The sequence below is a fragment of the Acinetobacter sp. NIPH 284 genome (genome assembly GCF_000369425.1).
Classification (GTDB): Bacteria; Pseudomonadota; Gammaproteobacteria; order Pseudomonadales; family Moraxellaceae; genus Acinetobacter.
This window is the reverse complement of record NZ_KB850010.1, coordinates 460,091-517,761: the sequence shown is the minus strand read 5'-3', so window position 1 is coordinate 517,761 and position 57,671 is coordinate 460,091. Positions and strand designations below refer to the sequence as shown.

The following is a 57,671-nucleotide window of genomic DNA, read 5'->3' as shown; positions in this document are numbered from 1 at the left end:
TCTCAAGTACAGGGCACTTGATTCTAGCAGGGCAGTTGCTAGATTTTTGGACTGTTGAAAAACGAGATATGTTTGCGGTTGCTGTACAAATTGGTGCGATTGCAGCAGTAATTTATGAGTATTGGGGCAAACTGTGGGGCGCATTAATTGGCGCACTCACAGGACAAGAGCAAGGTCGTCGTTTAAGCCTGAATTTAATCATCGCTTCTGTTCCAATTGTGATTATTGGCTTGAGCTTTGGTGATGTGGTAAAGGCTTATTTATTTAATGCGGTCACGGTTGCAATTGCATTAATTGTCGGGGGGGGCGTTATTTTGTGGGCGGAACGCCGTCCGCATCAAATCGTGAGTCAAGAAGTCGAAGATCTAACATTCAAGCAAGCCACATTGATTGGTTTGATTCAATGTCTTGCATTAATTCCTGGGACATCACGTTCTGGTTCAACCATTATTGGTTCATTATTCTTAGGTATTTCACGTAAAGCAGCAGCTGAATTTTCATTCTTCCTCGGTATTCCTGTGTTGATGGGGGCAGGCTTACTGGATATGTATAAAATGCGTCATGAATTACATAGTAATGATATGGCTATTTTAGCAGTTGGAATTATTGTTGCTTTTGTTTCAGCTTTAATTGTGATTCGTGCATTAATTCGTTATGTCTCTAAGCATGATTTCACCGCTTTTGCTTACTACCGTATAGTCTTTGGTTTATTTATTTTGGCGACATGGTGGACAGGTTGGGTGCATTGGTAATGCAGATGATCTGTTGGTATCAGACGGAGTATGCGGAGCAATTTCAAAAACTTCAAGCTCGTTTAGCGAGTTTGGATGTCGAACTAAAAGGTCAAATCGTTGAAAAAGTGAATGCACGTTTCCTTCGTCTGAATCCAGACATGGCCTTGGTTTTAGATGAGGATGGACTGAGTCTCGCTGCGAATGGGATGAAAATGCAACCGGATTGGCGTGCTGAAATTCCTCGTTTAAAACGAGCCAGTCTGAAATCCGAAATGATTGCAAGAGCATGTCAATTAGGTGAAAAACCTAGCTTAATTGATGCAACAGCTGGCTTAGGTCATGATAGTTTATTGATGGCTTATTTGGGTGCTGATGTGCGTTTAATTGAACGTCATCCCATCCTATTTGTATTATTAGAATATACCAAAGCCCAAGCAGAACGAGATCTTTTTTTGCAATCTGTTATGCCACGGATTCAACTCATTTATGCTGATTCAACTGATTATTTACATGGATTAAAGCAGCGAGATGAACAGATCGATGTCATTTATTTAGATCCGATGTTCCCACAGCGAGATCAAAACCACCAAGCACAAAAGAAACAGGCACAGGTCAAAAAGCAAATGCAATTATTGCATATGTTATTACCTGAAGATGGTGAAATGGATTTAGGTGATGAATTACTGCATCTTGCCAGTAAAATCGCTAAACGCGTTATTGTAAAACGACCACGACATGCTGTTTATTTGGCTGATCAAACTCCGGATCATCAATGGCTAGGTGATGCTTGTCGTTTTGATGCATATTTTCCCAAAAGTTCAACTTAACTTTTATCCAAGTGATTGTTTAGCTTAGGTGAATGCTCGGTAAAGATTTGTGATATAGTGCAAAAGCATGATTGATAAAAAATTCTTGTCGAGCTTAAATGAAGGAAAGACGTTGTTCCTTTTAGGAAAAGTCATATTCATTTGATAAAAGATAGACATATTCTCAATCTAAGCTTGAAAAGAGAAATACCCGAAGAACTTTATGATCGACCTCAAACCTTCCATTAATATCTGGCATGATTCTAAAAGTAACCAAATTGCTGGAATGTGGTTGTTCCTTGGGTCTCGACGTTCCTTACAGATTGTTCATCCATCAATTACCCAGCTCATTATTTGGGGTATTTTAGGTGGTTGTACCAACTCACTTTATAGCTGGTTGGTGGCAGGGCAAATTGGTGAGTTCAACCCTCAAGGTTTGATTGGTTACGCACTGTGGCCTTTTATTGCGTTAATTGTGGGGATTTTCCTTTCGCAACGCATGAACCAAGCCCGTTTAATGCTTGTACCTGCATTATTATGGTTAGTGCTTGATACCAATATCTTATTATTACAGTGTTTGATCCAATATTTAGGTTCAAATGGCTATCTAAATTTCATTCCCGATTCAATCTATAATGGTTTCTTACCACCATTATTTGTTGGACTATTTGTTTGGCAAAGTCTGGCTGTGATTTGGGTATTTTCACGGGCATTAAATTGGCCGTGGTGGGAGCGTGCTTTAGTTTTTATTGCGACTATTGCAACCATGGTGGTTTGGCAACTTTCAGTAAAAGATCAACCGATTTGGAAAGTTGAAGAAACACCACCAAGTTTTGCTGAAGATGCTTTTTATGCGCAAAGTCATGTGTTGGACAAAGCTTTAGATCAAATCCAATATGGTGATATTGCGAAAAGCCATTGGTATTTTATGGGCGTAGCTGGGGATAGCTACGCTGATGTTTTCAAATCTGAAGTTGAACGCATTAGAGAGCAATTTGATACTCGTTTTGGAACGTTTGGACGCTCGATTATGTTGATTAATAATCCTGCGACACGTTTAGATGTTCCAATTGCGTCTAAAACCAGTATTGAGTTAGCGTTGCGTCGGATTGGTCAGCAGATGAACCGTGATAGCGATGTATTATTTCTTTATATGACATCCCACGGTGAGCGTAATCATTTTGAACTCGAAAATGCACCATTAGAATTAGGGCAAGTCGACCCGAAATGGCTACGTGAAACGCTCGATAAATCAGGTATTCGTTGGCGAGTGATTGTAATTTCAGCGTGTTATTCAGGAAGTTTTATTCCAGCATTACAGTCACCTGAAACCTTAATTATTACTGCTTCAGCCGCAGATAAAACCTCTTTTGGTTGTAATAATGAAGCGGATTACACATATTTTGGTCGTGCTTTCTTCGATTTGGCGATGCGTGAACAATCCTCAATGAAAAAAGCATTTGATCAGTCTAAACAAACTGTGACACAGTGGGAAACAGCTCAAGGATTTGAACCATCAGAGCCGCAATGGGCTATCGGTCGTAACATGGAATTGATGTTGCCACAACTTGAGCCGTATTTATTCCCAACGCAAAATATCACAACAACAGACATTACAAAAACACAGGATAATCAACATGCAGCTACTGCAAAAAAATCGTTGTTTTGAAGGTGAACAGCGTATTTATCAACTAGAATCACAGCATCTTAAAGGTTTAACCAAAGTTGGAGTGTATTTACCTCCTGCTGCTTTAGAAGGAAAGCCTTGTTCAGCATTATTTTATCTTGCGGGTTTAACTTGCACCGAAGACACATTTGCAATTAAAGTACATGCACAACGTATGGCAGCTCGACTGAGTTTGATTCTAATTAGCCCTGATACCTCTCCGCGTGGAGAGGGAGTTGCGCAGGGCGATCATTGGGATATTGGTCAGGGTGCAGGCTTTTATATCAATGCTATTCAACAACCTTGGGCTGAACATTACCAAATGGAGTCTTATTTGGTTGATGAACTTTATGCACATGTTTTACAAGCATTTCCGATTATCGAAAGTCAGATTGGGATTTTTGGACATTCAATGGGTGGACATGGTGCGTTAACCTTGGCATTTAAATACCCAGAACAATTTAAATCAGTTTCAGCTTTTGCTCCGATTTGTGCACCAAGTATTTGCCCGTGGGGTGAAAAGGCATTTAGCCAATATTTAGGTGCGGATCAACAGCAATGGTTAGCACATGATGCAACGGCTTTAGTTCAGCAAAAGGGTGGAGTCTTTGAGGAAATTTTAATTGATCAAGGTCTAGAAGATCAGTTTTATGCTCAATTAAATCCTGAAAAGTTTAAGCAAGCTTGTCTAGAAGCAGGGCAACATTTAACTTTACGCCAGCACAAAGGCTACGATCATGGTTATTACTTTATTCAAAGTTTTATTGATGATCATCTGCAATTTCATGCGATTCAGTTAGAAAAGGGAATGGCTTAAAAAAAAGAAGCTCTTTCGAGCTTCTTATTAATGATGTTGCCACTCAACAATAAACTCTTGTTGTGCCATACGATTTAAATGATCAATAACCACCTGTTCTAGACGAGCAACATCTTCTTGATGATTTTCAATCAATACATCTAAATGCTGTTCTTGTGGTGTAAGCGTCACCGTTGCAGTCGGCATAAAAATTTTTGAATACAGCTCAGTCTCTGATACTTCAAATTTGTGCTTCCAGTGATTCAATAAACGTTTACTGATACGTTTACCATCGTGAGTTGTAATTTGTGTCGTACTATTCATTTTTTAACTGCATATGATTTCACCATTAAAAATAGCAAAATCATATGCAGTTAAAAACAGTATTCATGCAACGCGTTGTTGCAAGTTTGCAATATCGTAATCGTATCTTTGTAACAGCCTAAAGCCGATGAATTTGTTATAATTCAATTATCATTTTTCAAAGTTTGCCAGGTCATTCATGTCCAAGCCTTATTTAATTGCTCCTTCGATTTTATCTGCTGATTTTGCACGTTTAGGTGAAGATGTAGAAAAAGTTTTAGCTGCGGGTGCAGACGTTGTGCATTTTGATGTCATGGATAACCATTATGTACCAAACTTAACTTTTGGTGCAGGTATTTGTAAGGCATTGAAAAATTATGGAATTAAGGCGCCAATTGATGTGCATCTGATGGTTTCACCTGTTGATCGTATGATCGGTGATTTTTTGGAGGCAGGTGCAGATATTATTACTTTCCATCCAGAAGCAACGGATCATATTGATCGTTCTTTACAACTGATCAAGGCGGGTGGTGCTAAAGCAGGTTTAGTTTTCAATCCAGCAACCCCTTTACATTACCTTGATTATGTTCTCGATAAAGTAGATCAAATTTTATTGATGAGTGTGAACCCTGGTTTTGGTGGGCAAAAATTTATTCCAATGACATTGGAGAAACTTCGCCAAGCACGCAAAATCATTGATGCCAGCGGTCTTGATATTCGTTTAGAGGTTGATGGTGGTGTTGGCCCAGCAAATATTCGTGAAATTGCTGAAGCAGGTGCGGATATGTTTGTAGCTGGTTCGGCAATTTTTGGTCAACCTGACTATAAAACTGTAATTGATCAAATGCGTGCAGAATTAGCTCAAGTTGGTGCAAAAGACATTTAGTGTTTTCATCCTATTTTTCACATAAGGTTGTGGATAACTTTGTTTATAACTGGGTGGATAACCGTGTTGATAAGCAAGTGGATAAGATGTTGTTAAAATAAACAAAATGATTTCAGTTGTTTATATTCTCAACAAAAATATCAAAAAAGGACAAATTTTTGTCCTTTTTTTGTGCGTCAAGTCCTTTATTTTGCTTTATTTTTGTTCATAACGTATTTTATTCTTTTTCGTTTGATAAATCGGCAATTCTGTTGCTTAAATGCAAGGAATTAGCATAATTGAACATAAAGTAGATTGTGCATAAGATAGAAAGAAATTATGCTAAGTAAGTCGCATTCATTTGATGATTGATCCAAGGATATTTAGTGCAACTTCATAAAAAATACAAGCATCTATGGTTTGTATTCCTGATGATATTTTTCATCGGGGGAAGCGGTGCGTCTATTGCAGCAGTCCAAAAGATTCAACTTGATCAAAAGATGTCTACAGCGCAAGTGATACCATGTCATGATCAACAGATGACACGTCCGCATCATCAAATGGATATGTCGCATGATGTAACCAATGTGGTTAAATGCCATGATGGGCAAATGCAAGATCAGCAACATTGCCCCGATTGTAATAATATTTCACATTGCCAAACGATTAATTTTGCACTTGATCAACAAATTCCGAGCCTGTCTGTTTCTCCTTTTTTTGAGCTAAACACTTATAAAAATACAGCGTATCAAGCTCGTCATCTTGCAGGTCATTGGCAAGAAATTTTACGTCCTCCTAGAACCTAATCTGTCTTAGAAGCTCTTTTTCGCTTCAACGAGCGATTTAAAAATAGTTCACAGATTAGGAAAATATTATGTCCTCAAAAATATATGCTGGTGTCATTGCTGGCTTAAGCTTAATTTTTGCGCCTTATAGTTTGGCTGCAATAAAAGAATATCATCTGAACATTAATCAAGGAATGGTCAATGTCACTGGAAAACCTGTCAAACGTATTACGGTAAATGGCAAATTTATTGCGCCGTTATTAGAGTTTGAGGAAGGGGATGAAGCGGTCATTCATGTGCATAATCAACTCAAAGATCAAGATACGTCATTACATTGGCATGGATTACTTTTGCCAGGATTGATGGACGGTGTGCCTGGTTTTAATGGCTTTAAAAGTATTAAGCCGAATGGCAGTTTTGAGTATCGTTTTAAAGTTCGTCAAAACGGAACTTATTGGTATCACGCGCATAGTAAAGGACAGGAACAAGATGGCCTATATGGTCCCTTGGTGATTTATCCGAAAGCTAAGCAATCTGTCGCGGCACATGAGAAAGCTGAGCGTGATTATGTGGTGATGTTGTCTGATTTTCATGAAACGGAAAGCGACAAGATCATGGCAAATTTGAAGAAGTCGGCTGAGTATTACCAAAACCAACGTGAAACGGTGGGCGATGTCTGGAAGCAGGTGAAACAAGACGGTTTAAAAGCAACGTGGCAAGATCGTTCGATGTGGAACCAGATGCGGATGCTCAAAACCGATTTATCTGATGTCACTGGTTATACTTTCTTGGTGAATGGGAAAACACCTCAACAAAATTGGACAGGCGCTTTTAAAACGGGTGAAAAGATTCGTTTGCGCTTTATCAATGCGTCAGCCATGTCTTTTTTTGACGTGCGTATTCCCAACCTAAAAATGACAGTCGTTAGTGCCGATGGTCAGCCTGTACAGCCTGTTCCCGTAGATGAATTTCGTATTGGTACAGCAGAAACTTATGATGTATTGGTTGAACCTAAACAGGCGCATTATCAAATTGAAGCAGAGTCAATTGACCGTTCTGGTTTTGCAATTGGGTCATTGCAGAATGAACAAGTGACCAATCCAACCTCAGTGCAAATCCCAAAATCACGCCCACGTGCATTATTGACGATGGAAGATATGGGCATGGATCATGGTTCGCATGGTCAGATGGATATGAGCAAAATGGACCATGGTTCAGATCAGCCAGTGAATATGGCCAATATGAATCATAGTCAGCATCAGATGCCTCAAGGTAAAGCACCAGTTACACCGATGCAAAAAGCAGCGATGGATCATCGCTCACATGAAAAAATGGACATGTCGAAAATGGATCATAGTGGACATGGTCAGATGAACATGTCGGGTATGGATCATAGTGCACACGGTCAGATGGATATGTCAGCTTCAGCAACGCCCTCAGATCATAGCCAACACCAAATAACGGCATCTTCTAGAAAAATAACTTCAGATACCGTTCAGGGCTGGGCGAATGCAGCAACACCAATCGGTCAGAAAGCCTTAACTTATGCAGATTTGAAGTCGTTGCAATCACAACCTGAGCGTTATAGTCGTCCAGCAGAGCGAGAATTGGTGATTCGTCTTGGGGGCACGATGGAGCGTTACATCTGGACGATTGATGGTAAGAAATTTAGTGATCCTGACTTCAAACCTTTAACCGTGCGTTATGGCGAGCGTATTCGACTGAAATTTATCAATGAAAGTATGATGGCGCATCCGATGCATTTACATGGCATGTTTATGCAATTGGAGAATGGTCAGGCACCGCAGGATATGCCAAATAAACATACGGTGATTGTGCCGCCCGGCAAAACTGTTACAGCTCTACTGACTGCGGATGAGCTCGGTGAATGGGCGATTCATTGTCATCTGTTATACCACATGAGTGCGGGCATGATGAGTAAATTGATTGTCGCAAATGTCGATGGCAGCAAAGTTTCACAAACTATGTCTGTTCAACCTACTCAAGGAGCGAGCCATGCACATCACTAAGCAAGCTTCTACGATGAAACGCTATACACAATTATTGGCAATTGGTGGCATGGTTTCTTGTTTGAGTGTATTTGCATCTGCACATGAGGGGCATGATCAAATGATGCAAATGGATCAGTCGGTACAACAGAATATATTGATGGAGACATCATCTCCTGTTGATCATTCAGAACATCAACCTGAATTAAAGCAAGTACCATCTGATATTCAACATGATACACATGATCATCATCGTGAACATGGTGGACAAATTTATCAAGCCACAGCGATTAAAAATGCATGGATCGTTGATGACGATGGTCGAGGCAGTGCCAGTACTGAGCTAAAAACATGGGTGGGAAGTGATAAAAATAAAATATTCATTCAAGCACATGTTGAAAAAGCAGAATCGGAAAAAACTCAAACCGAAACAAAGCTGTTATACAGCCGTAATGTTGCTGACTTTTGGGATGTACAAACAGGTGTTCGTTATCAATATCAGCCTGAGCAAAAGCATGATAAAAATCAATGGGACGCGGTATTGGGATTACATGGTCTAGCGCCGTATTTTTTTGAAATCGAAGCCTATATTTATGCAGGTCAAAACCAACGCTGGCAACTGAGTTTGGAAACAACACGCGATGTATTATTTACGCAAAAGTTGATTGCTCAACCCTATTTGAATGCAGATGTAATATTCAATGATGAGTCAAGTTATGCAAATAAATCTGGATTATCTAAACTTCAGATAGGTCTGCAAACGCGTTATGAAATCAGTAAAAAAATCATGCCATTTATTGATGTCGCTTATGCATACAACAAAGGTTTGAAACAAACCGAATTACAGTCGGCTACAGACAGTAAAAAAGGTTGGCTATATGGTTTGGGACTTACGTTAAAGTTCTGATCCTTTGTCTAAAATGTCACTTCCCTGAGATACTGTTGGTTTATACTGACAGTATCTTTTTTGAGTCATTCATGGTGCATAAATGGCTTTAGAACAACAAGACAATTTAATAACTGATAAAGCAAATGAATCTCTAAGTCGGAGAGAGAAAACACAAAATTTGATAACTCAATTTGACGGTGTTCCACGTGATGGCAGTATGAAAGTCAGTTTTTATTATATTCCACACATGAGTAGTTTGGTGGAAGTACAACGGATTCGAAAAGCATTATTGCCATTTGCTGAAATTTTAGTTGAACATAGTATTGATTTAGATACACGTCATCTAACCTTATATCATCATTATGGAATTGATGAAGTGACAATTGCTCTAATTCGCTTGAGCTTGGGAGCTGAGTTACAACAAACTTTGTCACATTATGAACCTTTAGAAATGAATACTTTGAATACAGATACTGCAACTTTACATGACCATAAAGTTGAGCCGCAGGATAATTATTTAAGTGTTTTAGGTCATTTTTTAATTTCATGCTTCAATCATTTGAAGCAATGGATAAAATGCTTACAGAGAAAGAAGGATAATTAAGCATGCCAAGATGGATGTATGGCGTACTAGGATTGGCTATTGCATGGTTGGTTTGGACACAGGTATTAAAACCAGCGCCAAATATTAGTCAAATGACCACTCAACAAGGCGTACAAATTAATGCATTGGAGCATTATGAAGGCGCATTTCGTGTGCTTTCTAGAGAAGACTACAATTTAGGGCGTGAAGCTGAATTTTCACCAATGGATATTGCTGTTGGTTGGGGAGATATGGCAAATCCGCAGATCTATAAACAAATTGATGTATCACAAAGTAATCGTTGGTATCACTGGCGTATAGATCATCAACTGCCTATTTCTTTGCGAGAAATCGCAACGCATAGTGCCAATATGCATCTGGTTCCTGCCAACGCTTATGTCGCATCTCAAATGAAAAAAATTAAAAAAGATGATTTAGTCTATTTAAAGGGTTCTTTAATCGAAATCCAGACAAAAGATGGCTGGCATTGGAAAAGTTCTTTATCCCGTGAAGATACAGGAAACGGGGCATGTGAGCTAATGCAGGTCGATCAGATTTCATGGCAGTAAATCTTAACCTTAGATAAGCTTTTAATTTTTAAAATACTGCACTGGAATCCATACATAACCTTTCACATAATCTCGAAATTTTACAGTACACTGCTTTTCCTAAGAGGACGACCTCACTTCAAAAGCATCACGTTGGGACGACCCAACTCTTGTTAAGGTTGAGTGTGAAAAATGGCATGGGCAATTTTAATTTTGGCGGGTATTTTTGAAGTCATTTGGGCATACTCAATGAAAATGTCTGAGGGCTTCACACGCCTCACTCCAAGTGTGGTTACGATCATTTTTATGATTTTAAGTGTCGTATTGTTGTCAATTGCAATGCGATCGTTGCCTTTGGGTACAGCTTATACGGTTTGGACGGGAATTGGTGCGATAGGATCATTTATTGTTGGCATCATGGTTTTAAATGAACCAATGACTGCGATGCGAATGATTGCTGCAATATTAATTGTATCTGGCTTAATGCTGATGAAATTGTCATCAAATTAATGGTTTAAGGAGAGTGTAATGCAACTGGTGTATATGTACATGGATTCTCCTGTGGGTGCATTAAAACTGGTTGCTCATGATCATGCATTGGTCGCCGTGATGTGGGACAATGAAGATCATAAACGAGTTCGACTGGCTGAACTGATAGAAGATCATCAACATCCGATGTTAATTCGAGTTAAAAAACAATTAGAACAGTATTTTGCAGGGCAACGTCAGCAATTTGATTTACCTTTGGACTTTCAAGGGACAGATTTTCAACAACAGGTTTGGCAGACTTTATTAACTATTCCATATGGCGAAACACGTAGTTATAAGGAAATAGCCGTTCAGATTGGTAATGAAAAAGCAGTGCGTGCTGTTGGGGCAGCCAATGGTAGAAACCCAATTTCAATTATTGCGCCATGTCATCGGGTGATTGGTTCGAGTGGGGCATTAGTTGGTTTTGCAGGTGGTTTGGATAAGAAGCAGATTTTACTGAGTTTAGAGCAAAGCCAAATTCCATAATCTGTAGTGTTAATACTCGATTTTCATTTCTTTTTGGAATAAGCTACTTAACAGATATGAATCGACATATTTTAGGACTTGAACCGTAACTCAGTTATTCGCGAGGCGGTGTCTTGCTTAGTGTAATTCAATATTAGGAATACCCTTCGGTTCGAGTTACTTTGGTTTCGCCCAAAGTAACCAAAGGCATTGTCATCTATAAAACCTGTTCACTTGTTGCATTTGTTTTATCTATCGCAGAAACGGGATATTACAAATACCACTCAGGTTGTAGATGACCTTTCCGAGTCTCATATATAGGGTATGTATTCATTTTCTTTTTCATAACAAATTGAATGGAAGTTTAAAAATGGCTGTTGGTGACGTAACTATGCCACTTATGCATGTGGTGCAGGGTGTAAAAATTGGCTCAACTGAGGCGTATGTACGTTATCCAAACCGACGCGATCTGGTCATTTTTGAATTTGCTGAAGGCTCAAACGTTGCAGGGGTGTTTACCCAAAGCGCTTTTGCTGCTGCGCCTGTTCAATTGAGTAAAAAGCATTTAGCAGAAAATACACCACGTTACTTGATTATCAACACAGGCAATGCCAATGCTGCAACAGGCACAGTCGGTTATAAAAATGCAGAAGCTACTTGTGCCAAGTTGGCTGAGTTAGCAGGCGTGCAAACCAATCAGATTTTACCGTTTTCAACGGGTGTGATTGGTGAGCAGTTGCCAATTGAACGTTTAGTGCAAGGTATTCAACCTGCATTAAATGATTTAAATGCCGATCGTTGGGCGGATGCTGCATCAGGTATTATGACCACAGATACCACACCAAAAGGTGCATCTGAGCAGTTTGAACTGGACGGCGTAACTTATACGATGACGGGGATCAGTAAAGGTGCAGGCATGATTCGTCCAAATATGGCGACCATGCTTAGCTTTGTGGCAACCGATGCGCCGATTAGCCGTGAAATGGTACAGCGGTTACTGCAAACCACGGTTGAGCATTCGTTTAACCGTATTACCATTGATGGTGATACCTCAACCAATGATTCGTGTATTTTTGTGGCAACTGGATTAGCAGGTGGTGTTGAGATTCAGAGCCAAGAGGATGCACGTTATCAACAGGTTCTTGATGTGCTGGCGCGTATTATGAACCGTTTAGCGCAATTGATTGTGCGTGATGGTGAAGGTGCGACCAAATTCATTACTGTTCAGGTTGATGGTGGAGAAAATACTCAAGAATGTTGTGATGTTGCCTATAGCGTTGCTGAGTCGCCGTTAATTAAAACAGCTTTATTCGCTTCAGATCCAAACTGGGGGCGAATTGTGATGGCGATTGGTAAGGCAGGTGTACCCAACCTAGATAGTAGTAAAGTACAAGTTTGGTTAGGTGATGTACAGATTTGCTTAGATGGTGGTGCAAACCCAGATTATACTGAAGAAGCAGGTGCAGCCGTCATGGCTGAAAAGGAAATTAGCATTCGTATTGACCTCGGTCGTGGTACAGCTAAAGACACGGTTTATACCTGTGACTTTTCTTATGACTATGTCAAAATTAATGCCGATTATCGTTCATAAATTTGCGTTATAATAAAGCCTCCACAGTGAGGCTTTTTTTATAAGCTGGTATGTGGATAGTGTGATATTCACTAAATGCTCACCAAGATACCCACGTTATAAGTTTGCAGCGATGCAAGCACGCAGGATAGAGAAGACGCTTTATGAATGATGCGAATTTAATTGCGAACGAAGCCAAAAATATTGTGCAGGCGCATTTAGATCGTTTGGGCGAGCCAAAGGACAATAGTCTTAGCCCAGAAGTGAAACAAGAAAAGTTTGCCCAAATTGCAGCTGAGTTGAAAAAGCGAAATGCAGTGCTTGTGGCTCACTATTACTGTGATCCTGAAGTACAAGAGCTTGCTGAACTGACAGGGGGCTGTGTTTCTGATTCATTGGAAATGGCACGTTTTGGTCGTGATCATCCTGCAACAACCCTTGTGGTGGCAGGCGTAAAGTTTATGGGTGAAACCTCTAAAATCTTATCACCAGAAAAAACAGTGTTGATGCCAACTTTGGAAGCCACCTGTTCACTGGATTTGGGTTGTCCTGTAGATGAGTTTACCGCATTCTGTGATCAGCATCCTGATCATACCGTGGTGGTGTATGCCAATACCTCGGCGGCAGTGAAGGCGCGTGCCGACTGGGTGGTGACTTCTAGTTGTGCGGTTGAGATCATTGAACATTTAGATAGTTTGGGCGAAAAAATTATTTGGGCACCAGATCAGCATTTAGGTCGCTATATTCAAAAGAAAACGGGCGCTGAAATGTTGTTGTGGGATGGTGCATGTATCGTGCATGAAGAATTCCGTGCCCGTGGTATTGCGCAAATGAAAGCGCTCTATCCAGATGCAGCGGTTTTAGTTCATCCAGAGTCACCTGAATCAGTAGTGGATATTGCTGATGCGGTGGGGAGCACCTCGCAACTGATTAAAGCAGCTCAGACCTTGCCACATAAACAAATGATCGTGGCAACGGATCGCGGTATTTTCTATAAAATGCAACAAGCAGCGCCTGATAAAGAATTATTTGAAGCACCAACCGCAGGTGAGGGAGCAACTTGTCGTTCATGCGCACATTGTCCGTGGATGGCGATGAATGAACTGGATGGAATCTTGCATGTATTACAACATGCCGATCAAGAAATACACGTTGATCCTGCTCTTGCTGAACGCGCGAAATTACCCTTAGATCGAATGTTGAACTTTAGTGCTTCTTTGAAACGCTAAAACGTCTAAAAATGCTTGTTAAATATACATTTGATAAGGATTTATTCTTTTTTTGAAAAATAGGTGTTGACGTTCTAGGGCGTCGCGCCTAGAATGCACACCGTACCGCACGATGTGCGATACGCTAAAAGCTGAAAAAAAATCGGAGCATAGCACAGCCTGGTAGTGCACCTGGTTTGGGACCAGGGGGTCGTAGGTTCGAATCCTACTGCTCCGACCATTTAAAATATGTTGAAAAACATAGTTTTAAATATCGGCGAAGTATCGTGATAGTATTATCATCGTTATGCGCCTGTAGCTCAGTTGGATAGAGCATCCGCCTTCTAAGCGGATGGTCACAGGTTCGAATCCTGTCAGGCGCGCCATTTGGCAGCTTGGTATGTAGAATCAAAGTTTTGATGGTGGATGTAGCTCAGTTGGTAGAGCCCCGGATTGTGATTCCGGTTGTCGCGGGTTCGAATCCCGTCATTCACCCCAATTTCGGAGCATAGCACAGCCTGGTAGTGCACCTGGTTTGGGACCAGGGGGTCGTAGGTTCGAATCCTACTGCTCCGACCATCATCTTTAATTTAAGATGAGATAAAAAACCGCTAAGTTAGCGGTTTTTTTACGTCTGAATTAATTGATTATGTTATTAATATAATATTTATAACGTATTAGATTTATTATTTTAAACTTCAAAAACTATAAGTGATTGGGAAGAGATGCTTTTCTATTTTATTTTTATCATTATTATTTTAGCTGTTCTTACTTATTTGAAATCGCCCTATTTTAAAGGAAAGATGGGTGAACTCATGGTTGCCGTACATGTCGATAAAGCATTAGGCGATGAGTATATTCTGTTAAATAACTGTACGATTCCTGACCAAGAGCAGGGAACAACACAAATTGATCACATTCTAATAAGTCCTTACGGTGTTTTTATTATAGAAACGAAAAACTATACGGGTTGGATTTTTGGTAGTGCTCGTCAGAAACAATGGACGCAAAAGATTTATAAAAAAAGTTATAAATTTCAAAATCCATTACATCAAAACTACAAACACATGAAAGTTTTGGAGATGATTTTAAGTGATATACTTGAACCAAAATATTTGCATTCAGTTATTGTTTTTACTCCTAGAAGTGAATTCAAAACAGAGATGCCTGAAAATGTATTTCGTGGAAAGGCATGGATAAATTATGTAAAGAGCTTCAATGAGGAAGTAATCAGTTCAATGAAGCAAAAAAGAATTCATTACAGAATAGAAAAAGAAATATTGGAATCTTCATGGAAAACAGATCGCCAACATGTTGAATATCTCAAACAGAAAAGTAAGAATAACAAGCACTTGAATTAGAAAAACAATTACAGAAAGTCGGTGTAGTAACGCAATCAAGATATTTTGATCACAAAACTAATCCTACAGGACACGAATATCAATTTCTATCGGGCTAAACCTGCTCAACTGACTTTGCAGGATACACTTCAGTTTATGGTTACATATAGAAAAAATGATTTGATCAAGAACACAAAAAACATAAATGTTAGGGTTTATAGCGCACCATATTTTTGCCATGTTTCACCCGTTTCATAGTTTGCATAATGGCTTTTCAGTTCATGCAGTGATTGGCTTTGGTAGATTGCAAAAACGATCATGATCAAAAACAGGCTGATCAACTTAATGGCGTGTTTATGTTTATATTCACCCGCATATAAATAGAAAATAAAGTAAAAAGTGATGATCAAATAGGTACAAAATAAAGAGTGAAAGCCCAGATAGAGCAACAGTAGTGCTGTAATCGCCAGAGCAATTCGATTTTTTAAGATGTTGGGGCGCAAGCTGAGTACGTTCAGAATCAACAGACCCAAAGAAGTCCAGAACAGATAGGCTTGACCCCCGATAATGACAATATAGGTCGACTGTAGCCACATCAGCACTAGCCATATAAAAACGGAAAAAATAATAAATTTGGAGGGACCTGAAGATTCGGGCAAAGTGTGTTTCATATGATATTGGTTTTTTAAATAGCTGTTTGTTTGGGGGATTAAAAACGAAACTTCAATAAATCTTTGGTTTTGATCTTGGTCAGTAGTACACAGAACAAAGACAGTGAACCGCCAATCAACATAGCGGGCACCACGCTAAAAAAGCGTGTCATCACACTGGACTGCAATGCACCCAGTTCATTACTCGAGGTGACAAAGATGCCATTAATGGCAGCGACACGTCCAAGCATGTCCTTGGGTGGAATCAGTTGTAGAATCGTTTGACGGATAATTATGTTAATGCTGTCACATGCCCCATAATAATGAGAACTGCGATCGAAAAATAGAGGTGTCTGGTAACAGCAAATAACAAGGTGCATAGTGCAAAGCCAGTGACGGCAATCAGCATGATCTGCCACGGTCTGGATTTGGGCGGGTAACGCACCAAGATCAGCATCATGACCAAGCCACCAAATGCAGGCGCAGCGCGTAACAGACCAAAACCATCGGCACCGACATGCAAAATATCTTGGGCAAAAATGGGCAGTAGTGCGATGATGCCGCCAAAGAAAACAGAGCCGAGATCGAGAAACATCGCCCAAAAAATAATTTTGGTTTTAAAAATAAATTGTATTGCGTCTTTTAGACTTTGAGTTACCGATTCTGTTTGGATTTGAGGAAAATCTCGTTTTTGCAAACACCAGAGGGCAATACTGCCACTTAAAAAAAGTGCCACGATGACGCTAAAAGTAATATCCAAATCCAGATGTGCCAATAGAAAACCGCCAACCACGGGTGCAAGTATGCCGCAAGCTTGCCAGCACATGCTGGTCCATGTTGCTGCATTAGTATACAAATGTTCGGGTACGACAAAAGGACGTAAAGAATTAAAGCAGGGACTGTATATGCCGCGAATACAGCCAAATAAAAATAAAATACTCAAGGATGAGATTAATAATAAATTTGCACTGATGGTTTGGGTGTGGAAAAGATCAAAACTGATCCACAAAGCAATCGATAAGGGGATGGCAAAGCTAAAACTGATTTGTAAAATACGCTGCCGATTAAAACGATCAGCAATATAACCACCCCATAAAGACAGCGCCATAAAAGGTAAAAAATCCATGATCCCGAGTAAACCGAGGAAAAGTGGATTTTTGGTGATTTGATAGAGATGAAAGGCTACCAGCACTTCTTGAATTAGTACCGCAAAAGTCAGACAGCATTGATTGACAGTCAATAACGTGAAGTCACGACTGGCAAATGCAGCAAAAGCAGAATGAGGTACAGCAGAGGACATAAGGCGTAGATTTAAAACATACAAATAAAGAAAAAGGGAGGAGCTAAAACTCCTCCCATTTTCAAAGGGTGTGGCGTTGCTTATTGCGCAACAGCTTCCGCTTTTTCAACTTTCTTGGCAGGAACCAAGTTAGCAGGAGTCGTATAGTTCAAGCCCAAAGTTGAACTTGAGTACTGACGGATTTGATCTAACAACGCTGGATCGGTTGAAAGATCTTTACCATAAGAACGCACGATTTCATGCAACTTAGCATTCCATTCACCTTTGGTTTGCTTAGGGAAGGCTTTTTCAAGCAGGTTGAGCATGATGTAAGGTGAAGTTGACGCACCCGGAGAAGCACCTAACAATGCCGTTACAGACTTGTCTTTAGAGGCAAAGATTTCTGTACCGAATTGTAATTTAGCAGGTTTGCCCGGTTCTTTTTTGATGATCTGAACGCGTTGACCACCTTGTTGTAAATGCCAGTCTTTTGGATCAGCTTCAGGGTAGTATTTTTTCAACTCGTTGAAACGATCTGCATCAGACATCAACACTTGGCTCACCAGATACTGAACAAGATCAGCATTTTGTAGACCAATTGCAGCCATAGGCAAGACGTTGTTTTTGTTGGTCGATGCAAGCAAATCAAGCTGTGAACCATTTTTCAGGAACTTGTTTGAATAGGTTGCAAATGGGCCAAACAACACATATTTTTTACCGTCGATATAACGGGTATCGATATGTGGAACAGACATTGGAGGTGCACCCAGATCAGCACGACCATAGACCTTGGCTGTGTGTTTTGCTGTTACCGCAGGATTGTCAGTCACAAGGAACTCACCACCCACAGGGAAACCCGCATATTGTTGCGCTTCTGGTAAACCAGTCATTTGCAATAATTTAATTGCAGCACCGCCAGCACCAATAAACACGAAACGTGTTTTTACATGACTGACTTCACCAGATTTGACATCTTTGAATGCAACAGACCAAGTATTATCGTCATTCTTACTAATCCCAGTGACTTCAGTCGAAGTTCTGAGTTTAAAGTTTGGACTTTTCTCGAGATTGTTAATCAATTGCTTGGTGATTGCACCGTAGTTCACGTCAGAACCAACGTCCATACGAGTTGCAGCCACTTTTTGCTGAGGATCACGACCGTCCATCACCAATGGTGCCCACTGCTGAATTTCGGCTTTGTCCTCACTCAATTTCATGCCAGCGAATAACGGATTTTGAATCATGGCAGCATAACGCTTTTCCATGAAGTTCACGTTATCGCCCCATACGAATGCAATGTGTGGTACTGGGTTAATGAATGTACTTGGTGTTTCTAATACACCTTGTTTCACTTGATAAGCCCAGAATTGCTTAGCAATTTCGAATTGGCTTGCCACTTTAACCGCTTTAGAAATGTCCATTTTACCGTCTTTTTCTTCGGTATAGTTCATTTCCATAAAGCCAGAGTGTCCTGTACCCGCATTGTTAAAGCCATTTGAACTTTCTTGTGCGACTGCATCAAGACGTTCATACATGCGGATGTTCCAGTCAGGTTGTAACTCGTTGAGGTAAGTACCAAGTGTGGCACTCATGATTCCACCGCCGACCAATACAGCATCAACAACAGTTTCATCATTTTTCGTTTTAATTGCCTTAGACGTAATCGGTCTAAAAAGAAAGGCAATAGCAATCACTATTAGTACCAGTAATAGTACTAATAAATACTTCCAGAATTTTTTCATTCAATTTACCTTAAAAATTAAATGACTCCCTATATGGGTAATATAGAGAGAAAGGATTTCAATAAGAATTGGCGCAATCAAGGCACATCAGTAAAAGGGTTGTCTTGACTGATGTTTGGAGAAAAAGTTCGTGAATTTTACTTTAAAATAGAAAGGATTTTGGTATACCAAATGTTGCAATATGTATTATTCAAGTCATTTTGAATGGTAGATTATAGGTCTTATTGTTTCTTGTTCTAGTCAATCTAAGTTTTGTAGCTTAAAGGGACATTTAATATTTATAACCATTAAAAAAAGGCTGTCTAATGACAGCCTTTTTCCACTCGGTAAATGACCTTACCAGCTTAAAGCACCACCAGTTTGGTAATCCGTAACGCGCGTTTCAAAGAAATTCTTCTCTTTACGCAAGTCCATCATCTCAGACATCCATGCAAATGGGTTTGTTACACCAGCGAATTGCTCTGGTAAACCAAGTTGCGATAAACGACGGTTACAGATGAATTTCAAGTATTCTTCCATCATGCTTGCATTCATACCCAATACACCACGTGGCATCGTATCACGTGCGTATTCGATCTCAAGCATTGTACCTTCAAGAATCATTTGAATGACTTCTTGTTGGAATTCGGCAGTCCAAAGGTGAGGGTTCTCAATCTTGATTTGGTTGATCATATCAATACCAAAGTTCAAGTGCATAGATTCATCACGTAGGATGTATTGGAATTGCTCAGCAACACCATTCATCTTGTTGCGACGACCCATACTCAAGATTTGAGTAAAACCACAGTAGAAGAAAATACCTTCTAATACACAGTAGAATGCGATCAAGTTACGAAGTAAGCGTTGGTCGTTTTCAGGTGTTCCTGTATGGAATGTAGGATCACTTAAAGATTGTGTATATTTCAAGCCCCATGATGCTTTACGTGCAACACTTGGAATCTCACGGTACATGTTAAAGACTTCGCCTTCATCCATACCTAAAGATTCAATACAGTATTGATACGCATGTGTATGAATCGCTTCTTCAAATGCTTGACGCAAAATGTACTGGCGGCATTCTGGGTTGGTGATGTGGCGATAGATCGCCAAGACCAAGTTGTTTGCAACCAACGAATCTGCAGTTGAGAAGAAACCTAAAGAGCGCATGACAATGGTACGCTCATCTTCTGTTAAGCCATTTTCAGACTTCCAAAGCGCGATGTCATGGTTCATGTTCACTTCTTGCGGCATCCAGTGGTTTGCACACCCGTCAAGATACTTTTGCCAAGCCCACTCATATTTAAATGGAACAAGCTGGTTCAAGTCGGCACGACAGTTGATCATGGCTTTATCATCAACTTGTACGCGCTGTGCACCCATTTCAAGCTCTTCTAAGCCCGGTGCAACGTCCAAATGATCTAGGGCTGCAGATGCTCTAGCCAACGAATCGGTTGGATTTGTTGCTCGGTTGGCACTGGTTCCAGTGGGTTGTGCAACTGCCACGCGCGGCGATGGTTGCTCTGCATTAGATACCACCTGCGTATTAACCGTTTTTTGCGAGTCGAGGGACGCAGACTTGTGTTCAGGTGCAGTCGGTTTTTGCGTATCATCTTCAAAATCGTCCCAGCTAAGGATAGACATATTTAATCTCACTATAATCTTAATTTATTTACATTGCAGTTTTAAAAAATGAAAATGGCGCATAAGAAACACAGCAAAACAAAAAGGGTAATAATCAATCCCATCATCGCTAAACGTTTGAGATTGATAGTTGCGGGAAGTGAGTTTGGCGTTAATAATTTGCCTGTTTCATCATAAATGGCAATCGCTCTTGCCCCGCTACTTAGCCCTAGCTCTTGTAATGCTCGTATTTCTACTTGTGTTAAACCAAATTCCATTCGCTCCATTGCTTGAATAAACATATAAGGAGCTAAATACTTAAAATCGCCACCACCACGTTTGAGTAACTGCGTTAATGTAGTTTCAGCGATACTAAAATCACCTAATAACGAACGTGGATGTGAAAACTGTGCACATTCAGTTAGATATTCTGTAGAAGATGGATAATGAAGTACTATCCGATCGACATAAATCTGTACTAAAACAGCAGGAGCATTAGCATATCGTTCTAAATCAGTTTGAAGCATAGTTCTACTTCCCAATAAAGCACTTTATTGATCTTGCTTACGCTGTTGTTTCCGAATGGCTAAAAATGCATAGACCATTGGTACATAAAAGAAAATAAAGGCAAAGATTAAAACAGCTAGTCCTAACATGTAGTTATGGCTAATATTGAACATAATCCTTGCCTCTTTCCTTTAAATCTTAAATAAACCCTACTTTATTTAAGAGGGGTTTCTCCAAGATCTAATTACTGACAAGCTTCACAATCTGGATTGTCGATTGAACAAGCCATTGGTACAGGTGCTGCTGTAGTGAAACCATCTTCTTCAACTTGAGCTTCTGGTTTCTTCTCCTCAACCGCTTTAGCTACAACGACAGGAGCCTCAACTGATGCTGGTTTAACTGCATTCAATGCACCAGTATTAATTGTTGATTTCTCAGCAGATGTTGCACCTAAAGCTCGGAGGTAATACGTCGTTTTAAGACCACGTAACCATGCCATCTTATACGTGATGTCAAGTTTCTTACCATTCGCGCCAGCGATGTAAAGGTTCAATGACTGTGCTTGATCGATCCACTTTTGACGACGAGATGCAGCATCTACGATCCAACGTGTATCCACTTCAAACGCAGTTGCGAAGATCGCTTTTAACTCTTCAGGAATGCGTGCAATCTTTTGTACTGAACCTTCGAAGTGTTTCAGGTCATTCACCATCACAGTGTCCCACAGACCACGTTCTTTTAATGCACGGACAAGGTAAGGGTTGATTACAGTGAATTCACCAGAAAGGTTAGATTTCACATACAAGTTCTGGAATGTTGGCTCAATTGATTGAGACACGCCACAAATGTTTGAAATGGTTGCAGTCGGTGCAATTGCCATCACATTCGAGTTACGCATACCGTCTTTTTGAACTTTGGCACGTAAGCTATCCCAATCTAAACGTTGTGTACGATCAACTTCGAACATACGCTCTGGACGAGATTTCGCAACAATTTCTAAAGAGTCGATTGGCAAGATACCTTGATCCCACAATGAACCTTTAAATGTTTCGTAAGTACCACGCTCAACCGCCAAGTCGCTAGATGTTTGAATCGCGTAATAGCTGATCACTTCCATTGATTCATCAGCAAATTCAACTGCTGCATCTGAACCATAAGCAATGCCCATTTCATAAAGTGCATCCTGGAAGCCCATGATACCCATACCCACAGGGCGGTGTTTCAGGTTCGAGTTCTTCGCTTGTGGAACAGCGTAGTAGTTGATGTCGATGACGTTGTCGAGCATACGTACTGCAGTTTTAATAGTACGTGCTAATTTTTCACGGTCTAACACACCACCTTGAACGTGTTGCACAAGGTTGATTGAACCCAAGTTACACACCGCAATTTCATCTTGGTTAGTATTGAGGGTAATTTCAGTACATAAGTTAGATGAGTGCACTACGCCAACGTGTTGTTGTGGTGAACGTAAGTTACATACGTCTTTGAATGTGATCCACGGATGACCTGTTTCGAATAACATCGAAAGCATTTTGCGCCATAAGTCTTTGGCACGGACTTTCTTGTGCAGCATGTTTTCTTGTTTTGCTACAGCTTCGTAGTGTGCATAACGCTCAGCAAATTCAGCACCCGTTAAATCATGCAAGTCTGGTGTTTCAGAAGGTGTGAATAGTGTCCATTCAGCATCTTCAAATACACGTTGCATAAATAAATCAGGAACCCAGTTTGCTGTGTTCATGTCATGTGTACGGCGACGATCATCACCTGTGTTTTTACGTAGCTCTAGGAATTCTTCAACATCCAAGTGCCAAGTTTCGAGGTATGCACAAACTGCACCTTTACGCTTACCACCTTGGTTTACCGCAACAGCGGTATCGTTTGCAACTTTCAGGAATGGAACAACACCTTGTGATTTACCGTTTGTGCCTTTGATATACGAGTTCAACGCACGAACAGGTGTCCAGTCATTTCCTAAACCGCCTGCCCATTTTGATAGCATAGCGTTATCACGCATTGCACCATAAATGTCATACAGGTCATCACCAATAGTTGTTAAGTAACAGCTTGATAATTGTGGGCGTAATGTACCTGAGTTAAATAGCGTTGGCGTAGATGCCATGTAATCGAAGCTAGATAATAAGTTATAGAACTCGATTGCACGCTCTTCTTTATTTTCTTCATTGAGTGCGAGACCCATTGAAACACGCATAAAGAATAATTGCGGTAATTCAAAACGTACGCCATTTGAATGAATGAAGTAACGATCGAATAAAGTTTGTAGGCCTAGATAGGTAAATTGATTTGAGCGTTCAGGTTGAATCGCTGCTGATAATTTAGCAAGGTCAAAATTAAGAAGATCAGGAGATAAAAGATCAAGCTCGATCCCTTTCTTCAAGAAAGGTTCTAAAGCATCATTTTCCAATGTGTCTGTAGATAGACCTAAGAACTCTAAACCTGTGCTCACTAGCTCATTACGTAATAAGCGTGCAGTCACATACGTATAGTTTGGCTCTTGCTCGATACGAGTACGTGTTGCCATCATCATGGTCGTTGCGATGTCGCTTTCTTTTACACCGTTGTATAAATTTTTAACGGTCTCATCGACGATCGCTTGAACATCAATCCCTTCCAAACCTTCACTTGCTGTTTCGATTGTCGCTGTAAGTACACCGAGGTCTAATGGTTGGAGCTGTCCATGAGCATCAGTGATTTGAAGGGTAGGATGATGGTTCGCACCTGCTTGCTGACGAGCAGTGGCACGTTGTTCACGATAAATAACGTAGGCACGTGCAACTTTTTGCTCGCCTGTACGCATCAGTGCTAATTCAACTTGGTCTTGAATTTCTTCGATATGAATTGTGCCACCTGACGGTAAGCGGCGGTTAAAGGTATTCAGCACCATTTCTGTAAGTTGCTCAATACGGTCATGGATACGACTTGAGTCGGCTCCCTGCTGACCCTCAACAGCTAAAAAGGCTTTTCCAATCGCAACAGAAATCTTTTCGGCATTAAATGTCGCGATTTCTCCAGTGCGCTTAATAACCTGAATTTGGCCAGGTGCGGAAGTGATGATGCTCATGTCAGCATAGCTCCATTATCATCTATTTTTATGTTCATAGACCGTTTGAACCGTGTACAGAATATGTCACGATGTTTGAGGGATAAACACAATACTTAGTGGTTAAAGTTTATTTTCAACACAAGATACGGGATTTTTTACAGCAGATCAATCCTTGACATTTTGGTAATTTTTTTTTCATGTCTTAACTGCTGAATTCACAGGCACATAGCATAACAAAGCCATTAAGAAAGGCTTATAGATAACTCTGTGGATAAGTCAAAAAACAAACACTTAAATTATTTCGGAAGCGCAAAGAAACAAATTGTTTAATACTGGTACAAAATTTATACTCAATATCCATGTTGTTTATAACAAGCATGTAATTCTGAAAAAGACATTAAAATTCATCATATTAATAAAAATATAACAAAAGTGCTTAGCCGTGTATCAGTTTGGTGAACGCCTACTTGTTTACAATGTAAACGTGTGTATATTGCAAAACATAAACCAATGTATCTGTCAGATTTTTATAGATAGATTCACTCTAATTGTAGGGGCATACAAATGAGCCAAGAAGAAAAGTTACCAAAAATTTTGATCGTTGAAGATGACGAACGTTTAGCTCGCTTAACACAAGAGTATTTGATTCGTAACGGTTTAGAAGTTGGGGTCGAAACAGATGGTAATCGTGCGATTCGCCGTATTATCAGTGAGCAACCAGATTTAGTTGTCTTGGATGTGATGTTACCAGGTGCAGATGGTTTAACCGTTTGTCGAGAAGTTCGTCCACATTACCATCAACCGATCTTGATGTTGACAGCGCGTACAGAAGATATGGATCAGGTACTTGGTTTAGAAATGGGTGCAGATGACTATGTTGCTAAACCCGTTCAACCACGTGTTTTATTAGCTCGTATTCGTGCTTTATTACGTCGTACTGATAAAACAGTTGAAGACGAAGTTGCTCAACGTATCGAGTTTGATGATCTCGTGATTGATAACGGTGGTCGTTCAGTGACTTTAAACGGTGAGCTGGTTGATTTTACGAGCGCTGAATATGACTTGTTGTGGTTACTAGCTTCAAACGCAGGGCGCATCTTATCTCGTGAAGATATTTTTGAGCGTCTCCGTGGTATTGAATACGATGGTCAAGACCGTTCGATCGATGTGCGTATTTCACGTATTCGTCCAAAAATTGGTGATGATCCAGAAAATCCAAAACGTATCAAAACTGTGCGTAGCAAAGGTTATTTATTCGTTAAAGAAACTAACGGGATATAATTTGCATCTTGCTTTAAATTAGCTTGGATTTATTTCCCTTATGGTAAGTCGAGTACTAAAAAACAGCATTTTCTTGCGAATTTATGCTGGATTAGTGGTTTTAGTTGTTGTTGTTGCCGCATTTTGTTATTTGCTGGTACAGGTCATCAACTATCAACGCGCGCAAGAATATCGTGAATATCTGACGGATGGTATTTCATATGTCATCAGTGAGGGGGTATCTCGACAGCCTCAAAAACAACAAAAGCTAGATTGGATTTCTGATGCTTCCGATTTACTAGAACTTCCAATCTACTATGTTGATGCAGCACGTGTAGAGCTTTCTCGTACTGAGAAAAAGCGGATTGCTGAGCAGAAATCGGTGGTTCGTTATGATGCCAATAATGGTGTGGGTTATATCATTATTGGTTTGAAAGATGATGCGAAACATTATCTTTATATCAAAGTGGATAAGCTCGGCGAGCGCCAAATGAAGGCATTGCCAATTTTTGTACTGGATTATTTGATTTTTTATCCGGGGCAAGAGCGTGAATATTTAGAAAGAATTAAAAAACATTTTTACTATCCGATTACGATTGCCAATATTAAAGATATTAATCTAGATTCAGAGCAAATCGGTCGTTTACGTCAAGACCAAAGTATTCTGTTATATAAGGATAGTGCAACTGTACGTGGTACTACCATCTCCATTGTATCTCCAATGCCAAACCATCCTGCACAAGTTCTTATCTTAGGTCCAGTTCCAATGTTTAATTGGATGCCTTTTCAGCTTTCAGCAGGTATTACCTTATTTAGCTTATTCTTATTAAGTCTAGGTGTTTACGGTTTAATTCTACCGCTTGAGCGGAAAATTCGTCAGGTTCGTCATGCCCTGAATAAAATGAAATCGGGTGACCTGTCATTACGTGTTCCGATTGAAGGCACAGATGAAATGGCAAATTTGGCATCAAGTTATAACAATATGTCAGACCATATCCAGCGCCTGATTGAGGCGCAACGGGAATTAATGCGCGCAGTGTCGCATGAACTCAGAACGCCTGTGGCGCGTATCCGCTTTGGTATGGAGATGCTGGCAGAAGAGGATGACTATAGTTACCGTATTCAGCAGGTGGAGATGATTGATAAGGATATTGAGGCACTCAATACCCTGATTGATGAAATCATGACCTATGCGAAACTGGAGCAGGGTACACCATCTTTGGACTTTGAGGACCTTGTGCTGGTCGAAGTACTTGATCAGGTTGCAATGGAAACTGAAGCACTGAAGACTCAAAAAGAAATTGAGTTAATTGCACCGCCGTTGTCATTATCTGTAGATGCTGAACGTCGCTATTTGCATCGTGTGGTACAAAACTTGGTTGGAAATGCCGTTCGTTATTGCGATCATAAAGTTCGAATTAGTGGTGGTGTTCGTGCTGATGGTAAGGCATATGTCTGTGTAGAGGACGATGGGCCGGGCATTCCAGAGCAAGAGCGCGCACGTATTTTTGAAGCCTTTGCTCGTTTGGATGATAGTCGTACACGCGCATCAGGTGGGTATGGTTTGGGTTTATCAATCGTGAGTCGTATCGCGTATTGGTTCGGTGGAGATATTATGGTAGACCAAAGCCCTAACTTAGGTGGCGCACGTTTTACCATGACATGGCCAGCGAAGCGTTATAAACAAAACATAAAAAAATAGTTTTAATTCATTTAAGCTTGTATGAAGAATATAAGAAAGCCAAAGCATCAAGCTTTGGCTTTAATTTTTTATGAAGCATAAATATTGCTTATTCATGAATAGATGAATCAGGCTCGATTAATGGATGACCAGACCTTAAGCCATTCAGTGCATCTATATTAAAATCTAGAAGTAATGAATTATTTTTTACGTCTATTTTATAACTTTTAATCAATGGTTGATCTCCATTTAATGTTTCAACTTTATAGCTATCAGCAATGTTTAGAATACTTTCAAGATTGGTTGTTGTTGCCGCAAAGTCTTCTCTAAAGACTTCATAGATATCTCTTAGGTCGAAAATTGCATTATCAGCATCAGGGTGTTTTTGAATATAACTTTCAATGTGCCGCATCAGCAGCTGTGAAAAAAAGAAATAATCTGAGTCATGTGTATATTCTAAATGCATATTTTTCTCCTTGTTTGCTACTTTTAGAATATCGATCTCTCGGCCAAATAGTGTATAAAGTTAATTAAAGCATGTAGCTGAATTGCAACATATTATGTCGAAATGACAACCTGATTTCGGCCCTATCTTTTTGCGTGGTAAAGCGCATTGTCCGCCTGCTTGAATAAATGCTCAATCGGCTGGTGATTTTCGGGCGTGCAAATGCACAGGCCAATGCTAAGCTGAATGAAAAAATGCTGCTATTGATCAATTGAAATAGGAGTTTGGCTCATGTGTCGGCGAATCTGTTCGGCACAGGTATGAACAGCCTCAATGCTGACACTTTTCTTTGGGGTAAATTAGGTCGGGCTATTATATAAATTTTGTTTAAATTTTCAGCACAAATTTGTATCAATGCAATGATTTAGTTCATGCTGCAATATTTTTGAGCATTGATGACAAGTTGCGGATATTTTTGGCGCAAGAATAAAGAAAAAAATGATTAACATTGGTTAGTCGATTTGATAATTCGATTTTTAAGGGTGAATTTGTAGCGATCTAGGTCGTATCAGGAAATTAATCAACAAAATCATCCTAAAGACTAAAGCGCTTCAACTAGCATGAGAAATTAGAAATCAGGTACAATTGGCGGGATTAATTTTGTGTTTGGTGTATTTGAAGGCCAATACATACATTCTTTGTTAAAAATAGGCCTGCCAGGAGTTATCCCCGCATGAGTGCCATTACTCCATACGATTGGGCGATTATCGCCTTCGTGATCGGCGTTACATTTCTTTGCGTTTTTATGCTTACAGTTCCCTTACTCCTCGGGGGTAAAGCATGGGGGCGTGCGAAGCAAGAGCAGTTTGAATCAGGTGTAGTTGGTGCGGGCGGTGCTCGTATCCGCTTGTCAGCCAAATTCTATTTAGTTGCAATTTTCTTCGTTGTCTTTGACTTGGAAGCTCTTTACCTCTACGCATGGTCGACATCAGTTCGTGAAGTAGGTTGGTTTGGATTTACCACGGTCGTTATTTTTGTTGTCGATCTTTTGATCGCTTTGGTTTATGCAATTTCTGTAGGCGCGCTGAATTGGGCACCTGTAGATCGTCGTAAATCTGCCGGTGTGACAACAAAAATTGGTTCACCGAATATGAATATTGCTGACATTACTCGATTCAATAATATTGAAGAGCTTGTTGTCGATCCTACTGGTCATATTCCAGCACAGTCTTCTGGTCGTGTTAAGTCTAAAACACCGACTACATCATCATTTGAACAGGAGTAAGTCGGGATGAAATATACTTTAACCCGTGCGAATCCAGATGCCGATCAGTATCCATTACAAGATCGTCAAATCGTAACTGATCCTCTTGAGGAAGAAGTGAATAAAAGTGTGATGATGACACGTCTTGAAGATGTGTTGCATACCGCAGTGAACTGGGGACGTAAAAACTCTTTATGGCCTTTTAACTTCGGTACATCATGCTGTTATGTTGAATATGCGACGACTTTAACTGGTGTACATGACTTGTCTCGTTTTGGTGCTGAGGTTATTCGTGCTTCACCACGTCAAGCAGATTTAATGATTGTTGCAGGAACCTGCTTTGTCAAAATGGCACCTGTAATTCAACGTTTGTATGAACAAATGCTTGAGCCTAAATGGGTCATCTCTATGGGTGCTTGTGCGAACTCTGGTGGTATGTACGACATCTATTCTGTAGTACAAGGTGTCGATAAAATTATTCCTGTTGATGTGTACATCCCAGGTTGCCCACCTCGTCCAGAAGCATTGATCCAAGCATTGATGTTACTTCAAGACCAAATTCAACTAGAGCGCCGTCCACTTTCAGCGGTGATTGGTGATGATCTTCAGCCTGTGTATAAGCCAAAGATGATGCCAGAACGCGATCGTAAAAATGCGGAACGTATTGCGGTGAAAAACTTACGCTCTATGGATGAAATTAAATAATTTGAACGATGAATTGTGACATGTCTGAAGAGACATGATCATCGGGAAAATTGCCAGAATTTGTATTAAATAGGAAGCCAAGCCAATGGCTGAAACTGACATTGCTATGCCAGAGTCAACGCAAGTTGATTCACGCCCAGCATTTGCAATCGTAGAAGAGCTCAAAACCAAATTTGGTGAGAACTTCTATGTGCAGGCGACTTTTGAAGAGTTTCCAACAGTCTGGGTTGAGCGCGCACGCGTGCAAGAAGTCCTTATGTTCCTCCGTAAAGTGGAACGTCCTTATGTAATGCTGTTTGACTTATCTGCGGTTGATGAGCGTTTACGTGTTCACCGTGATGGTTTACCAGCATCAGATTTTACTGTGTTTTATCATTTGTTATCGCTTGAGCGTAATAGTGATATTCGTATTAAAGTTGCATTAAATGAAAATGATTTAAGCATCCCAACCGCAACCAATATTTGGCCAAATGCCAACTGGTACGAGCGTGAAGCTTACGATATGTTTGGCATCGATTTCGCAGGGCATCCTATGCTCCGTCGTATCTTGTTGCCAACCTATTGGGAAGGTCATCCGTTGCGTAAAGAATATTCTGCGCGTGCGACAGAATATACGCCATATATGCAAGATCAAGCGAAACAAGATTTCGAACAAGAACACTTACGTTTCGTACCAGAAGACTGGGGTCTAAAACGCGGTAACGCTGATGAAGACTTCATGTTCCTCAACTTAGGTCCTAACCATCCATCTGCGCACGGTGCGTTCCGTGTGGTATTGCAGTTGGACGGTGAAGAAGTGAAAGATTGCGTACCTGATATTGGTTATCACCACCGTGGTGTGGAAAAGATGGCTGAACGTCAGACATGGCATTCATTTATTCCTTATACCGATCGTGTTGACTACTTGGGCGGTTGTGCGCAAAACATGCCTTATGTGATGGCAGTTGAGCAGCTTGCTGGTATTAAAGTACCTGAGCGTGCGCAAGTCATTCGTGTGATGTTAAACGAATTATTCCGTATCAATAACCACTTATTATTCTGTGGTACAGCGATTCAGGATGCGGGTGGTATGACCCCTGTGTTCTATATGTTCGCAGACCGTCAAAAAGTCTATGACATCGTTGAAGCGATCACGGGTTACCGTATGCATCCAGCATGGTTCCGTATTGGTGGTACGGCGCATGACCTTCCAAACAATTGGCAAAAACTTGTTAAAGAATTGCTAGAGTGGATGCCAAAACGTTTGAACGAGTACTACACTGCGGCACTTAAAAACTCAGTATTTATTGGTCGTACCCGCAATGTTGCTCAATACGACGCTAAATCTGCGTTGGCTTGGGGTGTAACGGGTACTGGTTTACGTGCAACGGGTATTGACTTTGACGTTCGTAAATATCGTCCATACAGTGGTTATGAAAACTTCGACTTTGATATTCCAGTGGAATATGAAGGCGATGCATATGCACGTGTCTTGGTTCACTTCCGTGAAATTACTGAGTCGTTGAAAATTATTCAACAGTGCTTGGACAACATGCCATCTGGTCCTTATAAAGCGGATCATCCACTGGCTGTTCCACCACCAAAAGATAAGACATTACAAGATATTGAAACCTTGATTACGCACTTCTTGAGCGTATCTTGGGGTCCTGTCATGCCTGCAGGTGAGTCATCATTTATGACTGAAGTGGTGAAAGGTGCGAGCACTTATTATTTGACTTCAGACAAGTCAACCATGAGTTACCGTACTCGTATTCGTACACCGACCTTCACACATTTGCAGCAAATGCCTTCTGTGATTAATGGCAGTTTGGTTTCTGACTTGATCATTTATTTGGCGACCATTGACGTGGTTATGGCTGACGTGGATCGCTAGGGGTAAACGATTATGATGATTTTGACTGATAAAAAACCTCGTGTGAATGTTGAAGGGATTTTGACTGCTGAAGAAATCCATGACATTGAACACCATATTGATCACTATCCATATCCACGTGCGGCATCATTGGATGCATTAAAATGCGTACAACGTCGTAATGGCTGGGTAGATGACGCTCAAATGAATGCGATTGCGCAATTGTTGACAATCAGTGTGGCAGATTTAGAGGGTGTAGCAACGTTCTATAACCGTATTTATCGCCAACCTGTAGGTCGTCATGTGATTTTGTTATGTGACTCAATTGCATGCTTCTTGATGGGTGCAGAAACTTTAGCAGAAGCATTTCAGCGAGAGTTAGGCATTCAGTATGGACAAACCACAGCAGATGGTCGTTTCACCTTGCTCCCAATTTGCTGTTTAGGCAACTGTGATAAAGGTCCAACGTTAATGATTGATGAAGATACTCACGGTTTAGTGGATGTGTCATCAGTTAAACAGTTATTGGAGAAGTATGTATGAATACTGAACCAAAACCAATTTATGGCGACGGTAATCCAGAAACTCATCCACTCACTTGGCGTTTGAGTAAGCAAGATGCTGTACGTAATGCTGATGAATACGAAGCTTTAGAAGGTTATGCAGGCTTCAAAAAAGCGCTCAGCATGCCACCAAAAGATGTACTTGACGTGATTAAAGCTGCGACAGTTAAAGGTCGTGGCGGTGCAGGCTTCCCAGCAGGGATCAAATGGTCACTGATGGCGCCAAACGACAATTCAGGTCCACGTTACCTGATCTGTAATGCTGATGAAATGGAACCAGGTACCTTTAAAGACCGTTTGTTGATGGAAAAACTTCCACATCAATTGATCGAAGGTATGTTGATCGCAGGTTATACCCTTGAAGCAACGCATGGTTATATCTTCATTCGTGGTGAATACATCGAAGCAGCTCAATACTTAAATGAAGCATTAGAGCAAGTTCGTGCCAAAGGTTACTTGGGTGAAAACATCCTCGGTACTGGTTGGAACTTTGAGATGCATGTGCACACGGGTGCAGGGCGTTATATCTGTGGTGAAGAAACTGCATTGATTAACTCGCTTGAAGGTCGTCGTGCCAATCCGCGTACTAAACCACCATTCCCACAAGTTGCTGGTGCATGGGGTCGTCCAACGATTGTCAATAACGTTGAAACCTATAATAACTTGCCAGCGATTATGTTGCGTGGTCCAGAATGGTATATCAACCTTTCTGCACATAAGTCTAAAGATCCAGGTACGAAGATCTATGGTGCATCAGGTAAGGTGAAATTCCCAGGACTTTGGGAACTTCCTTTTGGTACAACTGCGCGCGAAGTGATTGAAGATCATGCGGGCGGTATGCGTGACGGTCTAACACTGAAAGCATGGTTACCGGGTGGCGCATCAACAGATTTCTTGGCGGCTGAACATATTGACCTGCCAATGGACGCTGAAAGCATCATGAAAGCAGGTTCACGTTTAGGAACATGTTTGTTGATGGTGGTTGATGAAACCCAGTGTATGGTCTCTGCAACGCGTAATTTAGAAGAGTTCTTTGCACGTGAATCATGTGGTTTCTGTACACCGTGCCGTGATGGCTTACCTTGGGCAGTCAAAGCGCTGAAAGCACTCGAAACAGGTACAGGTAAGAAAGAAGATATCGATCATTTACAAGAACTGACTCGTAAATTATGGATCGGTAAAACTTTCTGTGCTCACGCACCGGGTGCGATGGAGCCGCTTATGGGCGCATTAAAATATTTCCGCCATGAGTTTGAAGCAAAGGTTAAAACCCATGCTTCTGCTCTTGACGTAGAACAAGCTTAAGGAATTCGACTATGGCTACAATTCATGTCGATGGAAAATCGTATGAAGTCAATGGCTCAGAGAACTTGCTACAAGCATGTTTAAGCCTTGGCATCGATATCCCGTATTTTTGTTGGCACCCATCCTTAGGTTCTGTTGGTTCTTGTCGTCAATGTGCGGTAACTCAATACGCGAATCCTGAGGACACACGTGGGCGTTTGGTAATGTCTTGTATGACACCAGCCGCTGACAATACTTACATTTCGATTGAAGACAAAGAAGCAACAGAGTTTCGTGCATCGATTGTTGAATTCTTGATGACGAATCACCCACATGACTGTCCAGTCTGTGAAGAAGGTGGTCACTGTCATTTACAAGATATGACGGTCATGACTCAGCACGATCGTCGTCGCTATCGCTTTACGAAACGTACACATCATAACCAAGAGTTAGGTTCTTTTATTGCACATGAAATGAACCGTTGTATCGCTTGTTACCGTTGTGTTCGTTACTATAAAGACTATGCGGGTGGTACCGACTTTGGTGTTTATGCGAATGCATCACGTGTTTATTTCGGTCGTCCGGAATCAGGTACTTTAGAATCTGAATTCTCTGGTAACTTGACTGAAGTCTGCCCAACAGGTGTATTTACCGATAAAACGCACTCTGCACGTTATAACCGTAAATGGGATATGCAGTATGCTCCGAGCGTATGTCATGGCTGTTCTTCGGGCTGTAACATCTCTCCAGGTGAGCGTTATGGTGAAATCCGTCGTGTAGAAAACCGTTTTAATGGTTCAGTAAACCAATACTTCCTTTGTGATAAAGGTCGTTTCGGTACGGGTTATGTCAATCGTGAAGATCGTCCACGCCAACCTCAATTCCGTAACGGTGAAACTGTTGCAACTGTGAGTGTTGATCATGCACTTGATCAAGTCATTGCACAGCTTAAAGGTAAGAAAGTTCTAGGTATCGGTTCTCCTCGTGCAAGTTTGGAATCAAACTACGCACTTCGCCAACTTGTTGGTCAAGCTAACTATTCAACAGGTATGTCTCAAAAAGAGCAGAACTTGGTTGAGTTAGCTGCTTCAATCATGCAAACACAGGGTATTTACAACCCGAACATGCGTGAAATTGAGAGCTATGATGCAGTTCTAATCTTGGGTGAAGACTTAACGCAAACAGCACCACGTATGGCTTTATCAGTTCGCCAAGCTGCGAAAAATAAAGCGAAAGAAATGGCTGCGAAAACGCGTACTCCTGACTGGTTAGCAGAGCCTGTGCAACGTATTGGCCAAGAAGCAAAATCACCGATTTATATTCTTGCTGCAACACAAACGCGTTTAGCGGATGTTGCAACAGGTGAAGTGGTTGCTTCTCCAAACGATATTGCACGTTTAGGTTTCGCGGTTGCTGCTGCTGTTAAAGGCGAAGCGCTTTCTGGTTTAGCGGATGATGCAAAAGCATTTGCACAAACGATTGCTGACACTTTAAAAGCCGCGAAAAAACCATTGATTATCTCTGGTACAAGCTTACAAGATTCAGCGATTATGGAAGCTGCTGCACAAGTTGCACAGAATCTTGGTGAAAATGCTGGTTTATCTTTGACGGTTCCTGAAGTGAACTCAATGGGTCTAGCATTATTCGGTGGTTTAAGTTTAGAACAAGCTTTTGCACAAGACTATGATGCCGTAGTTGTGGTTGAAAATGACCTAACTCGTCGTTTGCCAGTCGCTCAAGTAAAAGCTGCGCTTGATAAAGCTGAAACTGTGATCGTATTGGATCACAGCGAAACTGAGACCGTGAAGCTTGCAGACATCGTTCTTTCAGCAGCAAGTTTTGCTGAAGGTGATGGCACTGTAGTGAGTCAAGAAGGCCGTGCACAACGTTTCTATCAAGTGTATGACCCAAGCTACTACAAGCCTGAATATGCGATCAAAGAATCATGGCGTTGGTTACATGCTGTTGAGACAGGTCTTAAAGGTAAAGCAGTCGATTGGACATTGCTTGATGATGTAATTGATGACATCGTGAAGAATGTTCCAGTACTTGAAGCGATTCAAGATGTTGCACCAGATGCAGGTTATCGTGTTCATGGTTTGAAAATTGCACGTGAGCCACGTCGTTACTCAGGTCGTACCGCAATGCGTGCGCCGTTATCGATTCACGAGCCAAAACAACCAACCGATCCAGACTCAGCATTAACATTCTCTATGGAAGGTTATGTGGGTAATCAGACAGCATCGTCTTTAGTACCTTTCGCATGGGCTGCGGGTTGGAACTCGCCACAAGCGTGGAACAAGTATCAAGATGAAGTTGGTGGTCATTTAAAAGGTGGTGATTCGGGTGTACGTTTATTCGATCGCTTAGCAAAACGTCCTGCACGTAGCTATGTTGCACCGACTGCCGTGGTTGTGAATCCTGAAAGCTTCCGTCTTGTGCCAATGCACCATATCTTTGGTTCAGGTGAATTCACGATTAAAACACCAGCAATGGAATCACGTATTCCTGAAGCGATGTTTGCCGTGGGTGAACAAGATGCGACGCGCTTAAATGTTCAAGATGGTCAACGTATTACCGTGAAAGCAGGCGAAACGAGCATCAGCTTACCTGTACAGGTCATCGAATATTTACCAACAGGCTACATTGGTTATCCAATTGGTCTAGCACCAACCGTTTCATTGGCAGAGCCTGTGTCTGTGGCAGTAGGAGTGTAATTCATGAATCAAGAAATTATACGTCAAACGCCACTTTGGGCTGAGAACTGGCCAATCGCTTATTCAGTGATTCAAGCAGTTGTGATCCTGTTGGTGGTGGTTTTGGTTGCTGCATTAATGTCATTTATTGAGCGTCGTCTCTTGGCGTTATGGCAAGACCGTTATGGTCCAAACCGTGTTGGTCCGGGTGGTATGTTCCAGATCGTTGCCGACATGCTCAAGATCATGTTCAAAGAAGACTGGACACCAAAGTTTGCCGATAAGCTGACTTTTCGTTTAGCACCAGCAGTTGCGATGGCAACTGCGGTACTTTCGTTTATGGTCATCCCAGTAAGTCCTACACTGGGCGTTGCGGATATGAGTATCGGTCTATTGTTCTTTATGGCAATGGCGGGTATTGCAGTTTATGCAGTGCTGTTTGGTGGTTGGGCGTCTAACAACAAATACTCGTTACTCGGTGGTCTTCGTTCTGCTGCTCAAACTATTTCTTATGAAGTGTTCTTGGGTATTTCATTGATGGGTGTGGTTGCGATTGCAGGCTCATTCAATCTACGTGAAATCGTTGAAGCTCAACGTGATGTTTGGTTTGTTATTCCACAATTCATTGGTTTCATTATCTTTGTTATTGCTGGTGTTGCAGTGACGCATCGTCATCCATTTGACCAACCAGAAGCTGAGCAAGAATTGGCGGAAGGTTATCACGTTGAATATGGTGGGATGAAGTGGGGGATGTTCTTCGTTGCGGAATACGTAAACGTGGTTTTAATCTCTGCACTGATCGTAACGTTATTCTTCGGCGGATGGCTTGCACCATTTAACTTAGAAATTCCATTTGTTCCACCAGTTTTTTGGTTCGTGATTAAAACAGCATTCTTTGTAATGATGTTTGTATTGGCGCGTGGTTCTTTAATGCGTCCACGTTATGACCAAGTGATGAATTTTGGTTGGAAAGTTTGTTTGCCATTGGCGTTGGTCAACTTGTTAGTGACTGGTGCTGTGATTCTGATGAATCAGGCCTAGGACAGCAAGGAGTACAAAATGTATAAAATTCTAGCTGGATTTGGATCGATTGTCCGTTCGTTGTGGATGGTGTTTAGCCATGTAACACGTAAACGTGACACGATTTTATATCCAGAAGTACCAGCTGAACAAATTGTGCCTCCACGCTTTCGTGGTCGTATCATCTTGACGCGTGATCCAGATGGTGAAGAGCGTTGTGTGGCATGTAACCTGTGTGCGGTTGCATGTCCTGTTGGCTGTATTTCATTACAAAAAGCGGAAAAAGAAGATGGACGTTGGTATCCAGAATTTTTCCGTATCAACTTTTCACGCTGCATTTTCTGCGGTATGTGTGAAGAAGCTTGTCCTACAACTGCAATTCAGATGACTCCAGATTTTGAACTTGCTGAATATGTACGCCAAGACTTGGTTTATGAAAAAGAAAACTTATTGATTTCTGGCCCAGGCAAATATCCTGACTATAACTTCTACCGTGTCACTGGTATGGCAGTAAATGGTAAGGAAAAAGGTCAGGCACAAAAAGAAAGTGCACCAGTTGATGTACGGAGCTTGTTACCATGATGTGGCCATTTTATTTGATGGCACTTGTGGCCATCGTATCGACAATACGTGTTGTGACAAATACGAATCCCGTACATGCTCTTTTAAGTTTAATCGTTTCTTTACTTGCTGTTGCTGGTATTTTCATGATCGTGGGTGCGCCTTTTGCTGGTGCACTTGAGATTATTGTTTATGCTGGTGCAATCATGGTGTTGTTCGTCTTCGTGGTCATGATGTTGAACCTTGGACAAGATACGGTTGAACAAGAACGTAAATGGTTAACTTCTGATGCATGGGCATATCCTGCATTAATGAGTTTCTTATTGGGCTTGGTTTTGGTTTGGATGTTGGGTGGAGAATACACCACGATTTCTGCACCATTAGGTACAGAAATTGTAGGTCCTAAAGCAGTCGGTCAAGCATTATTTACTCACTATCTATTATTGGTAGAAGTTGCCGCGATGTTATTGCTTGCAGCCTTAGTTGCTGCATATCACCTTGGCAAACGTGAACCAAGTGCAGAAGAGGATAAAGAATAATGGGACACATCCCTTTAGAACATGGTTTGATTGTTGCAACCATCCTTTTTGCACTCGGTTTTTACGGTGTAATGGTGCGACGCAACCTATTATTTATGCTAATGAGCCTTGAAGTGATGATGAATGCTGCTGCATTGGCATTTGTTTTGGCAGGTAGTGTTTGGGCTCAACCAGATGGACAAGTGATGTTCATTTTGATCCTAACGCTTGCTGCGGCAGAGGCGTGTATTGGTCTTGCGATCGTCCTTCAGTTTTATCATCGCTTCCATCACTTGGATGTGGATGCTGCTAGTGAGATGCGCGGATGAGTACATTATATTTAACCGTTTTATTCCCGCTCATTGGTTTTATCCTGTTAGCGGCAGGGCGTAACAAACTGTCTGAAAATGTCGCTGCCATTATTGGTGTCGGTTCAGTTGGTTTATCTGCCTTATTTGCTTTAATCGCTGGCCTTGCATTTACCAGCAGTGGCCAAACTGTTTTTGTTCAACACTTATGGACGTGGTTCAGTGTTGGCGGTTTTGAGCCAGGCATCAGCTTGCACCTCGATGGTTTGTCATTATTGATGACTGGTATGATCACAGGTGTTGGTTTCCTGATTCACATCTTTGCATCATGGTATATGCGTGGTGAAGAAGATTACGCACGTTTCTTCTCTTATTTCAACCTGTTCGTTGCCAGCATGTTGTTGTTGGTACTCGGCGATAACTTGGCGTTATTGTTCTTAGGTTGGGAAGGCGTAGGTCTGTGTTCATACCTCTTGATTGGTTTCTACTACTCAAACCCTGCAAATGGTTGGGCAGCAATCAAGGCATTCACCGTAACACGTGTGGGTGATGTTTTCTTACTCATCGCATTGTTCTTGCTCTATCAACAGTTTGGTACGTTGAATACACAGTACATTGTTGAACATGCAGCGACTGTGATGACGCAAAGCTCATCATTGTCGATTTGGACAGCATTGATGTTGTTCTTAGGTGCGGCAGGTAAATCAGCGCAAATTCCATTACAAACTTGGTTAGCTGATGCGATGGCTGGTCCTACACCAGTATCTGCATTGATCCATGCTGCAACAATGGTGACAGCGGGTGTGTACTTATGCTGCCGTATGTTCTCTGTGATGGAAATGGCACCAGAAGTGATGCAGTTCATCTCGATTACAGGTGCAGTAACCTTACTTGTAGCTGGTTTTGCTGCATTGGTTCAAACCGATATCAAACGTATCTTGGCTTACTCAACTATGAGTCAGCTCGGTTATATGTTTATGGCGGTGGGTGCTGAGGCGTATCAAGCTGGTTTATTCCATATGCTTGCTCACGCATTCTTCAAAGCGTTATTGTTCCTTTCTTCGGGTGCCGTAATTCTTGCATGTCATCACGAACAAAACATTTTCAAAATGGGTGGATTACGTAAAAAGATTCCATTTGTATTCTGGTGTTTCGTCATCGGTGGTGGCGCATTAGCTGCACTTCCAATCGTAACAGTTGGCTTCTTCTCTAAAGATGCGATCTTGGGTGCAGTATATGCACAGTCTACGATTGCAAACCTTCCACTTTATAATACGTTGTACTGGGTTGGTGTTGCGGGTGCATTCTTAACGTCTATCTATACGTTCCGTTTAATCTGGGTGGTATTCTTTGGCGAAGAAAAAACCCATGCACATGCCATTCATGGCGTGACTTACTGGGCACCACTTGCAATTCTTGCGACCTTATCAACAGGTATTGGTTATTTCTTACAAGCACCTGTTGCAAAATTATTGACTGCTGCAAGTATTCCAAGCTTTGTTGTTCCTGAAGCTTTAGAAGAAGCTGTTGCACATGCAGAACATTTAGCAAGTGGTGTTGCCCTTGTTGGTTTAGTTGTTGGTATTTTCTTATTTACCTTTGCGTATGGTGCGGTTAAATCATTTGCTCAAACGTCTTTGGGTTCTGGTTTAGCACATATTTGCCGTACCGCATTTGGTTTTGATGCTTTGTATGACATTGTTTTTGTAAAACCATATTTATTGATTGCGAAAATCTTAGGTCGTGATCCAATTGATGGTTTATGGTTAGTGCTACCTGCACTTGTGAAAGGTGGTAATAGCTTTACAAGTTCGCGTCAAACAGGTTCATTGCGTGAATACGCATCAAGCATGTCACTCGGTGTAGTGGTGTTATTGATGATCTTGATCGTGATTCAGGTTGTGGGGAAATAAAATGGAAAACAATTTAATTTTACCCGCACTGATTTTAGTTCCTTTCATTGCTGGTTTTATTTGTTGGTTGGTTGATAAATTTGACCAACATTTGCCACGCTGGATTGCCTTGATTGGTATGCTCATTACCTTTGGTTTGGGTATTGCACTATGGCAAACTGGTACATATAGCTACGAGTTGGGCGGTAAAGTCCCAACTTGGGCTGCTGAATTCCATCTCCCGTGGATTCAGTCTTTGGGTATTAGCATTCACTTGGCTGTGGATGGTTTATCTCTACTCATGGTTTTACTTACAGCATTACTTGGTGTACTTGCTGTTGGTTGTTCATGGGGTGAAATTCAAAAGAATGTTGGTTTCTTCCACTTAAACCTCCTTTGGAGTTTAGGTGGGGTTATCGGTGTATTCCTTGCAATTGACTTATTCTTGTTCTTCTTCTTCTGGGAGATGATGCTTGTACCAATCTATTTCTTGATTGCGTTATGGGGACACTCAGGATCAAATGGTCGTTCACGTGTTTATGCTGCAACTAAATTCTTCTTATATACACAAATTGCTGGTTTGATCATGTTAATCGGTATCTTAGGCTTAGTGGTCTATGGATATATGATGACAGGTATGATTGGTTTTGATTACAGCTACTTATTGGCTGTTGCAAACCACTTACCGCCAGAAGTTGCATATGCATTTATGTTGTGTTTCTTTGTTGGTTTTGCAGTTAAATTACCTGTGTTCCCATTACATGGTTGGTTACCTGATGCGCATGCACAAGCACCAACAGCGGGTTCTGTGGACTTGGCTGGTATTTTGATTAAGACAGCAGCGTACGGTCTACTTCGTTTCGTAATTCCATTCTTCCCAGCAGCGTCAGCTCAGTTTGCTGATATTGCAATCATTTTGGGTCTGATTGGTATTTTCTACGGTGCATTCTTGGCGTACCAACAAACAGACATGAAACGTTTGCTTGCGTATACGTCTATTTCACACATGGGTTTCATTTTACTTGCAATCTATGCAGGTAATATTCTGACTTTCCAAGGTCTGATGATCATGATGTTGGCACATGGCTTGTCATCTGCTGCATTGTTCATTATGTCGGGTCAAGTGTATGAGCGTTTACACACACGTGATCTACGCTTAATGGGTGGTCTTCGTGGTCAACTGCAATATTTACCATTCTTCTTGATGTTCTTTGTTGCAGCACTTGTCGGTGTACCTGGTCTAGGTAACTTTATTGGTGAATTCTTAATTCTTATGGGTTCATTCAAAGCTTATCCTGCATTCACAATCATTGCTGCAGTAAGTTTAGTATTTGCAGGTCTTTACGGTCTGATTCTGATTCACAAAGCACTTTTTGGCGAACCAAATGCTGAACAAAAGCAACACTATCCGAGTCCACTGAAAGATTTATCAGTACGTGAAGTGAGCATTTTGATGATCTGTGTGATTGGTTTACTTTGGTTAGGACTTTACCCACAGACATTCTTGGATATGTCACATTCAAGCATGCAGTGGTTAGTCAATAGTTATATGCCAGTACAAGAAGTTGTTGAAACTGTTCAACAGACTGCAACTCAACTTGAACAAGTGGAGATGCGATAAACCATGAACTTCACACTTTCTTTTTCTGAGCTTATGCCACTTGCCCCAGCGATGATTGTGGCATTGACTGCAGTTGTTGTGATGTTATTGATTGCGATTAAACGTAATCATAATCTGATTGCAACAACGACAGTTGTGGGTCTAAACCTTTCTGCAATTCTAATTGCATATACCATGTTTAGCGGGCATTTTGTCCCTGCAAACGTGATGGGCATGTTTATGGTTGATCCATTTACCATGCTCTACCAATTCCTGATTTTGATTGCTGCTTTGGCTTGTAGCACGCTTTCACATGCTTACATTGAAACGTATAAAGATAATCGCGAAGAGTTGTACATCTTGCTATTGTGTTCAGTAGCAGGTGCGATGTTGATGGTTGCTAGCTCTCATTATGCTTCGTTCTTTATCAGCTTAGAATTAATGTCAATTCCTGTGTACGGTATGTTGGCTTACACGCATCAACGTAGCCAATCTTTAGAAGCGGGAATTAAGTATCTTGTACTTTCAGCAACTGCATCTGCGATGTTGTTGATGGGTATGGCATATATCTATGCGTATACAGGTTCATTGTCATTCTATGATTCTGTTCAAGCTTTGATGACTGCGATCAAGCAACCAATGGTGCTATTAGGTTTAGGTCTCATTATCTTTGCTGTTGCATTTAAGCTTTCACTTGCACCATTCCATAAATGGACGCCTGATGTGTATGCAGGTGCACCAGCACCTATGGCGACATTCTTAGCTACAGCTGCCAAAGTTGCAACGATTGGTTTATTTGTACGTTACTTATTAAGTTCTGGTGCAATCTTAGTTGAATCAATAGTGACTGTTTTGACAGTCATTGCTGTGTTATCAATTTTGGTCGGTAACTTACTTGCAGTACGTCAAGTTAACTTAAAACGCATCCTTGGTTATTCATCAATTGCACACTTTGGTTACTTGTTGATTGCTTTGATTAGTATGACTTATGCAAGTTTAGGCAGTGTAACGGTTTATGTGATTACTTATGTACTCACCACAATCGGTGCATTTGGTGCAGTTGCGTTAATGTCTAGTCCATATAACAACGTTGATGAAGCACAAAGTCTTGCAGACTACCGTGGTTTGTTCTGGCGTCGTCCGATCTTGACTGCAACATTAACGGTGATGATGTTGTCATTAGCAGGGATTCCATTAACTGCAGGTTTTATTGGTAAATTCCTTGTGATAATGGCTGCTGTAACAACTCAACATTGGTTCTTGGCTGCAATGGTTGTTGTCGGAAGTGGTATTGGCTTGTATTACTACTTACGTGTCATGGTGGTGATGTATATGACTCCACCAGAAACACCTCGTATTGATGCTGACGCACATTGGGGAACTAAAGTTGGTGGTATCATGGTACTTGGTGCAGCATTGCTTGTACTATTACTTGGTATATACCCAGATCCAATGATCAATTTAGCATTGAAATCAGAGATTCTTTCTCCATTACATTTCATGTTATCTCAGCAACAGTAATCATCCGATAATCTGATTTGTACAAAAAAGCCTCCAAAATTTGGGGGCTTTTTTTAATGAAGAGTAAAAAAACACTCTATAATACTCAAAGATTAATATTAGTTAGGTACTTACTCGTGTCGATTCAAGAAATTCGCCATCCGCTTATTCGTCATAAACTTGGTTTATTACGCCGTTCAGACATTAGCACAAAGAACTTCCGTGAATTGGCGCAAGAAGTCACGATGCTACTGACTTATGAAGCGACTAAGGATCTACCTGTTGTGGATCATGAAATTGATGGTTGGGCAGGTAAAGTTTCGACTCAACGTATCGCAGGCAAGAAAATTACCATTGTTCCTATCTTGCGTGCTGGAATTGGTATGCTTGAAGGCGTACTGAGCTTGATCCCAAGTGCCAAAGTGAGTGTATTGGGTTTAGAGCGTGATGAGGCGACTTTAGAGGTTCGTACTTACTATAAAAAATTAGTACCTGATGTTGCGAATCGCTTAGCGATGATTATTGATCCAATGCTGGCAACAGGAAATTCGTTAATTGCTGCAATTGATGTACTCAAGGCAAGTGGCTGTAAAGATATCCGTGTTATGGTTTTGGTTGCGGCACCTGAAGGTGTTGCAAAAGTAGAAGCTGCGCACCCTGACGTACGTATCTATACGGCATCGATTGACCAAGGTTTGAATGAGGATGGCTATATCGTTCCAGGTCTTGGAGATGCGGGTGATAAGATTTTTGGTAGTGTTCAAAAAGATTAATTTTTGAAAATATGCTTAAAACAGAGACTTAATCCAACCGTACTGTTTTCAGGGGAGGATTTAAAGTCTCTTTTTTTATATACTGAAATACAGTACTTGCAAAATTAGGTGAATGTCATGAAGAAAGAATTTTATCAGGGAAAAGTTAAACAATATAATCCAGACAAAGGGTTTGGTTTTATTGCAACTGCTGAAGGCGAGATCTTTTTTCATATTTCAGATTTTCCTGCATCGGAAGGTGAGCCGAAACGAAATGAAAAAGTAAAATTTGTAGCCCTAGAAAATAATGGAAAATTTAAAGCAGTACAAATTGAACGAGTAGATCCGAATCCTGCAAAAACTAAAAAAAATAAAATATTGGCTCATAATCAATCGATTACATCAGAATTGTTATCAAACTTTCGACGTTAATCATCTAGATAAAATATGGAGAGAATTTTCTTGATCTCCATATTGATCCATTAGGCTTTGCAAATGAGAAAAGAAAATATGTTTGTTGAAGGTAAAATTAAAAAATATAATTCAGAAAGAGGATTTGGCTTTATAGCGCTTGAAGGGCAGGCAGATATCTTCTTTCATATTACCGATTTTCCCACAGCAGGCGGTGAGCCAAAAGTCGGCGAATTACTTAAATTTCTTATTGTGCAAGATAAAGATAAATTTAAAGCAGCAAATATTGTTCGGTTAGATTTAAAGAGCTCTTATTCTTCTAATCATTTTTCCTCTAATTCTGAGATCTCTTCTAATGCAATTTTACCAAATAATCCTCAATCTAATTCTAAAAAGAGAATGATCGTTACGGTCATTGGTTTAATGATTATTGCGGTTTTAGCAGTTTTGGTCTTTAAAAAATATCAGTCTTATCAACAGTCACAAAGGTTAAAAGCAGCGCAGTTGATTGAAGAGCAAAAGAGGATTGTGGAGGCTCAGCGTCAGGCTTTGGGTGATTTACCTGAAGTAAAGTTATCTGAAAAAACGGAGCAAGCTTTAAAAGCAATACCAACGCCAGCAATACACCATGATCAAAAACGATTAGAACAGCAACCTGCCACCGCGCAAACCCAATTTAGTTGTGATGGGCGAACTCACTGTTCTCAAATGCGTTCGTATGAAGAGGCTGTCTTCTTTTTAAGGAATTGTCCAAATGTGAAAATGGATGGAAATAATGATGGTGAACCATGTGAACAACAATTCTGATGATAAAAAAAGATCAGGTTTAAACCTGATCTTCACAAAAATGTAAAAAGGCTTTGAGTCCAGGACCTTGGTATTTTTGACGATGCACCAACATGTACAATGGGCGAGTTAATTGCCAATAAGGTGTATTAAGAATAACCAATTGACCTTTCTCCTCCAGTGGTTCAATTGCGAGTCTTGAAACACAAGACATGCCCAAACCACCAGCAACAATTTTTAAGATTGCTTCGTTATGACCGAGGGTTAAACGTATATTGGCATCTGGTAGATCTTGTAAAATCGCATTGTCAAAAACTTCACGTGTGCCTGAGCCTTCTTCACGTAAAATCCATTCAACCTCATGGAAATCTGCTGGTGTAATTGGGCGATCTAACTTTGCTAGAGGATGATCAGGTGCACAGCAGACTGCAAGCTCATCATCTCGCCAATGGATACATTGCAATTGAGGCAAATGGCACGAACCTTCGATCAAGGCTAAATCAAGCTGAAATTGATTCACTGCTTCAATCATTTGGCGAGTATTGCCGACTTGTAATTGAAGATGGGCTTGAGGATGATGCTGTAAAAATTCAGCCATCAGATCAGGCATTAAATAATCACTGATCGTTAAGGTTGCACCTAAACGTAAATCAATGCTTTGCAGTTCACCTTTAGCAGCTTGTTCAAAGGATTCGCAGCGACCCAAAATTTCTAAGGCTTGAGGTAATAAAAAACGCCCTAAATCATTCAGTTGTAAACGCTTGCCTAAACGGTCAAATAAAGGCGCACCTAAGCCATCTTCTAAATCAGCCAAAGCCATACTTGCTGCACTTTGTGTCAGTCTGACAGCATCACTCGCTTTGGTTACTGTTCCTTCTTGTGCAACCGCCACGAAAACAGCCAGTTGGCGTAAGGTCATGCGCATGTTAAATAGCCTTAATGTTTTGAGTATCCATCAATTATTCGATCATGCTAACATGAGCCTACTGTTTCGTGCCACGTTCAAATCATGTCAATTGAAAAATTTAGCGTAGAAAAAGTTCTATCTGTTCATCGTTGGGCTCACAATCTTTTTAGTTTCACCATAACCCGACCTGCTCATTTTAAATTTACAGCAGGGCAGTTTGCGCGAATTGGTTTAATGGTTGGCGGTGAGCTAGTTGTAAGAGCTTATTCTGTTGTTTCTTCGCCCTTTGATGAAACTTTAGAATTCTTTTCGATTGTTGTTCCCGATGGTGCATTTACGTCAAATTTGCAACACCTTAAAGTTGGTGATGAACTTTATTTAGATAAAATACCTTATGGTTATTTGACTTTGGCAAGGTATCAACAACCTTTACCGCAAGATCTTTGGCTATTGGGGACTGGTACTGGACTTGCACCATTTCTATGCATGTTACAAGACTTTGAAACTTGGAATAAATATAAACATATTCATCTAGTTTATAGCGTTCGCACAGAGTCTGAGTTGGCTTATGTGGAACGTATTGAAGAAATCGCAGCATCATTTGGTGAAGGGCATTCTGGATTTAAATTCATTCCAATTATTACCCGTGATCCTAAAGCCGCATTACATGATCGACTCCCAATTTTAATTGGTAATGGCGAATTAGAAAAAGCAGCAGGATTCGCTTTGAACCCTGCCAGTAGTCATGTGATGTTGTGTGGTAATCCTCAGATGGTTGAGGATACAAAAGAGGCACTTAAACAACGAGGTTTAACGATGAATCGTCGTGGTGAAGGTAATATTGCAGTAGAGAATTATTGGTAGTCGTATGGTATGGATATGTCTTAATGTACAAACATATCCATAAATTCACGGATTTCTTGAATTGCAGTATCGACATCAGTGTTTAGCCATGTCGGTTCAAAAATACCGATATAATGTTCTAAACGGTCTTGAGGAACAACAAGGCGAACAGGGCAATCTTCTTCGAGTAGGCGCCAAGGTAAAATAGGCACTTCATTGTCTAAAAAAGGTTGTACATTTCGAATATCGATAATCATTGCATTTACACAATCAGGTAAAGGCATGACGGAGAATTCTTCAGTGCGACGACGGAAGTATTCTAAATCTCCCCATTTTAAGATATAGCTTGGCTTATTGAACTCAATAATTCCTATTAAATGTTCATCACGTGTGTGATGTAAAAAACATTGATGAGTAACATCCGTGTCTAAATCAAGAGAAACACTTTGTTGACTATAGGACATAAAGCAAAACATATGAGAAACGAAGCCGACTAGTATAGCTTATTTTTAGCGTATTCTAAAACCGACTATATTTTAAACAAAAAAATAAATAAAAAAAGTAGAGTTCTGCAAACACTGCAACGATAGTCCGAAGCTTTTTCACACAATGCAACATTGAGTATTGCTAAGATAAAAGCCTAACAAATAAAAGGATGAGGGCTGCTATGATGCATGATTTTAGTAAGCCACAACCTCATGTGGCGAGTCGAGAGGAAATTGCAAAGAAAAAGAAACTACCCGTTTATATGTTGATCATTGTGGGGGTTTTCCTAATTGCACTTCTTGTTTATATGGTCGCGGATCATTCAGCGAATCCAACTGCTCAATTGATGATGTCAAATCTGCAGTCTGTAATTCTGAATGCTTAATGGCTTTGACTAAAACAATTTATCTAAAAGCTCATTGATGTGAATCAATGAGCTTTTTTGCAAAATTATGCGGACTTTTTGTTGTATTAGTGATGCTGTCGATTGATTCAAAAATCGACAAAAACTAAGGTGATAAACATTCATAGTTTGTGTGTTTCAACATAAAACAGTGATGGGTGATTTATATCAAGATTTAAAAATACAAGATAAGGATAACTCGCATGAATGAATTTTTTAATGATCCCTCCCAGAGAGGAGGATTTAACGCAATGTATTATTGGGACCAGTTTCACCCAATTTTAGCGGCAATTTTGATCTTACTGGTGGGTTGGATTATTGCCTTAATCATTGCCGCAGGTGTAAAGCGGCTATTGCAAAAGGTTGGTACCAATCACAAGTTATCTTCGGTAACTGATCGTACGCCCAATATTGAAAACTTGGTTTCTAAATTGGTGTTTTGGTTTGTTATGATTCTCGCTGTGGTTGGCTCACTCAATGTTTTAAATATTAGTGGTGTAAGTGACCCGTTTAGCAATATGGTAGGACGAGTACTTGCTTATATACCAAACTTATTTGCAGCCGTTGCAGTAGGATTTATTGGTTGGATTGTGGCGCGTTTGGTACGTGCTGGATTGACCAATGTATTATCTAGAACAGAATTAGATGAGAAGCTAAGCAGTGAAGTTGGTGTTAACGCTTTAAGTAGTAATATCGCAGAAATTTTTTACTGGTTGGTTTTATTACTATTTCTACCAATTGTGCTGTCTATTTTAGGTTTAACAGGACTGCTGATTCCTGTACAAAACATGGTAAACGAAGCGATTGCTTATCTGCCTAATTTGTTTATTGCGGGTGTGATCCTTTTTGTAGGTTATATTCTCGCCAAGATTGTGCGCGGTATTGTCGAGGGATTAGGTAATAGCTTGGGATTACAAACGCAAGCTGAAAAAGTAGGATTATTTAAAAACTCAAATATATCGAAATTTTTAGGCTCATTTGTGTTTGCAATTATTGTCATCACAGCGTTGATTGTGGCATTTGAAGCTTTAGGAATCCAAGCGATTTCTCAACCCGCAACAGCGATGTTGAATGAAATTATGTATGCAATTCCACAAATTATTGCAGCTGGTTTAATTCTAATCGTTGCTTATATTGTTTCTCGTTTTGTTGGACGTTTAGTCGCTGAACTTATTTCAGGGGCGGGAATTGATGAAATTCCAATGAAGCTTGATTTGCAACGATTCCTTGGACAAACACGTGTTTCTGATCTGATCGGTTATTTGATTGTATTTTTTACCATGTTGTTTGCAATCTCTGAAGCTGCGAACCGTCTTGGCTTAGAGCAAGTAAGTGTGCTGATTGCGATGTTTATTCAGTTTGGTGCAAGTATTTTATTGGGTGCAGTCATTTTGGTGATTGGATTCTGGCTCGCCAATGTCGTGGCTAATGTGGTACAACGCGGTGAATACAATAGTTCACGTTGGTTAGCAAACCTAGTTCGTATTTTAATTATGGGCTTAGTGATTGCGATGGGTCTAAAAGCTATGGGTATTGCGGATTCGATTGTGAATTTGGCTTTTGGTTTGACGCTTGGTTCAGTTGCAGTTGCTTTTGCCTTGGCATTTGGTTTAGGTGGTCGTCAACCTGCAGAACGCTTATTGACAGGTTTATTAGATAAGGCAGAGAATGAAGCGAAACAGCCAAATCCGTTAGATAAAGAAATCACACCAAGTCATTCGGTACCACCAATAACACCACCGACCCCACCTTATTCAGATGAATAGTAAAAATAATCTTTGATTTTTTGAACCAATTCGACCACTCTAAGCAGGGTGGTCGTTTTGTTTGTATAAGCATTATTGAGTTTTTATCTATATCGTGATTAGGGCATATTTTAGAAAAACGAGACCTAAAACTGAATTTTAGGGTACATATGACTGTAGTTTAATAGGATTAATCAAAAACTTGACCTGAAAAGCAATTCATTTATAGATAAAGTATCAATAGTCTCTAAATAAAAATTCTATAGAGGAGAGTGAAATGAAGAGGCCAAATCGCGTATTTGCACCGATTATTATTGCAGGTATTACTGTAGGTTTTTTGGCGAGTGCGTACAAATTTGTTGTTGCGAAATCAAATACGGCTAAAGAAAAACCAATTAAAAATACTCAAAAAGTATCTTCTACAGAAGCTGCTAACTCTTCAGATCATCATGCTTAGTGTTATTTAGCAATCGGCTTAATGTGTTAAGTGAACTAAACAAATTGAGCCGCTGCTTGAGCCGAAGACCATGCCCATTGGAAGTTATATCCTCCCAAATGACCTGTTACATCGAGTACTTCACCGATAAAATATAAGCCTTTCTGCTTTTTACTTTCCATGGTTTTTGAAGAAACTTCGCTAGTGTCTACGCCACCTAATGTGACTTCAGCAGTACGATATCCTTCAGTTCCAGATGGCTTAACAGAAAAGGCGTGCAATTGATCAGCAATTTGCTCTAGTTGTAAATCGCTAAAATTGCCAATCGCAGTTTCACTTTGTTCCGCCCAAATTAGTTGTTGTAGCTCAAGCACGATACTTTTCGCCGTGAATTCACTGAGCAAAGTTCTGAGCAGAACTTTGGGTTGCGACTTTTTCTTTTCCTTGAAGAATTGAACTAAATCTTGGCTCGGGAAAAAATCAATTTTAAAGCTTTCACCCACATGCCAATAATTTGAGAGCTGTAATGAACTTGGTCCACTTAAGCCTCGATGAGTAAACAACAACGCTTCAGTAAATTGATGGCGATCATTCACCAGTGTTGCATCTAAAGCATTACCACTTAAGCGTGTTGTGACTTCTTTAAAATGGTCCGAAAAGGTGAAGGGGACTAGACCTGCACGGGTAGGAAAAACATGGTGTCCAAACTGTTGAGCAAGTTCATATCCAAAACCAGAGCCTCCTAGTGTTGGAATAGATAAGCCACCAGTCGCTACAACGAGAGATTCACAGTGATAAGTGCCTTGATTGGTTTCAATGATAAAACCTGAATCTATTTGTGCTGTTATGCTTTGTACTTCGCAATGGGTCTGAATCTGAACCCGTTTCGCTTTATTGCACTCTGCAAGTAAAAGTTCGAGGATTTCTTTTGCACCTTTGATTGTAAATAGCTGACCGTGTTTACGTTCTTCATATTCAATACCATATTCGCAGACCAAACCAATAAAATCCCAGTTGGTGTAACGAGTGAGCGCTGAAATAACAAAGTGCGGATTTTCAGAAATATAATTTGAAGGTTCAACATCTAGGTTAGTGAAGTTACACTTGCCACCACCAGACATTAGAATCTTTTTACCTACTTTATTGGCTTTTTCTAATACGACAACGGAACGTCCACGTTTACCAGCCTCTGCAGCCAACATCAAGCCTGATGCACCTGCACCTAAAACAACAACATCAACTTGATGAACCATGAGGATTACTCGGTAGACGAAAAGCGAGCAATTATAAAAGATTTGTGGGGGTTTTAATATGCTTTAAGCTTTCCTTGCAACCCACCTGTATGAATGGCCAGGATTCGAGTGTGGGCAGGGAAATGATTGTGCTGGATTAAATCAAGAAGTCCCATTATCATTTTACCTGTATAAATGTGTTCGAGTGGAATTTGATATTTTTGCTCAAAATTTTGAATAAATTTCAATAATTCAGGTGTAGTTTTGGCATAGCCGCCACCACAATAGGCATCGGTTAAAGACCAATTGCTTTTATCAGTCCATTGTTGAATGTCCTGTTTGAGAAAATCACCTTTCAAGGCTGAAAAGCCTAAAATGTGCTGGTGATCTGAACTGCTTTCAATGATGCCTGCAAGAGTTCCACCAGTACCCACAGCACAACAAATTACGTCATAATTTTCTAAATCATCAGGGGAGAGGATTTCCTGTGTCCCTTGAATGGCAAGGGAATTGCTTCCACCCTCTGGAATAATAAAGGCCTGAGGATATTGCTGTTGAAGTTGTTGTAAATATTCCACTTCATGGCGCAGACGATATTCGGCTCGGCTGACAAAATGCAGTTGCATGCCAAAATCTTGCGCTGTTTGTAGAGTAGGATTTAAGTCTTGGGTCGCAAGTTCTTGACCACGAATGATGCCAATACTTTGAAAGCCAAAGCGTTGAGCTGCATAAGCCGTTGCTGCAATATGATTGGAAAATGCACCGCCAAAAGTGAGGACTTGAGAAAAACCTTGCTGTTGTGCTGCCCAGAGGTTGTATTTGAGTTTAAAAAACTTATTGCCCGAAATCTGGGGATGAATCAGGTCAAGGCGTTTGATGGTCAGTTGAACAGGCTGGGGAAGTTGCAATGTTTGATAAGGTGTATCAAAGGCAATGTGATCAAACATTTGAGATCATTAAAAATAAATTGAATCCTATTGTAAGTGTATTCGATCGTGAAAGTCAGTATTGTTCTTCGAACCTCGTTCATCTTGGTCAGTATTGGAATGGCTAAATTACTTTATGCATGATTCGATTTAGTCCAATCTAATTCGCTTATGTTTTAACTACTTTTCGATAACATTTACCATAGATGAATTTGAAAAGTTTAAGTGTCTATCACTTGGCTCATGGTTTGTTTGGTTTAGGTAAAATATAGGCAATAAGGTACTTTGATATAAGATTACAGTGTTAAATATAAGCCTAAATTGATTGTGAATAAAAAATAGCAGCGGGTGAAAGATGCAAGGCTTTGTAAAGCGTTTTGCGAGAGGGCTAAAACATCGCCCATACTTATCAGCAACCTTTAGTTTAGGTTTAGTGATCTATGCTGTTTTGCATTTTTTTACGCCTTGGCAATGGGCGACTTGTCTACAAATTGGGTGGAATATTGCCATTTGGTTATATTTATTTCTGACTTTAAAAATGATGTGGCGCTTAGACTCAACTCATATTTTACAACGCGCTCAGCAACAAGATGCAGGGAAATGGGCAATTCTGAATGTTGTCTTGATCGCCATTGTGATCTGTTTTATTTCAATTGTAGTACAACTCAGCCATGTCCCCAAAGATCAGGCTTTTTTAAAAGGATTCCTGATTTTATTGACCATAGGGACTATTTTTTCAACATGGCTGTTACTACATACCTTATTTGCGATTCATTATGCGCATGATTATTATCTTGCCAAAAGTCAGCAAAAGAATCCTGGTTTAGATTTTCCAAAAACTGATCAACCTGATTATCTCGATTTTATTTATTTTAGTTATATTATCGGCACTTCTGCACAAACGGCAGATGTTTCGATTACCAGTTCTGAATTGAGGCATCTGAATATTTTTCATTGTGTTTTGGCTTTTATTTTTAATACCATGATTTTAGCCATCGCAATCAATGTGGCAGCCAGTTTGATTGGATTATAATTGATAACTTATTTTTATTGATTGAATTAAAATTCATCATTTTTATTTTTGATTAGTGACGTCTATTTTAAAAGCTAGATGACATCGCAAGGATAAAAACATGACCACTCAGCATCAAGTTAATCAACAGCAATACCAAGATAAATCGCAAGCCTATTTAAACAGCCAAGTACATGCGCAAGGCATCGAATTTCAGAAGATGCAACAATTGATCCAATCTCATCAATTTCAAAAAGTCTTAGATTTGGGCTGTGGTGGTGGGCATGTGACTTATCAGGTGGCAGCATTGGTTGATGAAGTAGTTGCCTATGATTTAACACCGTCAATGGTTGAGCTTGTATCGATTCAAGCCAAACAACGAGGTTTTGAAAACGTGATTGCCCAACAAGGTGCAGCGGAAAAATTACCTTTTATAGATCAATGTTTTGACTGTGTCATCACGCGTTATTCAGCGCATCATTGGCAGAGTGTTGCTCAGGCAATCCATGAAATTTATCGTGTATTAACTCAAGATGGCAAAGTTATTATTGTTGATATTTTAGGAAATTCAAATCCTGTGATTGATACTTTTTTTCAGACCATTGAAATGATACGAGATCCGAGTCATGTCAGAAATTATAGTTTGCAGGAATGGATGTATTTCGCGGAATCTACAGGCTTTAAAGTTGAAACCGTCGCAAAGCAACGTTTGGATTTAGATTTCCAAAGTTGGACAGAACGGATGCAAACGCCTGAATATGCCATTACTACCATACGTGATTTACAAAGCAAAGCATCAGAGCAGGTGCAACGATATTATCAAATCAAAGCCGATGGTTCATTTAGCAGTGAAGTTGCTTATATCGTTTTATCAAAATAAGTTGAATAACCATAGGGCAGCAATTTACCCTATGGCTTTTTAAAATTTAATGAAAAACTGCTTCCAAAGCATTTAAGCCAACTTTAGGATCGAGTAAACCATTGTAAATCTCTGGAATTTCACGTTCGACACCTAAGAGCTGATAAATGGCAATCATGGCACAACGTACGGAATATTCCACAGTGAAAACCACATCATCTTCAAGCTCTACGAATTGACCTAAGAAAGCAAAGTTGACCGCATTTTCTGGAATGACCAATGGGCGATCACCTGCTTTACGACATGCAAATAGGGCAGAAGCATAAGGCATCATTACTGTGGTAATGTCGGTATGTGCCAACACATGATCCAAGATGTCATCGAAACCAAGTTGATGAATCAACTCAATTAAAATCTCTTGACCCGTCGCTTCACTCATCGGTTTTTTAATGTAATCGCCGATATGGTCAATTTCAAAACCATAACCCCATAAGGTGAATTTACCTTCTGGTAAGTCAGCAAAATGCGGTTGAGCTGGAACGACCACAGACAGATGCCAACCAGATTCAAACCAAGTCATCAATGCACCTGTACCTGGTTCATTTCCTGTGTAATCAATAATCCGTTTTAGCAGCACATCATCATGCATGGTGAGCGTAAAGGATTTCCATTTATGCTCATCAATGTTGCCATAAAAGGTCATTGGGCGACCAAAATCAGGGGCTTTTTGAGCCAATGTTTCCCACAAACGCCAGCCATGATCTTGTCGATCACGAATCAGCTCAGGAACATCAAATTTATCACCATAACGTGAGTCAGCCGTAATTGAACCTAAAGTAAAGAGCGCAAGATCATGCTCGCCCAGTTGAATTTGTTCAGTGCCTTCTGGAATGTTGACATAAAGTTTGGCTGCCTTACGTTCCTTCGTTTGGGCATCTTCGACAAAGTCCGCATCTGTGACATAACTACCGAAACGAACATCAACGCCTTGTTCCACCAACCAACGTTGTAGGGGATGAATCATTGAATCATATTGATTGTATTTGGTTCGTTTCACGCCTGCTAAGGTATGGATGCGTGGTAATTCTTGAATGAAACGTAAAAAATAACGGCGTAATTCTGCTGCGCTATGCCATTTTTGAAAGGCAAACGTGGTTCGCCACATCCGCCAAAAATTACTTTGGAAAAATGCATCATCAAAAAACTCATCAATACGGCGACTACCAATACGATCTTCTTTTAATGCTAACAGCCGTAACATTTGAGCACGGTTGAGCGTTGATAATCCCAATTTTTGAGCTTCTGCAATAATATGATTTGAGTCGATCAAACGTGCTTGAGCATTGGTTTTAACTTGTTCGTTAAATTCACGACATTCTTCACGAACAGAAATGTCTGGATTTTCTAAAGATGGAATGCTTGAAAATAAATCCCAAGTACACAAATAAGTTTCATCAGTTAGCATACGTCCACCACGTGTGACCCATGCTTGGTTCGGATTAAGCGGATTATGTCCACCATCCATCGAACCACCAGAAACATTCAACTCTTCTAGAATATGGATATGTTCGGCTGGCACTTTAGCGTCACGAATCGCAAAAGCAGCAGCAGCCATACCAGCTATGCCTCCACCTACAATCCAAAGATGTGATTTAGAGCGATCTAATGTTTTCAGTCTTTTATTTTGCATCTGATGTGCCTCGGTTGTAGTTCTAAAAAAATTAAAGCCATAATTTTATTATGGGATTATGTGTTTTAAAAATATATGAAAGTTCTGCTAAAAATCGATGATAAATTATTATCAGAAAAATACTTTAATAGAAAAAATGGATACACAATAAAATTTTAGTATTCATATGCTATGTTTTAACTGTTTGATATTGAAATTAAATTGAGTTTTTACTCTATTTTTGGTTTTTTAATAAATATCAAATTGCTTGAAAAATCCTTAAATTTATAAACAGAAATCAAAAAATTATATCTTCTATTATGGTTTTTAAGTAAAATAAATACTTGAAAATTATTCTAATCTTGAGGTCTATCTTGGAATCATTATTGATTTTAGGCTCTATTGCTTTGGCATTAATGTTGGGGGCAATTAGTCCCGGTCCTACATTTATTTATGTTGCCAAAAACTCAATTGCGATTTCACGTAAACATGGCTTATTTACTGCGCTTGGTACAGGCACGGGTGCAGCATTATTTGGTTTGCTTGCAGTGATGGGGTTACAAGCAATTTTGCTGGCTGTGCCTTCTGCCTATATAGCTTTGAAAGTTTTTGGTGGTCTGTACTTACTTTGGCTGGCGTTTAAAATTATTAAACATGCCAAAGAACCCATGGAAGCTGTAAATGGTGCAGTCAAGACCATGAGTTATACGCAAGCATTTCGTTTAGGACTGATTACCCAATTAAGTAACCCTAAAATTGCGATTATCCTTGCCAGTATTTTTACCGCGTTATTGCCGAAAGAAATCCCAACGTATTTTTATGTGGTATTGCCGATGCTATGCTTCTTTATTGATGCAGGTTGGTACTCGTTGGTCGCAGTCGCATTGTCAGCAGAAGGTCCTCGCAAAGTTTATTTAAAATCTAAGGCTGTTTTTGATCGTATTGCAGGTGGGGTGATGACCTTGCTGGGATTGAAGTTAATCTTTGGAATGAAGTGACGTTGAAAATTTAAAAATCTAATTGTAAATAACAAAAAAATTATTTATGAGTTATGATTGATTAGAATAAGAAAAACATTGGCTTACGAAGATGAAAAACTTTAGTGGTATAGCTCAGATTACAGATGATGGAATAAAAAAACACTTTAAAAATATGGAACCATATAAAGCTATTTTTGAGCTTGTTTGGAATGGTTTTGATGCAAGAGCGAGTAATGTGAATGTTAGGTTACATAAGAATGCATTAGGTACAGTCGACTCGGTTTCAATTTGTGATGATGGAGATGGAATTGATCTGTTAAATTTGGATAATAGTTTTCAAAAATTTAATGAATCTAATAAGAAAAATGATGATGATTTACATGGATCACATGGTAGAGGACGTCTAGCTTTTCATAAATTAGCAAATGAAGCGGTGTGGTTTACTAAATACAAAAACGAGAATGCTAAAATCCGTATTTCAGCTGATACGATTTCAAAATATGAGGGAGAACTTATATCAACTGAAAATCAAATGGGGTTTGTAAGTAATTTAAAATCAGGTACTTGTGTTGTTTTGAGTTCGTTGTATCCCAAGTTTAAATTTCCATCTGATGAAAGCTTTTTGGATAGTATAAAAAAAGACTTTGTACACGACAAAAAAAGACAACTCATTGAAATAATGGCATAATACTTGTTTTCTGACGACGAATATGATGACACATTTCAATGAGTTACATCTCATCTTAAACAAATATCTAAAGTGGAACAAGTCACGTGTAAAATGTTTTACACTGATTATGCTTGCATTAATTGTAAAACAGACATGTAATCTTTCTTCTGCATCTAAAGCCTTACCCATCAAGTGCTTACCACAATCATTTTATCGACGTATACAACGCTTCTTTGCAGATCAGTACTTCGATTATCGTCAAATTTCTCAGTTAATTTTCAATATATTTTCATTCGATAAAGTCCAATTAACTTTGGATAGAACCAACTGGAAATGGGGAAAACGAGATATCAATATCTTGATGTTAGCCATCGTCTATCGTGGAATAGCGATACCTATTGTTTGGACATTGCTCAATAAACGTGGAAATTCAGATACAAAAGAGCGTATTGCTTTGATTCAACGCTTT

At 40.2% G+C, this 57,671-nt stretch carries 54 protein-coding genes, 4 tRNA genes and 3 pseudogenes (1 of these 61 cut by a window edge); 46 read left to right on the top strand and 15 right to left on the bottom strand.

Going from position 1 to position 57,671, the window contains the following annotated elements:
* From F908_RS05595 to fghA, 4 genes are all read left to right on the top strand, one after another.
* Nucleotides 1-752 carry the 3' portion of an undecaprenyl-diphosphate phosphatase gene (locus F908_RS05595; RefSeq protein WP_005158729.1) on the top strand. It extends 70 nt beyond the left edge of the window, so 752 of the gene's 822 nt are visible here — the last part of the coding sequence; its start codon lies off the left edge, out of view; the stop codon is at nucleotides 750-752.
* Nucleotides 752-1,561 carry a class I SAM-dependent methyltransferase gene (locus F908_RS05590; RefSeq protein WP_005158728.1) on the top strand — a complete coding sequence of 270 codons (810 nt, stop codon included), beginning with the start codon at nucleotides 752-754 and terminating at the stop codon, nucleotides 1,559-1,561. The genes F908_RS05595 and F908_RS05590 overlap by 1 nt, the downstream gene beginning before the upstream one ends.
* Nucleotides 1,562-1,763: 202 nt before the next feature.
* Nucleotides 1,764-3,209 carry a C13 family peptidase gene (locus tag F908_RS05585; RefSeq protein WP_005158727.1) on the top strand — a complete coding sequence of 482 codons (1,446 nt, stop codon included), beginning with the start codon at nucleotides 1,764-1,766 and terminating at the stop codon, nucleotides 3,207-3,209.
* Complete coding sequence (gene fghA, locus F908_RS05580) at nucleotides 3,178-4,023, top strand: S-formylglutathione hydrolase (protein ID WP_005158719.1); 846 nt, start codon at nucleotides 3,178-3,180, stop codon at nucleotides 4,021-4,023. The genes F908_RS05585 and fghA overlap by 32 nt, the downstream gene beginning before the upstream one ends.
* 27 nt (nucleotides 4,024-4,050) lie before the next feature.
* Here the strand turns inward: fghA and F908_RS05575 are convergent, their stop codons facing one another.
* Nucleotides 4,051-4,326, bottom strand: coding sequence for a DUF2218 domain-containing protein (locus F908_RS05575; RefSeq protein ID WP_005158715.1), 276 nt, complete (start codon nucleotides 4,324-4,326; stop codon nucleotides 4,051-4,053).
* Between the two features lie 178 nt (nucleotides 4,327-4,504).
* On the opposite strand from F908_RS05575, the gene rpe reads away from it, so the two are divergent.
* From rpe to F908_RS05500, 15 genes are all read left to right on the top strand, one after another.
* Nucleotides 4,505-5,191: a ribulose-phosphate 3-epimerase gene (gene rpe, locus F908_RS05570; protein ID WP_005158714.1), complete on the top strand. Its 687-nt coding sequence runs from the start codon at nucleotides 4,505-4,507 to the stop codon at nucleotides 5,189-5,191.
* A gap of 365 nt (nucleotides 5,192-5,556) precedes the next feature.
* Complete coding sequence (locus tag F908_RS05565; RefSeq protein ID WP_005158713.1) at nucleotides 5,557-5,976, top strand: hypothetical protein; 420 nt, start codon at nucleotides 5,557-5,559, stop codon at nucleotides 5,974-5,976.
* A 68-nt stretch (nucleotides 5,977-6,044) separates the two neighbouring features.
* Nucleotides 6,045-7,985 carry a copper resistance system multicopper oxidase gene (locus F908_RS05560; RefSeq protein ID WP_005158703.1) on the top strand — a complete coding sequence of 647 codons (1,941 nt, stop codon included), beginning with the start codon at nucleotides 6,045-6,047 and terminating at the stop codon, nucleotides 7,983-7,985.
* Entirely contained in the window at nucleotides 7,972-8,871 is a 900-nt protein-coding gene (locus tag F908_RS05555; RefSeq protein ID WP_005158700.1) for a copper resistance protein B, read from the top strand. The genes F908_RS05560 and F908_RS05555 overlap by 14 nt, the downstream gene beginning before the upstream one ends.
* An 82-nt stretch (nucleotides 8,872-8,953) precedes the next feature.
* On the top strand, nucleotides 8,954-9,457 hold the full coding sequence (locus tag F908_RS05550) for a 3'-5' exonuclease family protein (RefSeq protein WP_005158697.1): 504 nt from the start codon (nucleotides 8,954-8,956) through the stop codon (nucleotides 9,455-9,457).
* Nucleotides 9,458-9,459: 2 nt separating this feature from the next.
* A complete protein-coding gene (locus F908_RS05545; RefSeq protein ID WP_005158695.1) occupies nucleotides 9,460-10,005 on the top strand; it encodes a hypothetical protein in 546 nt (181 codons plus the stop codon).
* A gap of 171 nt (nucleotides 10,006-10,176) precedes the next feature.
* Nucleotides 10,177-10,494 (top strand): DMT family transporter, encoded by a 318-nt coding sequence (locus tag F908_RS05540; RefSeq protein WP_005158692.1) that lies wholly within the window; start codon nucleotides 10,177-10,179, stop codon nucleotides 10,492-10,494.
* Nucleotides 10,495-10,512: 18 nt separating this feature from the next.
* On the top strand, nucleotides 10,513-11,001 hold the full coding sequence (locus F908_RS05535) for a methylated-DNA--[protein]-cysteine S-methyltransferase (RefSeq protein ID WP_005158685.1): 489 nt from the start codon (nucleotides 10,513-10,515) through the stop codon (nucleotides 10,999-11,001).
* 349 nt (nucleotides 11,002-11,350) lie between these two features.
* Entirely contained in the window at nucleotides 11,351-12,571 is a 1,221-nt protein-coding gene (gene argJ, locus F908_RS05530; RefSeq protein WP_005158682.1) for a bifunctional glutamate N-acetyltransferase/amino-acid acetyltransferase ArgJ, read from the top strand.
* Nucleotides 12,572-12,714: 143 nt separating this feature from the next.
* Nucleotides 12,715-13,779: a quinolinate synthase NadA gene (gene nadA, locus F908_RS05525; protein ID WP_004655525.1), complete on the top strand. Its 1,065-nt coding sequence runs from the start codon at nucleotides 12,715-12,717 to the stop codon at nucleotides 13,777-13,779.
* Nucleotides 13,780-13,922: 143 nt separating this feature from the next.
* A tRNA-Pro gene (locus F908_RS05520) sits at nucleotides 13,923-13,999 on the top strand.
* Between the two features lie 68 nt (nucleotides 14,000-14,067).
* A tRNA-Arg gene (locus F908_RS05515) sits at nucleotides 14,068-14,144 on the top strand.
* 36 nt (nucleotides 14,145-14,180) lie between these two features.
* Nucleotides 14,181-14,256: transfer RNA gene (locus F908_RS05510), tRNA-His, on the top strand.
* Nucleotides 14,257-14,260: 4 nt separating this feature from the next.
* A tRNA-Pro gene (locus F908_RS05505) sits at nucleotides 14,261-14,337 on the top strand.
* Between the two features lie 146 nt (nucleotides 14,338-14,483).
* A complete protein-coding gene (locus F908_RS05500) occupies nucleotides 14,484-15,119 on the top strand; it encodes a nuclease-related domain-containing protein (RefSeq protein ID WP_005158677.1) in 636 nt (211 codons plus the stop codon).
* Between the two features lie 194 nt (nucleotides 15,120-15,313).
* On the opposite strand, the gene F908_RS05495 is transcribed toward F908_RS05500, so the two are convergent.
* The 7 genes and pseudogenes from F908_RS05495 to F908_RS05470 form a co-directional block, all read right to left on the bottom strand.
* The gene (locus F908_RS05495; protein ID WP_005158674.1) at nucleotides 15,314-15,769 is read right to left on the bottom strand and encodes a hypothetical protein; all 456 of its coding nucleotides are present in this window, start codon (nucleotides 15,767-15,769) and stop codon (nucleotides 15,314-15,316) included.
* 38 nt (nucleotides 15,770-15,807) lie between these two features.
* Nucleotides 15,808-17,048 (bottom strand): annotated as a pseudogene (locus tag F908_RS05490) (MFS transporter).
* A gap of 80 nt (nucleotides 17,049-17,128) precedes the next feature.
* Complete coding sequence (gene mqo, locus F908_RS05485; RefSeq protein WP_005158661.1) at nucleotides 17,129-18,769, bottom strand: malate dehydrogenase (quinone); 1,641 nt, start codon at nucleotides 18,767-18,769, stop codon at nucleotides 17,129-17,131.
* Nucleotides 18,770-19,105: 336 nt separating this feature from the next.
* Nucleotides 19,106-20,389 (bottom strand): ribonucleotide-diphosphate reductase subunit beta, encoded by a 1,284-nt coding sequence (locus F908_RS05480; RefSeq protein ID WP_005158660.1) that lies wholly within the window; start codon nucleotides 20,387-20,389, stop codon nucleotides 19,106-19,108.
* 41 nt (nucleotides 20,390-20,430) lie between these two features.
* Nucleotides 20,431-20,895, bottom strand: a complete 465-nt coding sequence (locus F908_RS05475; RefSeq protein WP_005158659.1) for a hypothetical protein — start codon at nucleotides 20,893-20,895, stop codon at nucleotides 20,431-20,433.
* Between the two features lie 24 nt (nucleotides 20,896-20,919).
* On the bottom strand, nucleotides 20,920-21,048 hold the full coding sequence (locus F908_RS15440) for a hypothetical protein (protein WP_005158656.1): 129 nt from the start codon (nucleotides 21,046-21,048) through the stop codon (nucleotides 20,920-20,922).
* Between the two features lie 71 nt (nucleotides 21,049-21,119).
* Entirely contained in the window at nucleotides 21,120-23,954 is a 2,835-nt protein-coding gene (locus tag F908_RS05470) for a ribonucleoside-diphosphate reductase subunit alpha (protein ID WP_005158654.1), read from the bottom strand.
* A gap of 546 nt (nucleotides 23,955-24,500) precedes the next feature.
* Between F908_RS05470 and bfmR the strand changes: the two genes are divergently transcribed.
* Nucleotides 24,501-25,217 (top strand): response regulator transcription factor BfmR, encoded by a 717-nt coding sequence (gene bfmR / locus F908_RS05465; protein WP_004655457.1) that lies wholly within the window; start codon nucleotides 24,501-24,503, stop codon nucleotides 25,215-25,217.
* A 40-nt stretch (nucleotides 25,218-25,257) separates the two neighbouring features.
* Nucleotides 25,258-26,898, top strand: a complete 1,641-nt coding sequence (bfmS, locus tag F908_RS05460; protein ID WP_005158651.1) for a sensor histidine kinase BfmS — start codon at nucleotides 25,258-25,260, stop codon at nucleotides 26,896-26,898.
* A gap of 88 nt (nucleotides 26,899-26,986) precedes the next feature.
* Here bfmS and F908_RS05455 read toward each other — a convergent pair whose 3' ends face one another.
* Nucleotides 26,987-27,343, bottom strand: coding sequence for a hypothetical protein (locus F908_RS05455; RefSeq protein WP_005158632.1), 357 nt, complete (start codon nucleotides 27,341-27,343; stop codon nucleotides 26,987-26,989).
* A gap of 122 nt (nucleotides 27,344-27,465) precedes the next feature.
* Nucleotides 27,466-27,642, bottom strand: a pseudogene (locus tag F908_RS15430) (GGDEF domain-containing protein); the annotation flags it as partial.
* Between the two features lie 413 nt (nucleotides 27,643-28,055).
* On the opposite strand from F908_RS15430, the gene ndhC reads away from it, so the two are divergent.
* From ndhC to F908_RS05375, 16 genes are all read left to right on the top strand, one after another.
* The gene (gene ndhC / locus F908_RS05450) at nucleotides 28,056-28,607 is read left to right on the top strand and encodes an NADH-quinone oxidoreductase subunit A (protein WP_004663758.1); all 552 of its coding nucleotides are present in this window, start codon (nucleotides 28,056-28,058) and stop codon (nucleotides 28,605-28,607) included.
* Nucleotides 28,608-28,613: 6 nt separating this feature from the next.
* Nucleotides 28,614-29,291 (top strand): NuoB/complex I 20 kDa subunit family protein, encoded by a 678-nt coding sequence (locus tag F908_RS05445; protein WP_004638049.1) that lies wholly within the window; start codon nucleotides 28,614-28,616, stop codon nucleotides 29,289-29,291.
* Between the two features lie 85 nt (nucleotides 29,292-29,376).
* The gene (nuoC, locus tag F908_RS05440) at nucleotides 29,377-31,164 is read left to right on the top strand and encodes an NADH-quinone oxidoreductase subunit C/D (RefSeq protein ID WP_005158629.1); all 1,788 of its coding nucleotides are present in this window, start codon (nucleotides 29,377-29,379) and stop codon (nucleotides 31,162-31,164) included.
* Between the two features lie 12 nt (nucleotides 31,165-31,176).
* On the top strand, nucleotides 31,177-31,686 hold the full coding sequence (gene nuoE / locus F908_RS05435; RefSeq protein ID WP_004675093.1) for an NADH-quinone oxidoreductase subunit NuoE: 510 nt from the start codon (nucleotides 31,177-31,179) through the stop codon (nucleotides 31,684-31,686).
* On the top strand, nucleotides 31,683-33,011 hold the full coding sequence (gene nuoF / locus F908_RS05430; protein WP_005158626.1) for an NADH-quinone oxidoreductase subunit NuoF: 1,329 nt from the start codon (nucleotides 31,683-31,685) through the stop codon (nucleotides 33,009-33,011). Before nuoE ends, nuoF begins: the two co-directional genes overlap by 4 nt.
* An 11-nt stretch (nucleotides 33,012-33,022) precedes the next feature.
* Nucleotides 33,023-35,707, top strand: a complete 2,685-nt coding sequence (gene nuoG, locus F908_RS05425) for an NADH-quinone oxidoreductase subunit NuoG (protein ID WP_005158623.1) — start codon at nucleotides 33,023-33,025, stop codon at nucleotides 35,705-35,707.
* Between the two features lie 3 nt (nucleotides 35,708-35,710).
* Nucleotides 35,711-36,727: an NADH-quinone oxidoreductase subunit NuoH gene (nuoH, locus tag F908_RS05420; protein WP_004663752.1), complete on the top strand. Its 1,017-nt coding sequence runs from the start codon at nucleotides 35,711-35,713 to the stop codon at nucleotides 36,725-36,727.
* 18 nt (nucleotides 36,728-36,745) lie between these two features.
* Nucleotides 36,746-37,288 carry an NADH-quinone oxidoreductase subunit NuoI gene (gene nuoI, locus F908_RS05415; RefSeq protein WP_004663751.1) on the top strand — a complete coding sequence of 181 codons (543 nt, stop codon included), beginning with the start codon at nucleotides 36,746-36,748 and terminating at the stop codon, nucleotides 37,286-37,288.
* The gene (gene nuoJ, locus F908_RS05410) at nucleotides 37,288-37,806 is read left to right on the top strand and encodes an NADH-quinone oxidoreductase subunit J (RefSeq protein WP_171063546.1); all 519 of its coding nucleotides are present in this window, start codon (nucleotides 37,288-37,290) and stop codon (nucleotides 37,804-37,806) included. The genes nuoI and nuoJ overlap by 1 nt, the downstream gene beginning before the upstream one ends.
* Nucleotides 37,806-38,114 (top strand): NADH-quinone oxidoreductase subunit NuoK, encoded by a 309-nt coding sequence (gene nuoK / locus F908_RS05405; RefSeq protein ID WP_004638057.1) that lies wholly within the window; start codon nucleotides 37,806-37,808, stop codon nucleotides 38,112-38,114. The genes nuoJ and nuoK overlap by 1 nt, the downstream gene beginning before the upstream one ends.
* The gene (gene nuoL / locus F908_RS05400; RefSeq protein WP_005158620.1) at nucleotides 38,111-40,006 is read left to right on the top strand and encodes an NADH-quinone oxidoreductase subunit L; all 1,896 of its coding nucleotides are present in this window, start codon (nucleotides 38,111-38,113) and stop codon (nucleotides 40,004-40,006) included. Before nuoK ends, nuoL begins: the two co-directional genes overlap by 4 nt.
* A 1-nt stretch (nucleotide 40,007) precedes the next feature.
* Nucleotides 40,008-41,606: an NADH-quinone oxidoreductase subunit M gene (nuoM, locus tag F908_RS05395; protein WP_005158618.1), complete on the top strand. Its 1,599-nt coding sequence runs from the start codon at nucleotides 40,008-40,010 to the stop codon at nucleotides 41,604-41,606.
* Nucleotides 41,607-41,609: 3 nt separating this feature from the next.
* A complete protein-coding gene (gene nuoN / locus F908_RS05390; RefSeq protein WP_005158615.1) occupies nucleotides 41,610-43,106 on the top strand; it encodes an NADH-quinone oxidoreductase subunit NuoN in 1,497 nt (498 codons plus the stop codon).
* A gap of 116 nt (nucleotides 43,107-43,222) precedes the next feature.
* The gene (gene upp / locus F908_RS05385) at nucleotides 43,223-43,858 is read left to right on the top strand and encodes a uracil phosphoribosyltransferase (protein WP_004663741.1); all 636 of its coding nucleotides are present in this window, start codon (nucleotides 43,223-43,225) and stop codon (nucleotides 43,856-43,858) included.
* A 117-nt stretch (nucleotides 43,859-43,975) separates the two neighbouring features.
* Nucleotides 43,976-44,269, top strand: a complete 294-nt coding sequence (locus F908_RS05380; protein WP_005158613.1) for a cold shock domain-containing protein — start codon at nucleotides 43,976-43,978, stop codon at nucleotides 44,267-44,269.
* Nucleotides 44,270-44,347: 78 nt separating this feature from the next.
* Nucleotides 44,348-45,055, top strand: a complete 708-nt coding sequence (locus tag F908_RS05375) for a cold shock domain-containing protein (protein ID WP_034602639.1) — start codon at nucleotides 44,348-44,350, stop codon at nucleotides 45,053-45,055.
* A gap of 19 nt (nucleotides 45,056-45,074) precedes the next feature.
* Here F908_RS05375 and gigC read toward each other — a convergent pair whose 3' ends face one another.
* Nucleotides 45,075-45,959 (bottom strand): LysR family transcriptional regulator GigC, encoded by an 885-nt coding sequence (gene gigC, locus F908_RS05370; RefSeq protein ID WP_004663735.1) that lies wholly within the window; start codon nucleotides 45,957-45,959, stop codon nucleotides 45,075-45,077.
* Between the two features lie 84 nt (nucleotides 45,960-46,043).
* Between gigC and F908_RS05365 the strand changes: the two genes are divergently transcribed.
* Complete coding sequence (locus F908_RS05365; RefSeq protein ID WP_005158605.1) at nucleotides 46,044-46,805, top strand: ferredoxin--NADP reductase; 762 nt, start codon at nucleotides 46,044-46,046, stop codon at nucleotides 46,803-46,805.
* A gap of 20 nt (nucleotides 46,806-46,825) precedes the next feature.
* Here F908_RS05365 and F908_RS05360 read toward each other — a convergent pair whose 3' ends face one another.
* A complete protein-coding gene (locus F908_RS05360; RefSeq protein WP_016652946.1) occupies nucleotides 46,826-47,248 on the bottom strand; it encodes a hypothetical protein in 423 nt (140 codons plus the stop codon).
* Between the two features lie 206 nt (nucleotides 47,249-47,454).
* Between F908_RS05360 and F908_RS05355 the strand changes: the two genes are divergently transcribed.
* The 3 genes from F908_RS05355 to F908_RS05345 all read left to right on the top strand — a co-directional run bounded on the left by F908_RS05355 (nucleotide 47,455) and on the right by F908_RS05345 (nucleotide 49,875).
* Nucleotides 47,455-47,655, top strand: a complete 201-nt coding sequence (locus F908_RS05355) for a hypothetical protein (protein WP_034602662.1) — start codon at nucleotides 47,455-47,457, stop codon at nucleotides 47,653-47,655.
* A gap of 221 nt (nucleotides 47,656-47,876) precedes the next feature.
* The gene (locus F908_RS05350) at nucleotides 47,877-49,439 is read left to right on the top strand and encodes a mechanosensitive ion channel (protein ID WP_005158595.1); all 1,563 of its coding nucleotides are present in this window, start codon (nucleotides 47,877-47,879) and stop codon (nucleotides 49,437-49,439) included.
* A 256-nt stretch (nucleotides 49,440-49,695) separates the two neighbouring features.
* The gene (locus tag F908_RS05345; RefSeq protein WP_005158592.1) at nucleotides 49,696-49,875 is read left to right on the top strand and encodes a hypothetical protein; all 180 of its coding nucleotides are present in this window, start codon (nucleotides 49,696-49,698) and stop codon (nucleotides 49,873-49,875) included.
* A 35-nt stretch (nucleotides 49,876-49,910) separates the two neighbouring features.
* On the opposite strand, the gene F908_RS05340 is transcribed toward F908_RS05345, so the two are convergent.
* Both F908_RS05340 and F908_RS05335 read right to left on the bottom strand, forming a co-directional pair.
* Nucleotides 49,911-51,107, bottom strand: coding sequence for a BaiN/RdsA family NAD(P)/FAD-dependent oxidoreductase (locus F908_RS05340; RefSeq protein ID WP_005158590.1), 1,197 nt, complete (start codon nucleotides 51,105-51,107; stop codon nucleotides 49,911-49,913).
* Between the two features lie 53 nt (nucleotides 51,108-51,160).
* On the bottom strand, nucleotides 51,161-52,033 hold the full coding sequence (locus tag F908_RS05335) for a 1-aminocyclopropane-1-carboxylate deaminase/D-cysteine desulfhydrase (RefSeq protein ID WP_005158589.1): 873 nt from the start codon (nucleotides 52,031-52,033) through the stop codon (nucleotides 51,161-51,163).
* A gap of 334 nt (nucleotides 52,034-52,367) precedes the next feature.
* Here F908_RS05335 and F908_RS05330 point away from each other — a divergent pair, with 334 nt between their 5' ends.
* Both F908_RS05330 and F908_RS05325 read left to right on the top strand, forming a co-directional pair.
* A complete protein-coding gene (locus tag F908_RS05330) occupies nucleotides 52,368-53,045 on the top strand; it encodes a DUF1345 domain-containing protein (protein ID WP_005158588.1) in 678 nt (225 codons plus the stop codon).
* 100 nt (nucleotides 53,046-53,145) lie between these two features.
* On the top strand, nucleotides 53,146-53,904 hold the full coding sequence (locus tag F908_RS05325) for a class I SAM-dependent methyltransferase (RefSeq protein WP_005158587.1): 759 nt from the start codon (nucleotides 53,146-53,148) through the stop codon (nucleotides 53,902-53,904).
* Between the two features lie 46 nt (nucleotides 53,905-53,950).
* On the opposite strand, the gene F908_RS05320 is transcribed toward F908_RS05325, so the two are convergent.
* The gene (locus tag F908_RS05320; RefSeq protein ID WP_005158586.1) at nucleotides 53,951-55,573 is read right to left on the bottom strand and encodes an oleate hydratase; all 1,623 of its coding nucleotides are present in this window, start codon (nucleotides 55,571-55,573) and stop codon (nucleotides 53,951-53,953) included.
* A gap of 353 nt (nucleotides 55,574-55,926) precedes the next feature.
* On the opposite strand from F908_RS05320, the gene F908_RS05315 reads away from it, so the two are divergent.
* The 3 genes and pseudogenes from F908_RS05315 to F908_RS05305 form a co-directional block, all read left to right on the top strand.
* Nucleotides 55,927-56,550 (top strand): LysE family translocator, encoded by a 624-nt coding sequence (locus tag F908_RS05315; protein ID WP_005158585.1) that lies wholly within the window; start codon nucleotides 55,927-55,929, stop codon nucleotides 56,548-56,550.
* A gap of 91 nt (nucleotides 56,551-56,641) precedes the next feature.
* Complete coding sequence (locus tag F908_RS05310) at nucleotides 56,642-57,220, top strand: ATP-binding protein (protein ID WP_005158572.1); 579 nt, start codon at nucleotides 56,642-56,644, stop codon at nucleotides 57,218-57,220.
* Between the two features lie 25 nt (nucleotides 57,221-57,245).
* Nucleotides 57,246-57,671: pseudogene (locus F908_RS05305) on the top strand (IS4 family transposase); the annotation flags it as partial.

Excerpts from the sequence above, each read along its gene's own strand:
- F908_RS05590 (WP_005158728.1), top strand. The coding sequence starts at position 752 with ATGCAGATGATCTGTTGGTATCAGACGGAGTATGCGGAGCAATTTCAA.
- F908_RS05585 (WP_005158727.1), top strand. The coding sequence starts at position 1,764 with ATGATCGACCTCAAACCTTCCATTAATATCTGGCATGATTCTAAAAGT.
- fghA (WP_005158719.1), top strand. The coding sequence starts at position 3,178 with ATGCAGCTACTGCAAAAAAATCGTTGTTTTGAAGGTGAACAGCGTATT.
- F908_RS05575 (WP_005158715.1), bottom strand. The coding sequence starts at position 4,326 with ATGAATAGTACGACACAAATTACAACTCACGATGGTAAACGTATCAGT.
- rpe (WP_005158714.1), top strand. The coding sequence starts at position 4,505 with ATGTCCAAGCCTTATTTAATTGCTCCTTCGATTTTATCTGCTGATTTT.
- F908_RS05560 (WP_005158703.1), top strand. The coding sequence starts at position 6,045 with ATGTCCTCAAAAATATATGCTGGTGTCATTGCTGGCTTAAGCTTAATT.
- F908_RS05555 (WP_005158700.1), top strand. The coding sequence starts at position 7,972 with ATGCACATCACTAAGCAAGCTTCTACGATGAAACGCTATACACAATTA.
- F908_RS05550 (WP_005158697.1), top strand. The coding sequence starts at position 8,954 with ATGGCTTTAGAACAACAAGACAATTTAATAACTGATAAAGCAAATGAA.
- F908_RS05545 (WP_005158695.1), top strand. The coding sequence starts at position 9,460 with ATGCCAAGATGGATGTATGGCGTACTAGGATTGGCTATTGCATGGTTG.
- F908_RS05540 (WP_005158692.1), top strand. The coding sequence starts at position 10,177 with ATGGCATGGGCAATTTTAATTTTGGCGGGTATTTTTGAAGTCATTTGG.
- F908_RS05535 (WP_005158685.1), top strand. The coding sequence starts at position 10,513 with ATGCAACTGGTGTATATGTACATGGATTCTCCTGTGGGTGCATTAAAA.
- argJ (WP_005158682.1), top strand. The coding sequence starts at position 11,351 with ATGGCTGTTGGTGACGTAACTATGCCACTTATGCATGTGGTGCAGGGT.
- nadA (WP_004655525.1), top strand. The coding sequence starts at position 12,715 with ATGAATGATGCGAATTTAATTGCGAACGAAGCCAAAAATATTGTGCAG.
- F908_RS05500 (WP_005158677.1), top strand. The coding sequence starts at position 14,484 with ATGCTTTTCTATTTTATTTTTATCATTATTATTTTAGCTGTTCTTACT.
- F908_RS05495 (WP_005158674.1), bottom strand. The coding sequence starts at position 15,769 with ATGAAACACACTTTGCCCGAATCTTCAGGTCCCTCCAAATTTATTATT.
- mqo (WP_005158661.1), bottom strand. The coding sequence starts at position 18,769 with ATGAAAAAATTCTGGAAGTATTTATTAGTACTATTACTGGTACTAATA.
- F908_RS05480 (WP_005158660.1), bottom strand. The coding sequence starts at position 20,389 with ATGTCTATCCTTAGCTGGGACGATTTTGAAGATGATACGCAAAAACCG.
- F908_RS05475 (WP_005158659.1), bottom strand. The coding sequence starts at position 20,895 with ATGCTTCAAACTGATTTAGAACGATATGCTAATGCTCCTGCTGTTTTA.
- F908_RS15440 (WP_005158656.1), bottom strand. The coding sequence starts at position 21,048 with ATGTTCAATATTAGCCATAACTACATGTTAGGACTAGCTGTTTTAATC.
- F908_RS05470 (WP_005158654.1), bottom strand. The coding sequence starts at position 23,954 with ATGAGCATCATCACTTCCGCACCTGGCCAAATTCAGGTTATTAAGCGC.
- bfmR (WP_004655457.1), top strand. The coding sequence starts at position 24,501 with ATGAGCCAAGAAGAAAAGTTACCAAAAATTTTGATCGTTGAAGATGAC.
- bfmS (WP_005158651.1), top strand. The coding sequence starts at position 25,258 with ATGGTAAGTCGAGTACTAAAAAACAGCATTTTCTTGCGAATTTATGCT.
- F908_RS05455 (WP_005158632.1), bottom strand. The coding sequence starts at position 27,343 with ATGCATTTAGAATATACACATGACTCAGATTATTTCTTTTTTTCACAG.
- ndhC (WP_004663758.1), top strand. The coding sequence starts at position 28,056 with ATGAGTGCCATTACTCCATACGATTGGGCGATTATCGCCTTCGTGATC.
- F908_RS05445 (WP_004638049.1), top strand. The coding sequence starts at position 28,614 with ATGAAATATACTTTAACCCGTGCGAATCCAGATGCCGATCAGTATCCA.
- nuoC (WP_005158629.1), top strand. The coding sequence starts at position 29,377 with ATGGCTGAAACTGACATTGCTATGCCAGAGTCAACGCAAGTTGATTCA.
- nuoE (WP_004675093.1), top strand. The coding sequence starts at position 31,177 with ATGATGATTTTGACTGATAAAAAACCTCGTGTGAATGTTGAAGGGATT.
- nuoF (WP_005158626.1), top strand. The coding sequence starts at position 31,683 with ATGAATACTGAACCAAAACCAATTTATGGCGACGGTAATCCAGAAACT.
- nuoG (WP_005158623.1), top strand. The coding sequence starts at position 33,023 with ATGGCTACAATTCATGTCGATGGAAAATCGTATGAAGTCAATGGCTCA.
- nuoH (WP_004663752.1), top strand. The coding sequence starts at position 35,711 with ATGAATCAAGAAATTATACGTCAAACGCCACTTTGGGCTGAGAACTGG.
- nuoI (WP_004663751.1), top strand. The coding sequence starts at position 36,746 with ATGTATAAAATTCTAGCTGGATTTGGATCGATTGTCCGTTCGTTGTGG.
- nuoJ (WP_171063546.1), top strand. The coding sequence starts at position 37,288 with ATGTGGCCATTTTATTTGATGGCACTTGTGGCCATCGTATCGACAATA.
- nuoK (WP_004638057.1), top strand. The coding sequence starts at position 37,806 with ATGGGACACATCCCTTTAGAACATGGTTTGATTGTTGCAACCATCCTT.
- nuoL (WP_005158620.1), top strand. The coding sequence starts at position 38,111 with ATGAGTACATTATATTTAACCGTTTTATTCCCGCTCATTGGTTTTATC.
- nuoM (WP_005158618.1), top strand. The coding sequence starts at position 40,008 with ATGGAAAACAATTTAATTTTACCCGCACTGATTTTAGTTCCTTTCATT.
- nuoN (WP_005158615.1), top strand. The coding sequence starts at position 41,610 with ATGAACTTCACACTTTCTTTTTCTGAGCTTATGCCACTTGCCCCAGCG.
- F908_RS05380 (WP_005158613.1), top strand. The coding sequence starts at position 43,976 with ATGAAGAAAGAATTTTATCAGGGAAAAGTTAAACAATATAATCCAGAC.
- F908_RS05375 (WP_034602639.1), top strand. The coding sequence starts at position 44,348 with ATGTTTGTTGAAGGTAAAATTAAAAAATATAATTCAGAAAGAGGATTT.
- gigC (WP_004663735.1), bottom strand. The coding sequence starts at position 45,959 with ATGCGCATGACCTTACGCCAACTGGCTGTTTTCGTGGCGGTTGCACAA.
- F908_RS05365 (WP_005158605.1), top strand. The coding sequence starts at position 46,044 with ATGTCAATTGAAAAATTTAGCGTAGAAAAAGTTCTATCTGTTCATCGT.
- F908_RS05360 (WP_016652946.1), bottom strand. The coding sequence starts at position 47,248 with ATGTCCTATAGTCAACAAAGTGTTTCTCTTGATTTAGACACGGATGTT.
- F908_RS05355 (WP_034602662.1), top strand. The coding sequence starts at position 47,455 with ATGCATGATTTTAGTAAGCCACAACCTCATGTGGCGAGTCGAGAGGAA.
- F908_RS05350 (WP_005158595.1), top strand. The coding sequence starts at position 47,877 with ATGAATGAATTTTTTAATGATCCCTCCCAGAGAGGAGGATTTAACGCA.
- F908_RS05345 (WP_005158592.1), top strand. The coding sequence starts at position 49,696 with ATGAAGAGGCCAAATCGCGTATTTGCACCGATTATTATTGCAGGTATT.
- F908_RS05340 (WP_005158590.1), bottom strand. The coding sequence starts at position 51,107 with ATGGTTCATCAAGTTGATGTTGTTGTTTTAGGTGCAGGTGCATCAGGC.
- F908_RS05335 (WP_005158589.1), bottom strand. The coding sequence starts at position 52,033 with ATGTTTGATCACATTGCCTTTGATACACCTTATCAAACATTGCAACTT.
- F908_RS05330 (WP_005158588.1), top strand. The coding sequence starts at position 52,368 with ATGCAAGGCTTTGTAAAGCGTTTTGCGAGAGGGCTAAAACATCGCCCA.
- F908_RS05325 (WP_005158587.1), top strand. The coding sequence starts at position 53,146 with ATGACCACTCAGCATCAAGTTAATCAACAGCAATACCAAGATAAATCG.
- F908_RS05320 (WP_005158586.1), bottom strand. The coding sequence starts at position 55,573 with ATGCAAAATAAAAGACTGAAAACATTAGATCGCTCTAAATCACATCTT.
- F908_RS05310 (WP_005158572.1), top strand. The coding sequence starts at position 56,642 with ATGAAAAACTTTAGTGGTATAGCTCAGATTACAGATGATGGAATAAAA.